Below are 57,671 nucleotides of genomic sequence, written 5' to 3'. Positions count from 1 at the left end.
GCGAAGGCCAACCCCGACACGCTCGCCCCGGCGACCGACAACGCCGGCGGCGGGGCGTACGAGGACGCGGACGTCTCGGACGAGTTCTACTGGGCCGCGGCCGAACTGCTCGCCACCACCGGCGACACGCAGTACCGGGACGCCGTGACCTCCTCTCCGCACCATGCGAGGCCCGCGGACGCGTTCTGGTGGGGCGGTACGGCCACCCTCGGGCGGATCACCCTCGCCACCGTCCCCGGGATCGCCCTGCCCGCCGACGATGTCGCCCGGGTACGCGGCCTGCTGACCGCCGCAGCCGACGGACACCTGTCCACCATGGCCGCAGGGGGCTACGCGGTGCCGATCCCCGTCACGGGCTACGGGTGGGGATCCAACAGCGCTGTCACCAACAACGCGATGACCCTCGCCGTCGCGTACGAGATCACCGGTGCACCGCGCTACCGCGCGGGAGCCCTGGAGGCGCTGGACTACCTCCTGGGGCGCAACGCCCTGGACCACTCCTACGTCACCGGCTACGGCGAGCGTGCCTCCGAGAACCAGCACCACCGCTTCTGGGCGCATCAGAACGACGCCACGCTGCCGCACCCGCCGGCCGGCTCGTTCGCCGGCGGACCGAACGCGGGGCTTGACGACCCGGTGGCGAAGGAGCGGCTGAACGGCTGTGCCCCGGCGGCCTGTTACGTGGACGACATCGGCTCGTACTCCACCAACGAGGTGGCGATCAACTGGAACTCGTCACTGGCATGGCTGGTGGCCTTCGCCGCGGAGCGGCGCGGTGCTCCGGCGACGCCCGCGGTGCAGGTGACACCCACCGCGGTGACCGTGCCTGAGGGCGGCTCCGCCGCGGTGAGCGTACGACTGTCGGCCGCGCCCGCGCAGAACGTCACGGTGACGGTGTCCCGCACGGCGGGCGACCAGGACCTCACCGCGACCGCAGGCACGCCGCTGGTTTTCACGCCCGCCAACTGGGCCGCTTCGCAGCAGGTCTCCGTGTCCGCCGCGCAGGACGGCGACACGGTCGCAGGAACTGCGACGTTCACCGCTGGCGGCACCGGGGTCTCGGCGGGCACCTTCACGGCGACCGAGGTCGAGGACGACGTCGCGCCGCCCACGGCGTCCTGTGAGGTGACGTACCGGGTCGAGAGCTCCTGGGGCAACGGCTTCACGGCCACGGTGGCCGTGAAGAACACCGGCACCTCGGCCATCTCCGGCTGGACCCTCGGGTGGACCTTCTCGGGTGACCAGAAGATCAGCAGCGCCTGGAACGCGACCGTGAGCCAGTCGGGCAGCTCCGCGACCGCCAAGGACGCCGGGTGGAACGGCGCGCTGGCGGTCGGCGCGAGCGCTTCCTTCGGGTTCCAGGCGACGTACGCGGGTACGAACGCGGCACCCACGCGGTTCACCCTGAACGGCGCGACCTGCTCCTGAGGCGCTCGGTGATCTCTCGGGGGTGCGCGGGGCCAAGGCGCCCGCGCCTCCCGGGGACACCGAGGCGCATGCGGAATTCAGGGCGGGGCCGTCGCCCTGGGATCCGCATCTGTTGCCGCCGGCTCCACAGCCGGGACCGCCACCGGCCTCGGCTGCACCGCCGATCCCGGCCCCGAGCCCGGCCCCGACCCCGACCCCGACCCCGAACTCTGGCTCTGGCTCTGGCTCTGGCTCTGGAGATGATGCTGGATCGATCAGTCAGTCCAACAGCCGGTTCCTGATGGTGGTGAGGACTTCCGTGCGACTGCGAGGGCCGTTGTCGGCGGCGATGAGGTGGTCGCCGATGCGCAGTGAGAAGGTGATCAGGCAGCGGGCCTCGACTTCGCTCTCGTCGGGGCAGAAGGCCCCGTAGAGCTCGCGCAGATAGTCCATGCGCCGGTTGTCGGCCCGGCGGAGGCGACGCGAGACTCCTTCGTCGCGCCGTGCCCAGTCACGGATCGCGAGCTCGACCCCCGCGTTGGTCACGGGCGTGCCGCCCGACCCCACGAAGTCGAAGAGGCGCCCGAGGCGCTCGCGGGCGTCGCCCCCGTCGCATTCGATCCGCTCGATGACACCCTCGGTGACCCCGCGTTCCCAGGTGTCGAGCATTTCCTCCAGCAGGCCGGCGCGGTTGCGGAAGTAGCCGTAGAAACCGCCCTTGCTGACGCCGAGCGTCTGGGCGAGGACCTCGACCCGGACGGCTTCGGGACCGCCGGCGGCAAGCGCACGCAGCCCTTCCTCGATCCACTTGTCCCGCGGCGTGCGGATCGTGCCCATCCGTGTCTCCTCTCACATGTCCCGGTCAAGTATACGGAGCCGTATGGAGGGGTCTATGCTCGATCTATACGCCACCGTATAGACAGGGATTTGCCATGAGCGATCTGCGCCTTCCCGTAACCGACCACACGTCCCGCCCCTGGCGGATCCACGAGGTCGCCGGTGACTTCCGGCTCGAGGATCTGTGGGCACTGCCGACGCCGGGCGGCCCGGACGACCTGCACCTCCTGGTGCAGCAGATGGCGGACGGCAAGGACGGTCCGGACGGTGGCAACCCCGTGGGCCGATTCCTCTTCTCGGTACGCTGGAAGCTCGGCGCGCTGCTCGGATGGGACAAGCCGGACTCGGGCGTCGGCGGCCGGGTGGAGACGCTGCGCAACCGGCTGCCGGACGACCTGCGTGAGGGGCCGCAGGGGCCGGACCTCAGCACGGCGCCCTTCACCTCGGTCTTCCAGACACACGACGAGTGGGCCGCCGAGTACGCCAACAAGACCATGCACGGCGTGATGCACATCGGCTGGGTCTCCGACGGCAAAGGCGGGTACCGCGGTCAGATGGCCGTTCTCGTGAAGCCCAACGGTCGCCTCGGCTCGCTGTACATGCTCGGCATCAAGCCCTTCCGGTACCTGGGGGTCTACCCCGCCCTGATGCGATCGATCGGCCGGGAGTGGGAAGAGAACACGGCACGCCGAGCAGCCGGCTGACGCATCCCACGCCGAGATGCGAGCCCGGCGTCTGAGCCTCTGCGCGGGGTGTGCCGGCCCGGCGCCACGCGGTGAGACGGGAGTGTCCGGGCAGTTCGGCGCGTCCGGTGGCCCCCAAGAGAGTGGGCACAGGGTCCGTGGACGAAAGTGTGCCGGCTGGGGGGCGGACGCCCAGGTGAATCGAATGGGCACCGCCATGACCGATCGCCCGCGAGCCGTTGCTGCGAACCGCGCACAAGTCGAGGCGACGAACATCGACTTGGTGGCCGAAGGACGCCTGAGCCGTCACCACCGGAGACCGACGTCGTCTTCCTGGGTGCTTCAGCTTGGTGACGGCCCGGTCAGCGGCTTCGCGTCTCCTGTACCGCTCTTCACTGCAGACGGGTGGCCGTCCGCCGCGTGAGCCTTCGCACCGGCGGGCGGCCTGGCCCGAATTCCCGCCCGGGACCATGAACCTCTGGACCGAACACCCCGGACCCACGGCGGGCCTCTCAGATCAGCCGAACAGGACTCAGCAGTTCTCGCTGATCACGCTTTCCAGGTCCGCCAGAGAGACACGGTCTTCCCCGATCTTCTTCTCCAGGTGTTCCAGGGCCTGCTTGAGGGCGCTGATCTGCGCCTGGTCCGGGTTTGCTTGCGCCTTCATCTCAGTGATCCTCTTCCTGAGCTCCTCCGCGTGCTCCTCGCTCTTCTCGATGCTCTTCTCCTGCTCCTTCGCCAGGCGCCGCATCAGCTGGCAGCCGGACTCCGCGGCCGGTGGAGGGGTCATCTCGCACTCCTTCTTCGTTGTTGCGCCCCGCCGTCGGGGCCGTTGGCGGCCAGTATGGAAGCCGACGGCCGGCCCGGACCTGGCGAAGTAGTCCGTCCGGAGCAAGGCCCGTCGGCGGGTGGCCGGCCGACGACGGCATGACGGCCCCGCGCGGCAGCGAGGTGTGCTCTGCGACGACACCGGCTGGCAGGCTGTCTCGCTCATTCCCCTGCTGGGTGGCCTGGCCGCATGACGCGGCGTGTGAACGGAGACCGGACAGCCAGAGCCATGAGGCCGGCGATGAACCCGCGGAGTAAGGCACTGGCCCGAGCCCCGTGGAGGGGCCGGGTCCGCTACGTCGACCACCGGCACCAGGTGCGGGGTGCGCCGGGGGCGAGCAGCCGGGCGGCGCAGATGCCCGAACGGCTGGGACGGGCAGGTCTCAGCCCCTCTGACCTCGCCTTATCGTTGGCCTGAGCTATTGCAGAGAGCGATCACTTCAGGAATCATTCCCCGCCGTGACCATCTCCATCGCCGTTGTACTCGGCGTGCTCCTCATCGTTCTCTACCGCGTCGTCAGAACCCCTCGTCAGGCCGACGGCTGGGTCGGAGACCACTTCCTGGCGTCCACATACGGCCTTCCGCCCCGCGAACAGCTCGACTCGCGACGCCCGGGGCCGCCCCCGCCGGAGCACCGCACGGACGAGCGGCGAGCCGTGGCACACGCCGCCTGGGAAGGGGACTGGAAGTCCGCCGAGCGGTACGTCGGTGCGGCGGGGGAGGACTGGGACGAGCGCTGGGCCCGGCTGGAACTCCTGCAGCAGGTCGCCCGGGAGGACGACGCCTGGCTCGAAGCCTGGCGCGCCGCCGAGCCCGGGAACTGCGACGCAGCCACCCTCCACGCGAGCATCATGGTCCACCGCGCCTGGGAGATCCGGGGAAGCGGATACGCCCACGAGGTCATGACCTCGGACATGGACCGCTTCCGCGCCATGCTCCCGGCCGCGATCGAGGAGGCGGAGCGGGCTGCGCTGCTCGACCCCGCGAACCCGGGCCCCTGGGTCGTCATGATCACGGCGGCGCGCGGAGCCCAGTACAAGCGGGCGCGTTTCAAGCCGCTCTGGGAGGGGCTCGTCGCTCGCGCGCCCCACCACTACGAGGGGCACTGGCAAGCCCTCCAGTACTGGTGTGCCAAGTGGTTCGGCAGCGACCGCCGAATGATGCGTTTCGCTCGACAGGCGGTCCGTAAAGCCCCGCCCGGCAGCCCGCTCGCCGGCATCTACCTGCATGCGCTGAACGAGCTCACCGAACGGCACGCCGTCGCCACGGTGCCCGTCACGCCTCTGGCTCGGAAGGTACTGAGGCAGGTCGCCGCGTCGTTCGAACACGTCGACCTCGACGACGAGCGCCTGCCGGTCCTGCGCCACCTGCTCGCCCACTACATGGTCCGGTCGATGCTGTACACGGCGGCCCTTGAGCAGTTCCGTCTGATCGGGCCGTGGTGCGGTTCCCAGCCCTGGACCAAGGACGGGCACGCGGTCATGGCCTTCGAGGCAGCCCGCGGCACGGCAGCGAAACGCTCCCGGACCCGGCCCGTCTCCACCGCGCCGGTCTACGGGATGGGCCGCTAGGTTCTGTCGTCACACCCCCGCCTGACCCCGTCAAGGAGAGCACGTCGGTGTGAGCGGTCACGGACTCCAGCAGGATCTCCATACCGTCCAGATCCAGCAGGGCGGCGCCGTCCTCGGTAAGGCTCAGCCGTCCACGCAGGACGATCACCCGATCATGCGGCATCCGAGACGCCACACTCTCCACCCCCGTCTGCGGTCCGTTCCAGGGCGACCGGACCAGATCCGAGAAGCTCGGCAGGGCGGTCAGGGCAACGGTGTTGCCGACACGTGGATCGAACTCTTCACCGAGCCCGAGAAGATCGCTCTCTACCCTTACGAGATCTGACCAGAGGTCAGCTCGTTCTGCCCCCACTGAGGGAGTGGGCGACCGCCGCTTGGCGATGAGCCGCTTCCTGGCGGGAGCGCCGGGGCCAAGGTGCCGACAGTGACGTGCACAAGTGGCGACTACGCAGCCCCCGACTTGTACCGCCAGATGGCATGCTCCATTCCGCCTCTGTCGTGTCCGAGAAGTGCGGCGGCTTCCTCGTACGCTGCGCGCAGTTGCCCGTAAGGGAGATCGGGAACGCCGGCATCTGCAGCGAAGGCGCGCAGATGTACGTCTACGGCGATCTGAGAACGGCCGACGAGATTGCCGATGTAGTCGATGCTCTTCGGGCCTACGCCCTTCACCGTGCGCAGAGTGGTGCGATTGGCCTGCAGGTCGAGCCAGGTGTGGAGATCGTCGCGGGTGTCGACCCCGTTGGCGGCCAGGAGTTCGGTGATGGCGTGAGCCGTCGCGACCTTGCGGGCATGGTTGAACTCCAGGGCGGTGGCCAGGTCCTCCCTGGCGATCCGTTCCTGGAACCCGCGGACTGTTCTCGCGTCCGGCCAGTTCGCTTGCAGCCGGACAAGCCGCGGCCGGAGGGCCGCCTCGTACCTGCACCGGGGCTGGAAGCTGACGTCGCAGATGACAGCACCCATGTGGGTCCATCCGCGGGGCTGGGCAAACGGACCAGCACCCAGGAAGCGCTGGGCGTGGTCGGCGAGCCGTTGGGCAAAGCTGGGTACGGTCACAGGCTCAGCCTTGCAGCTTGAGTCTGATTCTCCGGGCGGAATGCGCGAAACTCTCGCAAGATGGGGCGGGGAAGGCGGCGCTGCCGAGGGAGAGTTACGTGAGCGTCGGCACCGAGCATCCCCGCGTCCGATGCCGACGTCTGGGACATTGGGGTGGCGCGAGGGCGGGTGGCCGGTGTGGTTCCCGGATGGGTCGGCCCTGATTCCTAGGGTCGGGGCAGGTTCGGCAGTGGGCCGACCCGCTCAGACCTGATGGGAAGTCATGACAGGAACGACGGCCAGGGCCGAAACGCTGACGTTCACGCGTTCCCAGGAGCGTGCCATGCCCCGGTGGGTCCGTCGCCTCGCCGCCGCGGCGGGTCTCGTGGTGCTGTGCGCGCTGCCCACGACGACGGCGGGCGCGACCCCGGCCCAGGACGGTGTGCCCTCCGCGCACGCGCCCCTGTACGTGTCCGACTACGGCAACAACCGGGTCGTCGCCCTGGCCGCGAGGGGTGGCGAGCAGATGCCCGTGCCCTTCGAGGGGCTCGTACGGCCGACGGGCATGGTGGGGGACACGGCGGGTCGCCTCTACGTGTCGGACACCGGCAACAACCGCGTGGTCGTGAGGGCGGCGCGCGGGGGCGGCCAGTCCACCGTCCCCACCGAAGGTCTGTCGCGCCCGTTGGGGCTCGCCCTGGACCGGGCGGGGAACCTCTACGTCGCCGACAGTTTCAACGACCGGGTCGTGAAGGTGTCCGTGGCCGACGGTACGCAGACGACCGTACCGACCACAGGGCTGCTGCACCCCTGGGGGCTGGCGCTGGATGCCGCCGGGAACCTGTACGTCTCCGACTTCGTCAACGACCGTGTCGTCAAGGTGGCCGGTGACGGCGGCGGCCAGTCCACGATCCCCACGGCCGGCCTCTCCCAGCCGACCGGGCTGGCACTCAGCGCCGCGGGGGACCTCTACATCGCCGACAGCGGCAACAACCGCGTGGTGAAGATCGCGGAGGGCGGCGGTCAGACCACCGTCCCCACCGACGGTCTCAGCGGACCGCTCGGGCTCGTACTCGACGGCTGCGGCGGTCTGTACATCGCCGACGGCTTCAACAACCGGGTGGTCCGCGTCCCGGAGACAGGCGGCGGCCGGACGACGCTCGAGGCCGACGGTCTGAACACCCCGACGGGGCTTGCCTTTCTGCCGATGAGCACCCACCCCTGAAGCACCACGATCAGGCACCACCGAGCCGCGAGGAGGAGAGGGTTCGGCTGAGCAGCGCGGACGCTGTGCCCGCCGGTCGTCGAAGCGGAACGATCGGCGGGCCGGCGTCCATGGGTCTGGGCGGGGTGTGGGCGGGCCCCCGCGGCACGTACGGATGTCTCCAAGTGCCTCTCTTTCGGTCAAAAGGGCTGAGCGGGCGGGGCCTTGATGCAAGAGTGCAGACCTGGCTGTCCGGAACGCCGTGAGTGCCCCTCGGTCTCTGCTTCGGTGCGGGTCGTGGAGGGCGACCGGCTGACCCGAACTCGGTCGGTCCACGGTGGTTGAAGCCGCCACAGGGGCAGGCCCGGCCGGAACGCGCCCATGGGACGAACGAGGGGGATCGACCGTATTCATGTGGAGTGGAAAAGGGGGAGGCCGGCGGGTTCGACAGAACGCCAGTGCCTCGGGCCGCGCCCAGGTGATTCAAGTGGCGGGGGACTACGTCACGACCACGCCGCTTCCTCTGGCCCCGCCCCGGCGGAGCCTCGTTCCCGGCGTCGTGACGGCGCTCGGAATCTGCGCGATCGCGGCCCTGCCCCTCGGCAGCCTCATGGGTCTTCCTCTCGCGTGGGGCGTTGTCGCTGCGCTGGTGCCGGCCGCTGCCGGCCTGGCGGTGGCGCGGTCCGCCCGGAGACAGGCGGACCGGGCGGGCGAATCGAACTTCTGGGCGTCCGCGCTGGCGGCCGAGGTGACAGCGGTGGAGACCGCGCAGCGGGCGCAGTTGACCGGAGAGGGGGTGCACCGGATCAACCTGTCCTTCCGGGTGGTGCGAGCCGGCGAGGACGACGCCCCCGTCACCGAAGCGAATGGGCGGCTGACCGGCGTCCTCACGCTCTTCCGAGCGTTGTCGCCCCAGCGGCTTGTCATCACCGGGGCGGCGGGTTCGGGTAAGTCGACCTTGGCGACGGAGCTGTCGCTCGGTCTGCTGGGCACCGACCCCGACGGCCCGGTGCCCGTCAGGATCAGCCTGACCTCTTGGGACACCACCACTCCCTTCGAGGAGTGGCTCGCGCAGGAGGTCCGTTCCCAGCTACCGCCCAAGGTGCTCTCCCTGAGGACGGCCCGCGGACTGGTGGCGCGCCGTCGCGTCCTTCCCGTTCTTGACGGGCTCGACGAGATGGACACGGGTTCCACCGCCCCGCTGCGTCTCCGTGCCGCCAGAGCGATGGAGGCCATCAACCTCTACCAGGACGCCCGCGGTCCGGCGCCGCTGGTCGTGACATGCCGCTCGGACGCGTACGACGAACTCGCAGCGGCGGGGATCCGTGTCCGGGGCGCCGCACACCTGACCCTGGAATCGCTCACGCTGGGCCAGGCACGCGTGTACCTGAAGTCCCGTGGGGCGGACCTGCGCCGGTGGGAGCCCCTGCTGAGGTTGCGGCGGCGCCCGCAGAGCGACCAGCCGGTCTTCTCCGTCCTGTCCACGCCCTGGCTCCTCAATCTTGCGATGACCGCGTACGAGGAGAGGGATCCGCAGACCCTTGCGCATCCGAGGGACCCCTCCGAACTGCTGCGGTTCTCCGACGCGAACGCCCTGCGGGACCACCTCTTGGCCCTGTACCTCCCCGCCCTCACCAGGCAGCACCCGGTGCGTCCGGACCGCTACGACGCGCGGGACGTCCACAGGTGGCTCTCGGTGCTGTCCCGCCATCTGGACCGCCCCGCCTCCGACGGAGAGGACGGTCACCGGTCCGACATCCTTCTGCACGAACTGTGGCCGTCGGCGGGGCAGCGGCTGGTCAGGAGTGCTGATCTGCTCCTGACCGCCGTCCATGCGGCAGTGGCTGTCTGGCTGTACTTCCGGGCCTTCGAGGATCGAATGATCCCCTACAGCACCACTTTCGCCCTGCTGGTGTTCACGACGTGGTTGCTGGTGCGGTCCGCCCGGAACGAGTCGCCCGCCCCCACGGTCCCGCCCACGTTTCGCGGCCGATCCCCGATGGCCCGACGGAAGTTGAGGAAGGAGTTCGTCAGAGGAGGCGTACTGGGGGCCTCTCTGGGATTCGTCTACTTCTCCTGGCGGTACGCAGCGTACGAGTACGGGCTCCCCATCTCGGTGTTCGGAGCGGCGTGGTGGGGGGTCGTGTGTGGTGCGGTGTGGGTGTGGGTGTCGGGTAAGGAGCAACAGAAGAGCGAAAGACAGCGCCGTCTCACCGACCCGTGGAAGCCGATGGTCTTCGAGACCGCGGTGGTCGTCGCGGGCAGCATGCTCGCTTCGGTCGTCCTGGTCCTCCTCGGAGGCGTGGCTGCCGCCTTCTGCATCATCCTGTGCCAGTTGGCTGCATGTGTCGGAAGGCGGTTCCTCGTCTTCCTCCTGTGCGCGGGGGCTCGACGACGTCTCCCGGCCGAGCTGGTGGAGTTCCTGCGATGGGCGAGGGCGGGAGGGATGCTCCGCCAGGCAGGAATCGCCTACCGGTTCCGGCACCAGGAACTGCAGGAGTGGCTGGCCCGCCACCCCCGGCACCCGGACGAAGGCACCTGACGCCGGGTGGCCTGGGTACGGCCCTGGTGGCGGCGCCCCTCGGTGTGGCGACGACGGCGGTGGCGGCCGGACAGCGAGGTCGGTGGAATCGCACGGCCCGCACGCTCCTCACCCTCATCGCACTGGCCCGCCCCGCCGCGGTAGGCATGCTCCTGCTGTACCACTTGGTGGCGCCGGTCAAGGAGTGTCGTCCCGTACCCCGAGCGCGTACCGGAGCCGACCGTCCTTCATATAGGCCAGGTGCGTGTTGTCCTTGTCGCAGACGAGGGAAGGCCAGGCGCCGCCCTCGGCGTCGACCGTCTGCGTGCTCCACCTGCCGGCTGCGTCTCCGTGCATCGCCCGCTTGGCCAGCTTCAGCTGCCCGTCGCCGTAGGCGACGCACAGCTCCGCACGCCAGTTCAACTCCGCAGACGGGGATGTGTTCTGTGCGAGCCCTGTGGCGACCGTCTCCTTGACGGTCGGGGAGGCGAAGGGCCGCAGCCACGCCTTGAGTTCTCCCGTCTCGCCGTTCCAGTACACGACGCAGACGTCCCCCTCGCCGTGCCCGGCCAGAGAGGCGTTCTTTCCGGACGAACCCGCCTCGTCGATGACCTCGTGGGTCCACTCGCCGTTGAACACCGTGGCCAGTTTGAGCTGCCTCCGTCCCATGCCTTCGCTCGTCTCCAGCTCGTCGAAGTAGGCGATGCGCAGCCCTTCACCGCTGCTGAACGCCAGCGAGTTGTAGAGCCCGGTGGTACGGATCGGAAGGTCGTCGAGTACCCGCACATGGTCTCGCCACGTGCCGCCGATCTTGGTGGCGTAGCACAGGGCCTGCGTCGAGAAGGTGTCCCGAAAAGCGATGTGCGGCGTGTCACGCATGCTTTCGTCGTGCTTGCCGGGGTGCACTTGCATGGAGATGTCCATGACCGACCGAGGGAAGAGCCCTCCTGAAGTCGGCACGTGCTCGCGGTTCCAGGCCCCGTCCGCCTTCACGATGTAACCCAGGTGGCCGGTGGAGGGATCGCGATAGGCGATGTGGGCGTTCCCCAGCGAGTCCACCCAGAACGGAACGCGATTCGCCTCGGTCGGGGAGACGGCGCCCGTGTCCTCCACCGTCCATCCCGCGGATCGTCTGCGTGCCAGCATGATGTTGCCCACGGGTCGGTGCGCGACATAGGCGATCTGGGGAGTTCCATCCCGGTCGAGAGCCAGACAGATGTTGCCGACCAGTCCCCCCACATCATCAACCGTTTCAAAGGTGAAATTCTCAACCATAAGGACACCCGCCCTCATCAAGGACACTCGGCCTGGGGGACGCCGCCGGCGACTGCCTCCGTTCCAGGCTAGCCCCGTCGCGGCGTAGCCTCTCGTCGGCGGGCGTCATGTCCCTCAGCGGCCTAGCGTGGAAGACATGGCTGTCACATTCCAAGCGGAGACGGTGGACTCGTCCTCGGTGCAGGGACAGCTCACCCTCCTCGTCACCAAGACCGGTATTCCGCACATCGTCCACACGAGCCCCGAGGGCCGCATCCGCTACGCGCACAAAGGCGGCGGTGGCTGGGTCCAGGAGGAACTGCCGTCCGGCGCGGAGTCCACAGGCGGGGACGACCGCGTCTGCCTGGCCCTGGACTCCCAGGAGAAACCCCATGTCGCCTTCCGCGATCGGCAGAACGATCACCTCGTCTACGGTGTGAAGAACGGGACATGGAAGTTCGAGGAAGTGCCGACCCAAGGCGGAATCAACCCGCGGGGCGCCCAGCACATCTCACTGCGCCTGCATCCGGGCCGCTTCGACAGCGGGCTCAGAGACACGCCGCACCTCTCCTACCACGACCTCTTCCACCCGAGGCTGGCCTACATCGCGAAGACGCCCGAAGACGGTCGACTGAACGTGGAAGGGGCACGTGGAAGAAGTCGACTATCCCGGCGATCCTCACGACGCGGGCCTGCACAGCTCCCTCGTGTTCGACGCCGACGACACGATCAGCATCGCCTACTTCGACGACCGTGCAGACACGTACCAGCGCCCCAAGCTCGCGGTGCGAGGCGAGTCGGCGTGGGCGAAGGAACTCCTCGACGGGACCACGGCCCGTGGCGAGTTCGCCTCCATGGTCCCCGGACTCGTCGGCCGTGACGCCATCGGCTACTACGACGTCGAGAACGGGGAGATCGCCGTGTGGATCCGCGACCGGGCCGAGCCCCCGGCGCGCAAAGAGGTGGTGGCGACCGACGTACCCCGCGGCGCCAAGCAACGTGACGACTCTCGACACAACGACCGTCGCCTGGCCGTCCCTGGCGTACGACCAGACCGGTGCGGCCCACCTCGCCTGGGTGAGCGGAGGCGTCCTCAAGTACGCCCGCGGAACGGAGTAGCAGCAGCCCTTCGGCCTGCCCCTCGTCGTCCAGGCGTGTGTGGTCGTCCAGGCCCCCGACCTGTGCGTCCGCCCACCCCTCCGGCCGGATCTCTCCGGGGTGCCCGATGCGCTGCGGGAGCTGACTGCGGCCTTCCTGGCCAAGGATCCGGCAGATCGGCCGAGCCGCAGGAGCGGGAGGAGACGCGGTACCGCTCCCTGGGACCCTGGCTACCGCTGGACGTACTGACTCGGCTCGGACAGGAGGCCTCCAGCTCCTCGACCAGGAGGACCCGCACACCCGGATGAGTCCGGTCGGGGTCGCCGCGCTCGACGCGGACCCGGTCGCCGAGGCGATGACCGAGGGCCCGACCCGGCTGCTGGACCCGCCCACTGCCGCCGATCAGGCGGAGCAGGCTTCCCCGAGCCTTGACCGCGATGCAGGAGGCCAAAGTCCGCAGCTGACACTGCCCGGGTCGGCCGGTAGCCGCCCTCAAGGCGCCCTACGCATTCGGCCACCGCGCAGCGTCCGCCCAGAACGTGGTCCGCCCCTCATCGAGGCCGCGACCGGCCCCGCACGTCGGCCGCAGGCGGCTCTGGCATGCTCGCCCACGTGACTCATGACAGAGATGGCGCACGGTCCTTCGCGACCGCGCGGGTACCAGCCGAATTCGGTGCGGGCGCGCGGACAGGCGCTCCCGGCGTCGAGCATGCGATGGCCGAGAGCGGGACGCTCTGCGGCATCCCGGAGCGCCGGATCACGCGGTACTTGCACCTCTTCGAACCGGGAGAACGGCAGGGGTGTCGGGAATGCAGCCAACGAGTCGAAGCGGCCCCGACGAAACCGTGCGCTGAAGAACGGCTTCACGAGAGGGTCCAGGCCGCCGATCCAGGACCGGCCCGCGACGACCTCCTCGCTGTCCTGCGTAAGGGAGCGGAGGTGGGTCTGTGGATACACGGTCCCGCCGCGAACTTGGCCAGACACTACGCATGCCTCGACTCGCTGACAGAGGGGGTCGAGCCCGCTGTCGAGGCCTTCGACACCAGCACAACCATCGGGCTGGCCCGCGTCGAAGACGGAGCCTGGTGCTTCATCGTTGTACTGCCCGAGGACGACGGCCGCCCGCTCGTCGCACGCGGGCCCCGCACTCTCGGCTGACAACAGCCAAGGCATCTGAGTCGCGCTCGCAGCCGACGACGGTCGCAGGGCGGTCCTGGGCGAGGTCGGGCAGGCAGGCAGGCGACTCAGCCTCGTCGGCGGCCGGTCAGCGCTGTCAGCCACAGCCTCCGCCGAAACCACCTCCCGCCGCGCCGCTGCCCGTGTCGTGACCGCGGTCGCCGCGGTCGTCGTCGAGGGCTTTGCCCATACGGGTCAGAGCGCGCCCGAGACCGTCGGGGACAGAGGGGGCGCCCAGCGGCCCGCGTCGGACGGAGCCAGAGGCAAGGCGTCGCCGCCCGGCGCGGGTGGGCTTCCGTCGCCGGGCGCGCACCAGGCGCAGAGAGACGAGGTGGCCGGCGAGTTCGTCGACTTCGGAGGAGTGCCTGACAGCCTCGACCACCTCCCTCACCGGTTTGGCTACGCGGGCAGGCGGCGATGACGGAGAGTTCCACCAGGTGTTCGAGGAACTCCTCCGCAATGACGCGCAGGCGGGCGGCCCCCCAAGGACAGCATCCCGCGCTCGGCGAGCAGGACCACCGCACACTCCGCCACCCGTAGACCCCCGCCGGCGAGGTAGGCGTACTGGTACGGGTCCAGGTCCTCGACGCCGCTGTCCGGTTCTTCGCGCCGGAACATCCGTGTCATCGCGCGTTCGCCTCCCTCCCTCAGGCCGCTTCGTCAGACGGGCGTCGCCCGCATGGTCTCGCCGACGCTGCCGTTCTGGCGTCTCGGCGGCGAGTTCGGCCCGAATCCCGTCGAGACACCGTTCGGGATCGTGGCACCCTGTACGGCATGACGACCAACCGAAAGGCCCATGCCGCGTAGACGGCCAGGACGCATCCGGGACGGGATCCCGGACCGGCGCCAGTCACAGAACGCACGGCCTGTCATCGACCGCCTCTCCCCGCGCACACTGTCCGAGATCGTTCGCCTCGAACGCACGCGGAACTATCTCCAGCCGGGTGACATCGGCGCGGCATTGTGTCTGTGGAGGGACTACGTCCGCCGGCCCGAGCGCGAGCTGTGGCACGACGACGAGTTCGGCAACGTGCATGAGTACTGCTGCGGCAACCCCTACGAAGGTCGTGCTCTGCTCGACGGCGCGATGCAAGCGATGTCGCAGCGGGGTGCCCGTGAGTTCCGCAAGATCATCGGAGAGCTCGATGCCTTGATGGGCGGTCCAGCCGACCCCACCGCAGTCCACCGACCGTGATCAACTCGGAGTACTGCGCTTCCTGCTTCGTGAGACTCCGGACGATGGCCAAGCTGGCAGCAGCACGCTCCGCCCCCGCCGCGACCTGAGCCGACCGGCACGACGCTTCCTGGGCACGCCTGCAATGGGCAACGCCTGGACACCGCCCCGCACCCCAGGTCAGCCTCCGGAGGCGTGCGGAGCTTTGACCGGCAACCAGGATGCCTACTGACCAGTGCGGCCCGGATGCCGATCAAGCACGGTCCGGTGAGGGCGTAGGCGCTACCAGATGCCGTGCTCGAGCTCTTCGAGGGAGAGGTTCCACTGGGAGTCCTCGTCCTCGAACGGAGTGGGGTCGAAGGCTTCGACGGCTTTGCGGAACCGGGTGGCAAGTTCCTCGGGGTCGACGTCGTCTTCGTGGTCGTTCTCGAGTTTCCTGAGTTCGACGAGGGCGAAGACGAGCGATTCGATGTCGCGGTGGAGCGCGATGTAGTCGACTGTGCCTTCGGGGAAGGCGTAGATCGTGCCTGACTTCGGGTCGAGTGCGAGCAGCGAGGTGAACAGGTATCCCAGGCTCCACCATGAGCGGCTCTCGCGGGGGCAGTGCAGGCCGTAGTGGTCGAACCGGCTGCCGAGCGTGATCGCGTCGACGTCCGGGCCGTAGGGGTCTTCGATGTCCATGCGGGAGCTGAACACCTCGGAGTTCGGAAGTCCCACGGTGCTCAGGAAGGTGGCGGTGCGCGTGTCAAGGGCGTCGAGGTGGCAGTGCGGGAAGTACGTGACGCCATGCAGCCCGTAGACGGCGGTCACGTTCTGACGAGATACGGTGAAGTCCATCTTCCAGCAGCCCTCGTTCCGATCTGTGCTCTGTGCATCCTTCCAGAGCCTGTCGCGATAGTTCTGGGTGCAGCCACACATCGACGTCCGATTGCCGCCAGCGCGCCTTGACGGGGTTGACCATGCTGGCGGCATGACGAATCCATTGACGACGGACTCGGTGGCCGTCCTCACCGGCATGTACGCGGCCGAGGCGGAGTACCTCGCCGCAGGAGGTCCGGGGGAGGCTCCGTTCGATCTGCTTGCCCCGTTCTTCGCGCCCGATGTCGTGCTTCACCAAGCCGACGCTCTGCCCTATGGCGGCACCTGGCGTGAGCATGCGGGTATGGAGCAGTTCTTCCTCGCGATGAGCCGGACATGGGAATCGTTCGACATGGTCGAGCAGAAGTTCCTCCACACCGGCGAGACCGCGGTAGTACTCACCGACGTCCGTGCTCGCGCACGTGCGACCGGCTGGGAACTCGCCTTTCCGATCCTGCAGACCATCACGATCAAGGACGGGACGATCGCCGAGGTCCGCCCCTTCTATTGGGACACCGCCGCCATCGCCCAGGCCTGCGCAGGACCGGTGGGCACCGTTGGAGATCATCGGTAAGGCCACGGGCCACAGGTCACAGCCACTCGTCGACGGCCGCTACGAGGCGACCGTCTGGTCGCGGTCCTTGACGAGTGGCTGTGATGGACGCGCTGCTGGGACCATCAGCCGGTGAACTCGGAACTCCCCGCCGGATGGACGTTCAAGCGTGTGCGCGCTCTTTCCGGAGACCGGAATGCCGCCCTGCTCTCCTTCGATCGGCGCGTAGTCGTCGAGGTGGGCGGTCAGGGCGACTACGAGCCGCTCCGGCCCGATGCGATTCCTGCGTTCCGCGAGTTGTGTCTCGTGCGAGACGACGGCGAGTGACCCATGGGGCAGCTCGACGGAAAAGGCTCGGTGATCTGCCGGGCCTCCTACGGATCCGACCTGGCCGAGGCCATTCGCAGTCTCTGAACGGCACCCCGCGTTCATCAGCCACGTTCGCAACGGATCCCGGTTGCGACCCTGATCGGCCACCGCCGCTCGGCGATCCCGTTTACGGCCTGAGCCGGTTCTGCTGAACGTCGAAGCAGACCAACCCCTTGGACTCCGCGACCTCCGCCGCGTAGGCCGAGGCCTCTTCGGCCATGCTCCACTGCATGGGGAAGTAGATCAGCGGACCTTTGGCTTCGCCGATCAATGGCCCCGTCGCCCAGGGCGAAGTGTCCTCGTCGTCCTCGGTGAGGTCGCACCACCGCTCAAGGAGCACGGCGACGTAGGCCGCTATGCGTGGGGACGGAGGTCCTTCCACCTCGCTGTCGATGTAGCGGTCGTACAGGTCGTTGAAGACCTGGCCGGCGATCTTGTCGTCGACCGGCTTCTCGCCTTCCCAGACAGCAAGGTCGTAGCTCATACCAGGAGGCTCTCATGCGGCTCTGACAGCATGGGAAACGACCTCTTACTGTCGGTCCTGAGTGCCGCACGCACCGATGGAACTCGATGGCAGCACCTTGTGGAATTGTGCGAGTCTCCCTCTTCCAGATGCGAGGAAACCCAGATGCGACCGAGAAGAATGTGATGACCCGCGACGACGCTCTCAAGCAACTCAGCCACATCGCGCGCGAGAGGGCGTTCGGCAGGCACGTCGGGTCCGACCGGATTGTCCAGGCTGGGCTGGACGCGCTGATCGCCGGGGTCGAGAGTCCCTCCCTCGCCATGCTGGCCGGTCTGCTTCGGCGCGAAGAGCCCGAGGCCCCGGACCTCTTCAACCAGGTGCTCGAGGAGTTGGGGCTGCTCTTCCATCCGCCCGCTGACCCTCGGGCCGCGAAATGGGCCATGGCCTACTGGGTCGCCGGTCAGATCGCTGACGGATCCCTGGATCCAGCCGTCGGCACCCATCACATCTGGGCGGACATCGCCTATGACCTCGGCTACCCCGTAGAGCTGAAACCCCTCGTCCAATGCGCGCACGACCTGGACGGCTGGGAGGAGAGCTGGGGAGTCTCCATCGAGGAACTCAACAAGGAAGCGGTTGAGGCCGCGAAGCAGTTCCTCAGCAGGGGACCGGTAGCCGAGGCGGAGGCCTGACCACGAGCCCGTACCGGCCAGCGGCAGTTGGCGCCCGCGAGCTGTCTCGTCGCTCAGCGCGCCCTGGCCACAGAACGTGAGCCGGAACTGCAAGAGGTGATCGAAGCCAGTGGACGGGGTCGCGAGCGGATCGTGGAGAGCGGCAGTGCTGTGGTTGCCTGTTTGTCGCCTGCTGCCTGATTCTGCGGTTGGTTCCCGTGGCCGCCCGTAGGGGCCGCCTCCGGGGGCCGGCGGCGCGGTCGGAGGGCCTCGGGGTCGAGGGTGGGTACGGGCCGGTGGGCCCGGCCCGAGACCGGCTGTCTCGCGCGCCGCGGTGGGCGTATGGGGGGCCGGCGTGGGTAGCCGCCCGTGTAGTCGTCGTCCCCTGGCGACGGTTCCCGGGCTGCGGCGAAGGAGGAAGGTGCGGAACGATGACCGGTGACGGCTCGTACGAGCGCGACCGCACGTACATCACGACCCGGATCACGGCCGACGGGCGGGACGGCTATCCCGTGGAGCCCGGTCGTTACCGTCTGATCATCGCCCGTGCCTGTCCGTGGGCGAACCGCAGCGCGATCGTGCGGCGCCTGATGGGCCTGGAGGACGCACTCTCCATGGGGATCGCCGGGCCCCTGCACGACGAGCGCAGTTGGGCCTTCCACCTGGACCCCGGCGGCCGGGACCCCGTCCTCGGCATCGAAAGGCTGCAGGAGGCGTTCCTGCGGCGCGAACCGGGCTATCCGAGCGGTATCACCGTGCCCGCGATCGTCGACATCCCCACCGGGCGAGTGGTGACCAACGACTTCGAGCGGATCACGCTCGACCTGGGCAGCGAGTGGGCGGCCCATCAGAGGGACGGCGCACCGGACCTTTATCCGGAGAGATGGCGCGACGAGATCGACGACGTGGCCGACAAGGTGTACCAGGACGTCAACAACGGCGTATACGAGTGCGGGTTCGCCGGCAGTCAGGAGGCGTACGACACGGCGTACCGAAAGCTGTGGGCGCGGATGGACTGGCTGGAGGAAAGGCTCAGAGGTCGACGCTATCTGGTCGGCGACACCGTCACCGAGGCCGACGTCCGCCTCTTCCCGACTCTCGTGCGCTTCGACGCCGTTTACCACGGCCACTTCAAATGCAACCGGCAGAAACTCAGCGAACTACCGGCCATGTGGGGCTACGCGCGGGACCTGTTCCAGACGCCCGGCTTCGGTGACACGATCGACTTCGCGCAGATCAAGGCGCATTACTACGTCGTCCATCACGACATCAATCCGACGGGGATCATTCCCCGGGGCCCGGGCACCAGCGGCTGGCTGTCGCCGCACGGGCGGGAACAGCTCGGCGGTCACCCGTTCGGCGACGGGACCCCACCCGGACCGCCGCCCCCGTCGGAGCGCGTGGCATCGCTCGGCTCGGAAGATGTCGATGTTTGAAGTCAAACCGATGGTGTAGAAGCATGTGGAGAAGATGAGATTCACAGGAATTCCGTCCCCTCGCCCGACCGGGAGGAGATGCCAGTGAAATTCGGCGTGGGCCGACACGGATGCGGCCGCGGCAGACGCCGGGCGTTCGCCCGGTGGACACCGCGGGCCCTCGTCCGCCGAAGCCTGGTTCGACTGACGAAATGGGAGCTCCGCTTGATGGTGTGGGGCGCGCGGATGTCAGTCCGACGTGCCTTCCATACCGCGCTGCCGACGGCTGCGCGGCGCAGGCTGTAGTGGGGACACGGATGGAGTCCGGTGCTCTCGCGGCGTGACGGATTCACGCATTACGGCACTCGCCGGTCGCCCAGGATCTGAACAGCGTGAGGGCCTCGGTCAAATTGCCGGGGCCACAGGCGACATGGAACGCCTTCTCCGACGACCAGGCCGTCACCCAGTCATGCTCACTCCGTATGACCTGCTGTCTGGGGTACTCCAGGTCCGCCAGGTCCGTCTCCTCGAGATCGATCTTGACGGACCAGCCCGGGTTGTCGAGGGTGTCGATCGCCACACCCCATTCGTGCTCCCAGTCACCGTCGCACCGTGAGCTGTACCAGCCCTGCAACCAGTCAAGGACGTTCTCGGATTCGGACATGGACGCAGGCTAAGCGAACTGCCGGTGAACCGAAGAGCCGGTGTGCCTTCCAGGTCACAGCACCGTTCCTCGGTGACCTCGCCCGAGTCCATGCGGCGCAGGGCCTGGCGTTCGATGAGTGCCGCAGGCGTGCGACGACGGCGAGGGCGTGGGCGGCCCACGCCGATGGCCTCGCCCGGCGACGACCCGCGACCAGGCCGTGGAGGGACGAGAGGACGGCGTCGTCCCTCGGGGGTGGAGGATCGCCGCGATGACCTGGGTGCGGCGGCCATCACAGGCGTAGATCCACAGACGTTGTTTCTTGCGCGGCTCACTGAAGCCCGGTCGCGTCGTTCCAGGGTTGAGTGACTGGCCTCTGCCTACGTGAGTATGCGTACTCACGCGCCGGCGGCGGCTTGATCAGAAGCTGTGCACATGACACGAATCCCTGCCTCGACCGGCAAGTTCACCCGCTCCGTGCGCCGACCGCGGACCATCCTGGCCATGACGGCCCTCGGGGTGCTGGCACTGGGTGCGTGCGGCACCACCGTCAAGCCGACCACCGGCGGAGAGTCGGCCGTGCGCGCCGAGACCGTGGGAAGCCGGCAGTCCGGTCCGAGCCTCCCGGAGATCGAGGCGTACATCGACCGTACGTGCCCCCCTCCGGGCGCCCCGCCGGTGGGGCCGCCGAGCAGTCCGCCGGCGGCGCCGCCCGGCTGGGAGGCGCCGGCCGACATGACCGTGCCGATCTCGCCCACGGCGGGACCGGAGGTGGAGCTGAACGGGCGCGACTGGTGCGCGAGCAACCTCCACGAGCAGCGCATCGCGCAGGCCCTCTGGGATCTGGAGGACCCCACCCCCACGAAGGTCAGGGCGATCCTGAACGACCTCGGCTACGTCGACGAGCGCATCCACGACCTGAAGCAGTCCGGTGCGACCACACGGTTCTTCCTCGACCTGCGAGAGAAGGGCGGCAAGCTCTGCTTGGACGGCTCGGCAGCCGGCGACGAGACCGTCGTCGACAAGTGCGTGGCCCCCGCGACCGGCCCGTTCACACCTGGGGGCCGGAACCTGTGACCACCAGCCAACAGTGATCTGCAGGGTCCGCGTTGGTCGTATCCGGTAGTCCAGTTCGGCGGACACCCGCGAACGACCAGGCCTGGGCAGGCCAACCCCTGGGCAAACCACTCGTCCCGCCACCCGAGAACGCGTCGGCCTGGACCGCTACGCGCCCGGTGGCCGGTACTGGATCTGTTCGGCTTTGCGCAGGGCATCCATGGTCTCGTCGACGGTCAGGAGAACGGTCGTCTCGAACGACTTCAGCGCGCCGCCTCCACTGATCGCGAGCGCGACCGCGGCCATGGACACGTTGTCGGGGGCCTCCCACAGGTTGTAGCCGTCGTGCGTGCCGAAGGCGTACCAGAAGCCGTGGAGCTTCCCGCCGACGGACTCGATGTACGCCTGAGCGGCCTTTGCGCGGTCCTCGGGGTGGGCGGTCAAGCGCGCCCACGTCTCTGGTGTGTAGCTGAACCTCGACAGATAGAGCGGCATCGTGTCTCCCTTTCGTTCCGTCAAGGGATGCCCGTCGGGGCGGGAAACGCCCCGGATGCGGTCCGAGTGTCCCCTGAACGGCTGGCGACAACGACCGGCAAGTGCCTGTCAGGGACCAGGCGCGCTCGCCACGTACCCCCCTGCGTTCGGCAACGCGATCTTCAGCAAGCGGCCGCTCGGCGCCGCCGACCGGACCGCCCTGACTCCCGACGGGAAGAAGGAGCGGCGCAACCTGCTCTGTGCGCCGCTCACCGGCAGGCGACGTTCGGGAGCTGTCAGTGGCGGGGGAGAGGATGCCTGTATGCCACTGCTGCCCCTCACCGTGCCCGCGTCCTTGCTGGATGCCCACCGTCTCGACCTCGAAGCCGGCGACTGGGGGTTCAGGGCCGACCACGCGGTGGCGACGGCGACCGGCGACACCTATGTGCTGACCGGTCTGCGCCGCTACCGCGGGCATGCAGCCGACTCTTCCGACCCCGCCGAGCAGGACTTCGGCTACCAGCTCATCACCCGCCACGGTTCCGACGGAAAGCCCAACGCCACCGCCGTGTTCGGACAGGCCGTGCCGGGCGGTGGCCCGTCAGCCATACCGGAGGGCATCGAGACGACCCTGGCCGTCCTCCCTGACGGGGCGGTCGCCGTCAGCTCCAGGCCCGGCAGCACTCACGTCCTGTCCCCGGACCTGGATGAGGTCCTCGCCTCCTGGCCGATGCCCTGGGGCTGGGAGAACAGGCAGGGCCCCGGGGTCGACCCGTTCGCCGCGTCGATCTCCGTCACCCCCGCAGGCCGGCTGCTGTGCATGACCTCCGAGTACGGGCTCAGCAACTGGGCCGGGGCCCACCCCAACATCGTCGCCGTCTCCGAACCCGGCACGGTCCTCGGCCCGGACCGCAAGCCCGTGCTGCGTGCCATCGCGACCCTGGACGCGCGCACGGACTCCCAGACCGACGCCGACTCGTACGCGCACGTGCGGTACGGCGACGAGCCGGTGGGTCGCGGCAACCGGCCATCGCCTTCGCTGACCGAGGCCCTGTCGGAGCTCACCGGCACCAGCGGCGACCTCTACGGCTACCTCGACTCCAAGATGAGCCGCCCGGCAGCGCTCGGTGACGACCTGTTCGTCGTCCCGGTCTTCGGGAAGACCTTCCGTTCGTCCAACCGGGGCCAGCAGTTCAGCTTCGCCCTCGTCGACGACCGCGGGGTGCTGCATGGCCGGCTGGGGGGCTTGCACCTGCGTGAGGACAGCCCATTCACCGGCTTCGACTTCACCGTCGTCGCCGACCCGTACCGCGCCCGCGCCTTCCATCTCAACCGCTACGGCTTGTACGCGTGGAGCGCAGACGGGGTGCTGCGCGTCCGGATGCCCACTACGGAGAAGCCGTTCAAGCCCCTCGTCCACTTCGCCCTGCTGGAGTGCACACCCGCGGGGGAGCTGCTCCTCGCGCACCGTAAGCAGAACCTGCTGCTGCGGGTGCCGGTGCCGCAGGACCTGGACGACCTGGCGGAGACGGTGGAGGCCGCGCTGAGGAGCTACGGGCGCGAGCGCACCGCGCTGAAGAAGGTGTACGCGCCCGTGAACTGGATCTGGTCGGACAGCGCGGCCACGGTGAACCATCTCTGACGTTCCATCAATGACGTGTCCGGCGGATCACGCGTCTGCTCAGTGGAGGTGTACCGGCCCACCGGGCGATCCGGTCGGCCGCTCCTCGGCCCGCGTCCTCGCGTACGGTCCGGAGACGATGCTCCTCGCTGGCGACGTCATCCTGGCCGAGCCCGCCGAGCCCGCCGAGCCCGCCGAGCCCGCCCAGCCCGCCGAGCCCGCCGAGCCCGCCGAGCCCGCCCACTCGACGTGGACGAGCCTGTCCTCATGGTCACGCCGAACCGCCCCAGGACTCCTGTGAGCCTTCGCTCCCCACGAGAAGTCCGGATCACGTCAGTGCCGGCGCCTCGGACGGTCGCCCACCGCACGTTTCCGCCGCCACAACACGGGCAGACCGTACAAAACAGTCAATTGGTGAACCCCTGAGGGCGAGCCCCGCCCCAGGCACCGAGCCGGGAAGGCAGTAACCGATGGGCGTCGTGAAAGCCACGTACATGCAGGTCCGTGGACTGATGAAGGAGTCCGACGGCAAGGCTCTGCAGAATCCCTCCCTGCTTGCCGAAGGCCGCAGGATGCGCGACGCGGGCCGAGCGGCGCGCGAGCAGCGTATGCCGCGGCCTCCCGGCCAGCGCCCTGGTCGGGAGGTTCTCCGCTGATCCCCGGGTGCCGCCGTCCGGCCCGACGACGTCGGCGCCCGCCCCCTCCACGGCAGGGGTCTCGCAGCTCTACGTCGGGAGACAGGCGCGGTACCCGGGCGAACGCGGGTGACGTGCGGGCGTGGCCTGCTTGACCGGTCCCTCCGGCGCCTGCAGAGTCGGGATGGGCCATCCACACCGGTGTCGCCCGACTCTGCCGGTCGGCCCGCCCGTCCACCGGCACACCCCCCTCACGTCCGGGAGCGGCTGATTCGATGGTCCTCGACCTGATTGTGATCGGTACGGCCATCAGCCTGGGGCCCCTGCACAACAGCGCCTTCATCCTCCTGCTCTCCTCGCGGCGCGGTTTCCGCAAGGGGCTGGCGTTTCTCTTGTCGTGGCTGGCCAATCTCGTCGCGGTGATCGCCTGTGTGGTGCTGCTGACCGGTGGCCAGCCTCCCGCGCACAACAGCGCGCCCTCGACTGTCGCGATCGTTGCGAAACTCGTCATCGGGGTGGGACTGGTGCTGTACGGCGCGCACCGGCACCGCCGACCGCGGCCTCCGCACGGCCCGCCACGCTGGGCCGCCCGGATCGACGACGCTTCCCTGGTTACCGCGGCCGCCCTCGCCTGGCTGCTGCAGCCGTGGGGGCTGGTCGGCGTGGGCGCCGCGACCGCCGTCGACGCGGACCTCTCCACCCTCGACGACTGGCTCGCCCTGAGCGGCTACTGCCTGCTCGCCACGCTGAGTCTCATCGTGATGGAGATGTACGCGGTCTGGGCGCCCGAGGCCGCGCAGGCCCGGCTGAACGCTCTGCGGAGCTGGCTGGAGCAGCACCAGGAGCAGCTGATCGTCACGCTCTCCCTGCTCGTCGGCCTGTGGGTGATGGGCCGGAGCATCTACGAGCTGGTCGCCTGACCCGTACGACCGCGGCGGCAAACGAGGTACCCGGCGTGCGTGGGGCGTGCCTGCGGTGTACGTGCGGCGTGGGGTGTTCCCCCTTCCCCGCTGCACGGCGCTTCCCCTTCCCGCTGCACGTCGTTCCCCGTTTGCCGGGGCCGACCGGGTGAGTCCGTGAGTCCGGCCAGGCCGGTCCCGGCGAACCGGTTCACCTGGACTGCGTGGAGAGACTCACACCACTGAAGTCCTGCGCGGCGGCGAGGCTGAAGCAGACCCGGCCGGACGGCGGGTTGTCGATCGTCAGCGTCTCGGCGTTGCCGGCTCTGGCGGACTGGGCGGCCCGCCGTCCCGAGTTTGAAGCAACGTTTCTGCATCGGGTGCCGTCAAACAGGGCGACTACCCGTGCCAGGCGATCCCTTCAAGTGGAAGACCACCGTGGACCATCCCTCCCTTCTCCCCGCCCCCTCCCGCTCGTCCGCGCCCCCGGAGGGAAGACGCCGGACCAGCTACCGGGCCACCGTCGAATCCGTCTCCCCTGTCGCCCACCGCGACACTCTCGACGAGCACGAGGCGTGCTTCCTCGGCGTCAGCCTGGACAACAGCAGCTTCAGCCCCGCCAGGTTCGAAGCCATGCTCACGTGGGTCTCGCGCCGCTACAGCCGCTGCACCGTGCTGATCGGCGACAGCATCCACCGCCTCACTCTCGCCTCGACCCGAGGCATGGCCCCCGACCGGGCCCTCGCGCACGCCCTCGACCTGGGCCGGCAGTTCGTCCAGGACCAGCAGCCGGCCCTGGACGCCCACCGGGCGACGACCGAGTTCACCCTCGTCACGTGCCGCGAGGTCCAGGAGACCGTCGAGTACGCCGAGTTCCACCACGAGCTGCGCACCCTGTTCGCCAAGGACGACGCCTTCCGCGCCTCGGTGGAGGCCTTCGGCCGCGCTTATCACGCCAAGCAGTCCGCCGCAGTGGATGACGGGGAACTCCGTCGACGCGTCGACACCTCCAGCGCCTACTTCCTGGAGGAGTTCGCTGTCTTCTGCTGCCTCACCCGCCGCGATCTGCCGGTCATGGTCTACCCCGGGCAGTTCAGCACCCTCGCCGAGATCGCCGCCGGGCACCATGCCCAAGCCCCCGAAGAACTCCGCGACCTGACGCTCGTCTCCCTCCGCGTCCGCGGCCGGTAGCGCAGCCCGTACGGCCCGCGAGTTCCTGTGGAACGGCGATGCGGCATCCGCTGCCGGACAGGCCGGGGCTCGCGCTCCAGTCCTGGCAGTGGACGCTCTAGTCCTGCCAGTAGAAGAGCAGCGCGTCGACCGTGAGGGAGTTCCGTCCGCCGAAGTAGTAGACACGGAGGTCCGTGAGGCGGATCGCGCCCGTCTCCCCGTCGATCCAGCGGAAGCCCGCAGATTCGAGGGCACGCCAGGCGGCGTCGGGAGCGTCCTCCTCGGCGGTCGCGAACGGGCCGAGGGTGCTGATCAGCAGCCGGTCCCCACCCACCTCGATCACGTGGTACGTCCCATCCCCCTGCTGGTTGTCCTCACCGCAGGAGACCGGGGGCTTCGGCTCCAGTCCGGCCGCCGTGAGGGCGGCCGTCGCCCGGCGGAGCTGCTCATCCACGTCGGGGCGGGCGGCTCGGCGCAGACGGCCTCGATCCGCCACCGCGGGTCGCTGAGGCGTTCACAGACGGGACCGTACTCGTGCACGAGCGCACCGCGCAGCTCCTCGTCCAGGCCCTCGACCTCGACCCGGGGGCGGCCCAGGCGTTCGTAGAGCGCCCGGACCTCGGCCCTGTCCTCGGTGAGGCCGTACAGCGCGTACGTCGCCCAGACCTTTGCCTCCGTCGTCGGCGCCTCGTCGAGGTAGGCGCGCAGACGGTCCGCGTCGGTCGCGAGCGACTGCGCGACGTACGCCACCCGCCGGTCCGGGTCCGCGAGCGCGTAGGTCACGTCCTCGTCGGCGCGGTACCGCATCCAGACGCGGAACTCCCGGTCCTCGGGGCGTTCCTCGCCGAGTTCCGCCAGGATCGCCTCCGCTCCGTACCGGTCCACGAGCCCGTCCAGACCGGCAGCGCCCGCGTCGCGGTCTCTTCGCCGCGGCGAGGCGGCGAGGGTCGCCAGTTCGCGCGCGGCCGAGCGGTCGCCGAGCAGGCCCCGCGCCTTCAGGCAGGCCGCGCCCATGTCGTGCGAGGTGTCGGACGCGCGGCCCTCGTGCCGCAGCCAGGGCAGCAGTTCCGTGCGGTCGGCCAGCAGGTCGAGGAGGGCCCGGCGTACCTCGGGGGTGTCCCGGGGGTCCTGGATACGCGCGATCAGCCCGGGGACGTGCCGCTCGGGGACCCGGCCGGTCAGCGCGATCACGCACGGCCTGCGGCGCCACCACGGGTGCCCGGGGTCCGCCACGTAGCGGGCGAGTTCCTCAGCGTCGACCTCCCAGAGGCCGGCGGTGTCGTCGCATCCGGCCCGCGGTATCAGGGCCTCTATCCTTCGCATCCGGGGATGCTACTGCTCCGGCAACGGGCTGAGCAGGCGGATTCCACGCCCGCGCGCACGGTCCGCCCGACGGGGACACCATGGACGTATGAGGCTGCCCGCGCTGTCCACGCCGCCCGGCGAGCGTGGCCTCGCCGTCGTCGAGGCGCCGTCCGCGCTCGGGTTGCGGCCGTCCGGGGTCCAGGAGCTGCCGGAGGCGGTGCTCGGCGGAATGGCGCGGGTCGCGCGGGTCGAACCGCCCGCGTACGACCCGGTGCGGGACGTCGAGACCGGGGTGCTCAACCCGGAGGGCATCGCGCGGTACTCGGCGGAGCTGGCGGACGTCGTCGGCGAGGTGCTCGACTCCGGGCGCCGTCCGGTCGTGCTGGGCGGTGACTGCAGCATTCTGCTCGGGAACCTGCTCGCTCTGCGGCGCAGGGGGCGGTACGGGCTGCTGTTTCTCGACGGACACACGGACTTCTACCAGCCAGACGCTGAGCCAACCGGCGAGGTCGCGTCGATGGAACTCGCCCTGGCCACCGGGCGCGGCCCCCGACGGCTCGCCGACCTGGAGGGCCGGGGGCCGCTGGTGCGGGACGAGGACGTCGTCGCGTTCGGGTTCAGGGACTCCGACGAGTCCGCCGCGGCGGGGAGCCGGCCACTCCCGCCGGAGGTGTACGCCCTTGCCCTCGACGACGTCCGCGCGGCCGGGGCGGGCGCCGCCGCGCGCGGCGCCGTCAGCCGGATCGCCGAGCGGGACGGGTACTGGGTCCACCTCGACGTCGACGTCCTGGACGACGCGATCATGCCCGCCGTCGACTACCGGCAGCCCGGCGGGCTGAGCTGGGCCGAACTGGAGGACGTGCTGGGGACGGCCCTGGGCCATGAGCGTGCCGTCGGGTTCGACGTCACGATCTTCAACCCGCGGCTCGATCCCGACGGGACGATCGCCGGCCGCCTGACCGACTGCCTGCGGCGGGGCCTGGCGGTCGAGGGCCCGCCGGTCCAGCGCCCGTCGGTCTAGCGTTCTGGCCGTCCGGCGTTGTGGCCGTCCAGCGCTCTGGAGCCCTCTCCTGCTCGTCTTCACCGTCGCCCTCGGGTCCGACCCCGTCCGCCGTCAGCGGCGCCCTCCGCGCCTGCGTCGTATCCAGATCCCGGCGGCGGCTCCGGCGAGTGAGGCGACGGCGAGCCCGACCGTGGTCAGCCAGGGACCCCAGGTCTGCTCGTTCTCATCCTCGGCCGCGGAGCGAGACGTCGACGGGGAACGGGAAGCCTCCGGAGCCGGTGATGTCTCCCGGCTCCCGGGAGGATTGCGGGTCGGCGTGGCTGCGGCCCCGCCCGGAACCGACGAGGCACCGGGCGACGAGGGGACCGCCGCAACCGTCAACTGCCGCTCGGCGTGCCCCAGTGCGGGCTGCCCGGCTGCGACCGTGACCTTCCAGCTGCCGGTCGGAAGGGCTTCGGCGGTCGTCCAGTCGGTCGGTCCGGCGCCGCGGACGAGTGTCCAAGGACCCGCCGTACGACGGCCGTCCGCGCTGACGGCGCTGACCAGTGCGGCGACCCGCTCGTCGACGGCGTCGCCGTCGTTCTCCCAGGTCACCTTGGTCAGGACGTGGCCGTCCCGGTGCCCGGTGATGACCACTTCCAGGTTGTCGCCGTGTGCGGCGGCGTGCTGCGGCAGCGCGAGGCCGAGGACCAGTGCTGCGGTGAGGACGAGTGCGGGTCGGGTGGCGGTACGCATGGCGGTGCTCCGGTCCGGTGTTGGAGAGATGGCGTGCGCTGGCGCGGCGTGGGCCTGTGCGGCTGGGTCTGACGAGGCGGGTGGCGCCCGCGAGGTGCGGGGGTTCGCGAGGGCGGGCCACCGATAGGCGGCCCGCCCGATGTGCGAGGTGGATGCGACCCGCGGGCAGGCTCGGCCGGCTCAGCCGGCCCGGCGGGCCGTCCAGGTCTGCGCCGGCCGTCCGTCCGCGCGCTGGAGGTCGAGCAGCCAGGACCCGTAGTACGGGCGGCTGCTGACGGTCAGGGCGTAGGACCCGCTCCGGTCGGTGAGCGTGACCGCGCCGTTCACGACCGTCATCCGCCACTGCTGGGCAGCGGAGCCGGCGGCACAGGGCTGCTGGGCCACCCACATGCCGGGGGCAGGCGTGCCTCCGGGCTGCAGGCACTTGGCGGAAGCCGCCGACCGGACGCGTACCAGACCACTGCCCGCGTCGTCGAAGTACCACTGCTGCTGCTCGTACCCGTTGCTCTGAGCACCGACCAGGACCGTGCCGTCGGCGCTCCGGCCACCCCACAACTGGGCGCTCAGCCCGCTGCTGCCGTTGGAGAGCAGATAGCGGGTGCCGGGGGTGGTGGTGCCGCCCGTCCCGGCGGTACGGAAGCTCGTCGCCCGGCCCGGGCCGCTGTCACGGCCCTGGCCGTCGCGGACGGAGACGGCGGCGGTGTGGGAGGTGCCCGGCCGCAGGTTGTAGATCCGGAGCGCGGTGCCCTGGACCCAGGTCAGGTGCCTGCCGTCGAGGATCACCTGGTACCAGGACGCTCCGCCGACCCGCTGCCAGCTCACCACGACGGAGTCCGCCTGGATCTGGCCGACCGTCACGTCCGGCCCGGCGCCCGGCCGCGGCCCGGTCGGCGTCGGGGTGGGCGTGGGCGTGGGGGTGGACGTCGGGCTGGGAGTGGACGTCGGACTGGGTGTGGGGTTCGGTGTCGGGTCCGGTCCGGTGCCGCCGCCCTTGGTCCGCATGAGGAACTGGTTGTCGGCGATGTTCCAGTGGGTGGCGAGGTAGCTGCCGGCCCGCGGGCTGGTGTGGAAGTAGTCGTCGTGGTTGCAGTCGAGGATGTTCTCGGAGGCCCGGTTGGTGCAGACGTTGCGCATCTTCGGGTAGTACGGGCTGTCCGAGTAGCACATCACGTCCCACTCGTCCGTACAGTGCGCGCCCCGGCTGGTGTTGGGCGCGCTGTTGTTGACCGCGCCCAGGTTGTGGCCGAGTTCGTGGGCCGCGGTGTGTCCGCCCCAGCAGCCGCTGTCCGTACGTCCGTACGAGGGGCCGAAGTTGCTCTGGTTGGTCTGGCCCGGCCGCTCGTCCCCGGCGAAGGTGCCGATGCCGCAGTACACCTGCGCCTCGGCGAAGATCATGTACTTGCGGTCGCGTCGGTCGAGGCCCTTGGCGGCGAGCGCGCGGTTGGTGGCGCTGAACTCGGCCATTGCGGAGTCGGGGAGTTCGATGTTGAGGACGGTGGGCGTGCAGTCCGCGGCCGTCACGTACCGGATGTGGCGGACGCCGCCGGTCTCCTCGGCGCTCGCCGAGTAGATGAGGTCGGCGTCGGCTGCCCACTTGCGGAAGGAGGCGAGGTACTCGGAGTACCGGTCGCGGCCCGGGCCGTGGACGTACACGACCTGGACCCGGTTACCGGTGCTGCCGTCGCTGTCGCACTGGACGGTCTGCCCGGCGGGCCCCGCGGCGGCCGTGGTGGTCCCGGTGCCGGCCGGAGCGGTGGAGGGGCTCGGCGAGGCGGCGGCGGCCGTGGTGCGCGGGGCCTGCGCGTCGGCGGCGGGCGTGTCCTGCGAGGGCCCCTTGCTCCTACGGGACGAGGGCTGCGGCGCGGCCGGCTTGGCGGGATCTGCCGCGGGTGGCACGGACTTGACCGCGGGTGGGGTGTCCTTCTTGATGTCGACACCCTTGGGCGGCGCGTCGGGGCCGTGGGTGCACAGGCCGGTGGCTGTGGCGTAGACGCCCGCGCAGCGGTCTCCTTCAGGCGCCGCCTTGAGCCCGTCGTACACCAGGCCCTTGGCCGGCTGGTTGGTCGGCTTCTTCTGGATCGGCTCGGGCTCCACGCTCCTGGCCGGCGCAGCGGCAGGTACGGCGGTGTCGGCGATGGCGGTGACGGGGGTCTCGAGGCGGGCGAGCGGAGCCCTCTCCGAGTCCGCGCGCCCCGCCCCGTAGGCGATCCCTCCGGCTACGACCGCCGCGATGGCCATCGCGGCAGTCACGCCTATGAAGGGTCTGCGGGGCCGCGCCCCGCGTGCCTGACTCTCCTTCGGCTTCCTATGTCTAGGCATGCACACCTCAACTCTTTGGTCAGAAGACTGGGTGCGCGGAAGCCTGTCAGAACCTCCCGGTGAAGAATTCGGACAAAGGGGAGAGCGTCCAAAGAATCCATTACGTTACCTACGCTTCCGTTTCTGATGAACTCTCAAGTAGTGCTGAATGAAAGCGAGTTGAGTGTTCGGAGGGGTATTGGTCCAGGCCTTTACTCGCACCTCCGTTATGTAATTGAGATAAACGGGGATGGTTATTGACGTTAATTCAGTGAAGGATTCATCTAATTTCTCACCTCGTGAATCCCTGCGATCACCACCTGTGAGCAGCAGGCCCACTCGGTTCTCGATCCTGCCCAGCTCCTGGCCCGGCGCGGCCCCCTCGACACCCTGAGGGCACCGAGGCGCCGTCGGCGTCCTTGAACTGCACGCCGCCTCCGCGAACACCCCGACCTGACCGGCTGTCTACCTCCAGGACGGCGCGGCGAGTCAGGACAGTGGGGCGAGTCGCGTCAGCGGGACGAGTCAGGACGGTGGGGCGAGCCAGGACACGAGGACGAGCCGGAACGGCGGGACGGGTCGGGAAGAACGTGCCGCCGAACGGGGCGTTCTCGCGTGTCCCGTCACCACCCTTCGCGGGGCAGACGCCCGGGTGGACAACCCTTGCTGCAGGCTCCTCGGAACGCCCGCCCGGTCGGGCGGCGGACCAGGGCCGTCCGATGGCTGCGGAGAGGGTGGAGGTGGGCGAGTGCCCAGGGGGCCGCTCTTGTCCCTACGAGGGATCACCAAGCACTTCGGCGGGGTCGTCGCTCTCGACTCGGTCGACCTCCAGGTGGACCGGGGGCAGGTGCTCGGTCTGGTGGGTGACAGCGGAGCCGGCAAGAGCACACTGGTCAAAGTGGTTTCCGGACTGGTCCCGCCGGACGGGGGGAGCATCGAGTGGCAGGGCGCCCCCGTCGATCTGCGCAGGCCTGCCGATGCCCAAGGGCTCGGCATCGCCACCGTCTACCAGGACCCGTCGCTGGTCGACCGCCTGGACGTGGTCTCCAACCTCTACCTCGGCCGCGAACTGCGCAGGTTCGGGGTTCTGCGGCAGATCGAGATAGAGAAGCGGTCCATCGCACTGTTCGAACGACTCGCCATCAGCCTTCCCAGTATCCGAACCCCCGTGAAGGCGCTCACCCTGGGCCAGCGGCAAACGGTCGCCATCGCACGGGCGCTGCTCGGCAGGCCTGAGCTGGTCGTCCTCGACGAGCCGACCGCCACGCTCACCGTGGAACAGACCTCGCGGATGCTCGAACTGATCCGCCGGCTACGGGACCAGGGTCACGCGGTGATCATGGTCAGCCACAACCTCGACGACGTTCAAGCCGTCGCCGATCGCATCACCGTGCTCCGGCTGGGCTGCAACGGAGGAGAGTTCGAAGCCCGGTACACCAGCCAGGAGCAGCTCGCGGCCGCCATCAGCGGCGGCCATCCGCTCGCGGTGACCCTCCAGCAGAGCCTGCTGCCGCGCGGGCTGCCGGCACAGGACGCCGTCGAGGCCGCCCACCGGTACCTTCCCGCACATTCGGGGGTGGGCGGAGACTGGTTCGACGTGATCTCGCTGTCCGGCGCCCGCGTCGCACTCGTGGTCGGTGACGTCGTCGGACACGGTCTGCACGCCGCCGCCACCATGGGACGACTGCGCACCGCCGTGCACAACCTCGCCATGCTCGATCTGCCGCCCGACGAACTCCTCACCCACCTCGACGAGGTCGTCGCCCGCATCGACGACGAACAGACGGCCGGCGGACGCGAGGACGCCGTCGTCGGCGCCACCTGCCTCTACGCGGTCTACGACCCGGTCACCTGCCGCTGTCAGCTCGCCCGCGCCGGTCACCTGCCCGCCATGCTGGTGAGCCCCGACGGCACCACGGAGATCCCCGAAACACCGGTCGGACCGCCGCTGGGACTGCGCGGGCTGCCTTTCACCACGGTCGAGTTCGACGTTCCCGAGGGCAGCCAACTGGTCCTCTACACCGACGGACTTGTGGAGTCGCGGACCCACGACATCGACGTGGGCCTGGAGCGGCTGCGCACAGCGCTGTCCCACCCCGAGCGCAGCCCGGAGGAGACCTGCCAGGCCGTGCTCAGGGCGATGCTTCCGGCGGATTCCGCCGACGACATCGCCCTGCTGGTCGCGCGTACCCACGCGTTGCCCCGCGAGAGGATCGCCGAGTGGAACGTCCCGCCCGAACCGTCGGCGGTGGCCGCCAGCAGGGCCGCTGCCACGGCCCAGCTGCGCCGCTGGGGTCTGGAGGAACTGGTCCTCGGTACGGAGCTGATCCTGAGCGAACTCGTCACCAATGCGATCCGGTACGGCGGGAGCCCGATCGGCGTGCGTCTGGTGTACGGGCGGACGCTGATCTGTCAGGTCGCCGACGCCAGCAGTACCTCGCCGCGCCTGCGGCTGGCCGCGGACACCGACGAGGGCGGGCGGGGCCTGTTCCTGGTCGGGCAGATCGCCCAGCGCTGGGGGACGCGGTACACCGGGACCGGGAAGATCATCTGGACCGAACAGCAGGTGCCCTGACCAGGTCGGGCATGTTGCGCCGGTTGGTCCACCACCGGCCCGGGCGACGTGCTGCAGCGAACCGGCGGGGGTCGGTAGCCGAGTCGGGCCACCAGGGGGTGATCCGGGCGCGATTGCGGCCCCGGATGGCCCGGCGATCCGCGGCCCCGGCGAGCACGGCGGTTCTGGCCCCCTCTTCGGCGACGAACAGCGCGGGGGAGAAGCGGTCGCCGGCTCCGGCGTGCTGTTCCCAGTCGTCCTGCCAGAACTCCACCGTCCATCCCGGCCACAACTCCGTTACTCGGTATGCCTGTGGGGAGGAGGACAGGGAACGCCGGCCCACGCGGCGCAGGTCCGGGTCGGGGCGAGGAACGGGGCCGAGGAAGGACGCGCATCGCGGCAGCTGACGTACTCCGTGTCCAGCCCGACGAACGCGCGCAGTACGGTCCGGCTTGCGTACAGCCGTCGTCGGGCACGGCACGCCGGTCGGACCACGGCCGCCCGATCCGGCGTTCGGGCGCACGGAGGAGTGCGGTGGCGGCTTCGGGTCGAACGTCTGACTCCCGGCCGCCTGCCCGAAAGGATGAACGGCGCCCGTCGACGGCGTTTCGCCCCGCCGCCGCCGTCACCCTGCTGACGTGCGCAAGGAGCTCGAATACACGGTCCCGCCCCAGCGTCCGTCCCGTCCCGCAACCGTCCCGCCCCCGCTCACCCCCACCCCGCCCCGCCAGCGGCCCGCGTCGCTGCGGGACCGGACGCGGTACTGGGTGGACCGAACCGTGGTGAAGGGCATGACCACGGTCGCGGGCTGGCTCGCGCTGGTCTGCCTGGCCGTAGTGGCACCGGCGAGCGCCCTCCTCGTCTGGACCGACAGCCGCGCGCCCGACACCGTCCAGGGCAAGGTGGCGACCGTCTGGCGGACCGTCGGCCAGACCCTCCGGCTCGGCGGCGAGGTCGGCCCGCCGCTGCGGATGGTCCTCTCCGTCCTCCTGGCCCTCGTCTCCCTGCTCTACGTCTCCACCCTCGTCGGCCTCGTCACCACCGCGATCACCGACCGGCTGACCGAGCTCCAGCGCGGCCAGTCGACGGTCGTGGAGCGGGGCCACTCACTGGTCCTCGGATGGTCCGAGCAGACCCCGACACTCGTCGCCGAGCTGCTCGCCGCTCATGCCCAGCGGCGGAACAGCGCGGTCGTGGTTCTCGCCGACCGCGACAAGCTCGACATGGAGCGGGAGCTGCGGGCGGTTCTCACCGCCGTCGGCGGCCGACGCGTCCGGCTCCTCTGCCGCCGCGGCCATCCCGCCGACCCGGCGGCTCTCGCCCGCGTCAGCCCGGCCGCCGCCGGGGCGGTCGTGGTGCTGCCGCCGGACACCCCCGAGGCCGACACCCAGGTCGTCAAGACACTGCTCGCGCTGCGGGCCGTGGTCGGCGACGCGAGCCCGGTACGCGTCGTGGCGGCGGTCCGGCAGACGCAGTACGTCGCCACCGCTCGGCTCGCAGCCGGGCCCGGCGCGGTCGTCCTCGACGTCGACGGCATCGCGGCCCGGACCCTCGTCCAATGTGTCCTCGAACCCGGACTGTCGCGCGTCCTGGAGGACCTGATCGACTTCGCCGGTGCCGAGCTGCACGTCCACCGTGTTCCTGGGCTCGACGGCCGGACCTTCGCCGACCTGCGGGCGGCCTGCGCGGACGCGTGTGTGGTGGGCCTCGTACGCCCGGACGGCTCGCCGTTCCTCAACCCGCCGCCGCAGACGGCCCTCGGCCCCGGCGACGCCGTCGTCGTCCTGTCCGAGGACGAGACCCCGCCGACCTGGGCCGCGCCCCCGGCAACACCGCTCCCGCCGCTGCTTCTGACGCCTTCCTCTGCGAAGACCGCGAAGGCCGCGACCGCTGCCGCCCTGCGCGCCGCCCCCCGTCGCGTCCTCGTCCTCGGCTGGAACCGGCGTGGTCCGGCGATCGTCGACGGCCTCGCCCACAACGGCTGGGAGGCGGTCCGCGAGGCGACCCTCCCCGCCCCCGATCCAGCCCACCACGTCCTCGTCCTCGGCGGCCCCGACGGCCACCCCGACCCCGACGAGCACACCCTCGTCACCCTCCTCCGGCTCCGCGCCGCCGAGCGCGAGTCGGGCCGCCGGAGCCCCACCGTCGCCGAACTGACGGATGCCCAGCACCGCCCCCTCGCTCCGGCCGGCCCACAGACGGACCTCGTGGTCGGCGGACGGCTCGTCGGCCTGCTCATGGCCCAGGTCTCGCAGACCATGGAACTCGCGGCGGCTTTCGACGAGCTCTTCTCCCCGGCCGGCAACGCGGTCCGCCTCCGTCCCGCGACCGACTACGTCCCGGCCGGGACCGAGGCGTCCTTCGCCACGCTCGTCGAGGCCGCCGGACGGCAGGGCGCCACCGCCCTCGGCTACCGCCCCGGCGACTCCCTGATCCCGTTCCTCAACCCGCCGAAGACCGGAACACGCCGCTGGTCGCACGAGGACACCCTGATCGTCGTCACCACGACCGGAACCCTCCCGCCGCAGGAGGGCCCAGCCGGGCAGGCCGCTACAGGGGTCTCTCCCTGAGACTCCGGGAGACGGGCTGCGGGGGCCACGGCAACACACGCGGTGACCCGGCCCAGGCGGGCGTCGACCGACCGGTCAGGATTCGAGAAGCCCGGCCGACGCCCCGCCCGTAGCGTGATGGTCATGGCAACCAACGCTTCCACCGCAGCCCACACGTCCCTCGCCTCCGTCACCCTCGAGGTCGCCGACCTCGACGCCGCCCGCCGCTTCTACAGCGCCTTCGGCGTGGACACGTACATTCGTCTGCGGGCGTCCGAGTCATACTCCACCGGATTCCGCAGCTTCACCCTGGCGCTGACGGTGTCCGGTCCGGCCACCGTCGACGGCTTCGTCGGCGCCGCCGTTCAGGCCGGTGCCACGGTGCTGAAGCCCGCCGTGAAGTCGCTGTGGGGCTACGGAGGCGTCGTCGAGGCCCCGGACGGGACGATCTGGAAGATCGCGACCTCGGCGAAGAAGGACACCGGCCCCGCCACCCGCGAGATCGACGAGGTCGTCCTGCTGATCGGCGTCGAGGACGTGAAGGCCACCAAGGAGTTCTACGCCGGCCGGGGCCTGAGCGTGGCCAAGAGCTTCGGCGGCAAGTACGCCGAGTTCGCCCCCGGCCACTCCAGCCCCGTGAAGCTGGCGCTGTACAAGCGCCGTGCCCTGGCCAAGGACCTCGGCGTCCCCGCTGACGGCACCGGCTCGCACCGCATCGTTCTTGGCAGCACCGCCGACGCGTTCACCGACCTGGACGGGTTCGCCTGGGAGCCTGCCGCCTCCCTCGCCCCCACAGCGTCCTGACCCCCGACCGTCGTGAGCCGGCCGAACAACAGGAGAAGACCATGAAGTTTCTGACCCACGTCGAGCCCCCCGAGCCCATGCGGGGCTTGGAAGTTCCGCCCGAGGTGGTGGCAGCGCTCGGCGGGGGCGCGCGGCCGCCCGTGACGATCACGGTCAACGGGCATTCCTGGAAGAGCCGGGTCGCCCTCCTTCGAGGCCGCCGTCTGCTCGGCCTCAGCAACGCCAACCGGCAGGCCGCGGGTGTCGAGATCGGCGAGGAGATCGAGGTCGAGCTGGAGCTCGACACCGAGCCGCGCGTCGTCGTCGAGCCGCCGGACTTCGCGCGGGCCCTGGACGCCGACCCCGTCGTCCGCGCCGCGTACGACAGCCTTGCCTACAGCCGCAAGCGCGAGCACGTGCGGGCCATCGAGAGTGCGAAGAAGCCCGAGACGCGCCTGCGGCGCATCGAGAAGGCCATCACCGCCCTGCGGGGCTGACCCCCGAGAACGAAGAATCCGGCGGCACCGCAATCGCCGTGCGGAGGCCTGACTCTGCCTGTTTCCTTGGAAGGACACGCATGTCGAAGCGACTGATGACCGTTCTGTACTGGTTCCTGGCCCTGGAGTTCGTACTCGGTGCCGTGACCAAGTGGTGGCCGGGCGACACGGTGTTCAGCTCGGCGTACTCCGTGAAGTTCGTCGACTGGGGTTACCCGGCCTGGATGCGCTTCGCGGTCGGCGCCCTGGAAGGTGTCGCCGCCGTCCTGCTCGTGATCCCCGACCGGCGCGCGCGGTTCCTGGGTGCCACCACGCTGATGTTCGTCCTCACCGGCGCCATCACCACGCACATCGTCAACCACGACCCGGCGGTCGAGAGTTGGGCCGCGCCGACCCACCTCCTCATCATGGGCGCCCTCGCGCTGGTCAACTGGCCTGCCGACTGGCGGGACCTGCTGAGGGCTCCTGCCGCGCCGGCAGCCCCGAGCACCACGTCGATCCCCTGAGACGACAAGGGCGCGGCTCTTCGGAGGCGCAACAGCGACTGCAGTTCGCCTTCCGCCCCGGACTGCGGTCCGCGGGAAGTCAGTCGAAGCAGCCGGTTGTCGCCCCGTCCGCCTCGGAGCCGACCTGCCGTCCCCGCCCTTGGTGAAGCACAACCCCGCCTTCGCGGAACTGCCCTACATCGAGGGGGCGTTGGTCTGTCGGCGTTTCGGGACAGCGCGATGTCGCCCATGTGATGCGGCTCACGTCTGCGACATGTCACGTCCGGTGCGGGTCGCTTGTCCCATGGGCGTCACCGGTACCGAAGCCGGTGCACGACCCAGGGAGATCCCATGAGCATCGACCACCGCATCGTCGTCCTCGGTGCGGGATACACGGGCCTGTTCTGTGCCATCCGACTGGCCCACTGCACGCGCCGGACCGGGGTGAGGATCACCCTGGTCAACCCCTCGAGCCGGTTCGTGGAGCGGCTGCGGATGCACCAGATCGCCGCCGGGCAGGAGCTGGCCGCCCACCGGATCCCCGACCTGCTCGCCGGAACCGGCGTCACGTTCGTCCAGGGCACCGCGACCGCCGTCGACGCCGAGGCCCGACGGATCACCGTCGACGGCGTCGAGACCCTCGAGTACGACACCCTCGTCTACGCACTGGGCAGTTCGACCGACACCGGCAGGGTCCCCGGTGCCGACACCCACGCCTTCACCCTCAACACCCCCAGGATCGCGAGCGAGTTCGCCGCACGGCTCGCCGAGGTCACTGCGTCCGGAGGCACCGTCACCGTCTGTGGCGGCGGCCTGACCGGCATCGAGGCGGCCACCGAGATCGCCGAGAGCCACCCCGGCCTGAACGTCGTACTGATCAGCCCGGACGAGCCCGGCGGCATGATGGGCGCCAAGGCCCGTGCGTATCTCCACGGCGCAATGGACCGCCTCGGCATCACCCTCGAGACCGGCAGCCGCGTCGCGAAGGTCCTGCCCGACGCCGTCGAACTGGCCGACGGCCGTCTCGTCCGCTCCGACGCCTGCCTGTGGACCACGGGCGTCAAGGTGTCGCCGCTGGCCGCCGATGCCGGGATCGCCACCGACGACCGCGGCCTGATCCTGGTCGACGCCACGCTGCGTTCGGTGTCCCACCCGGAGATCCACGCCATCGGCGACGCCGCTGCCGTCCGCCTGGCCTGGGGAGAGATCCACGGGACCTGCCAGAGCGGCCTGCCCACCGCCCAGCACACCGCCGACACCATCGCGCGGCTCGTACGCGGCAGGGCCGTCAAGCCGTTCCGCTTCGGCTACTTCCACCAGCCGGTCAGCCTCGGCCGCCGTGACGCCGTCATCCCGTTCACGAAGGCCGACGAGAGTCCCCGCCGCATGCACCTCACCGGCAGGACCGCCGTCGCGTACAAGGAGATGGTCAGCGGCAGCCCGCTCAAGACCTACCGATTCAGCAAGCGCATGAACGTCACCACCATCGTCTCCAAGGGCGGCCGCGCCACCCGCAGGCCCGCCGTATGACGGGCACATCGCTCCCGGCGCCATGATCACGGTCTTGCCCCCGTGGTCACGGCGCGGCAGCATGAGTCGATGGTCGACGCCAGGGACGAGCAGGACCCGTACATCGAACACCGCAGGCTGCTGTTCGCCACCGCCTACCGCATGCTGGGCAGCGTCACCGACGCCGAGGACGTCCTCCAGGACACCTGGCTGAGCTGGAGCACCGTGGATCGTCACGCGGTCCGTCACCCCAAGGCGTACCTGGTGCGCACGGTCACCAATCTCGCGTTGAACCGCCTCACCTCCGCAAGGACGATCCGGGAGACCTACGTCGGGCCCTGGCTCCCCGAGCCGTTGCTGACCGCCCCTGACATCGCAGCGGAGACCGAACTGGCCGACAGCGTCTCCACCGCGATGATGGTCGTCCTGGAAACCCTCAGCCCCGTCGAACGCGCCGTCTTCCTGCTCCGCGAGGTCTTCGGCTACTCGCATGCCGAGATCGCCGGGACCCTCGAACGCCCCGAGCCGACGGTCCGCCAGATCGCCCACCGCGCACGCGAGCACGTCCAGGCCCGCCGACCCCGCTTCGACGCCGACCAGAAGCAGCGCCGGAGGATCACCGACCGGTTCATGGAGGCCTGCGCGGGCGGCGATCTGAACGCCGTCATGGACATGCTCGCCCCCGATGTCACCGCCTGGTCCGACGGCGGCGGCAAGGTCACCGCCGCCCGCCGCCCCCTCCACGGCATCGACCACGTGGCACGCTGGATCGTGGGTTTCCTGGCCAAGCCCGAGCTGGCCGCCCTGACCATGGAGCCGGCCGTCATCAACGGCGAGCTCGGCATCCTGGCCACCCTCGACGGACACTCGGTCGGCGCCCTCACGTTCGACCTCGTCGACGACCGCATCCAGAACATGCGCTTCCAGGTCAACCCCGAGAAGCTCAGCGGCCTGAGCCCGCACAACAGCTTGGCGTCGCCCTGAGGCGTTCGGGGTGAGGCGAACGCCCATGTGCGAAACTCCCCGCGGCCTCCAGGGCGACGAACCCGTGGAACGTGCTGCGCAGCAACCGCGGGCTGGACGGGCAAGGTGGGAACCCTGATGGCGTCTCTCCGATGGGGGCCTGGGAGGTGCGGTGGAGCGGAGTCGGGCCACGGGCGTGGACGGCCCTGTTGATCATGCGCCGCACCCCTGTGGCAGAGTCCTGGAGTTGTCCTGGGGATGTCCTGGCCCAGGACGGGGGGTGCGGACACCCACACGTCTGCATGTGAGTTGATATGAACAGATTCGCAGCTCGATGGCTGCACGCATGGGCGCCCGTTCTGGCCGGCGTCCTCCTCGTCGGAGGCCAGGCGACGCCCGCCGCGGCCCTCACCACCACACCCGGCGACGCGGCGGCGACCGCCTACACCCGTGACTCGGTGCGCGCGGCGACCTGGAACATGTGCGGGGAGGCGGGCGGCGGGTACGCCGCGGCGGACGGCTACTGCCCCTGGCGGAACGGCGCCGCTACCGGAGAACACAGACCGGACGGCTCCGCGATCCTCGACAACACAGGCCCCCGCAAGAAGATGCAAGGCGTCGTCAGGCTCATCCACGAGCGCAACCTCAACGCCGTGCTGCTCCAGGAGGTCTGCGCCGGTACGACACCGGGCGACACCAAGGGAACGAGCCACCTCGACGAACTCGCGGAGCTGCTCGCCGACGAAGGGTGGAGCTTCGCCTCGGCCGGCGTGACACGGCCGGACGAGCCCCATGAGGAGCCCGAGCGCAAGGACCCCGAGCTCATCGACTCGGAAGGATCGGACTGCCGCGGCGATGCCCTGACCGGCACGCTGAGCGTCGCCATCGCCGTCAAGGGGCAGATCACGTGGAAGTCGGAGGACGACTTCCACACGCCCGTGGGCGCCGGTCTGTCCATGGCCAGCGGGACCATCCTCTGCGCTGAGGTGGCCGGCTGGGAGAGCCACCTGTGCAGCACGCACATCTCCAACTTCTACGCCGACACGAAGTCGAGGCCGGAGGACCCGGACTGGGTTCCGCTCTCGCCTGCGACGTCCGATGCCTACTACCAGAAGCAGCTCGGGATCGTCGTGGACGTGGTGAAGAAGTTCCCGTCCGTGGTGCTCGGCGGCGACTTCAACACGAGCAACCAGGAGACGCTCCAGCCGCTCTACGGCCTGATGGCGGAATGCGACCAGAGGGCGTACCTGCCCAACGACGCCGTCAACGAGGCTACGAAGCTCACCCGGATCAACGGGAGGTCGAGGGCCGACGGGGGCTACCTCTCGTACGACATGACCTCGTCCAAGATCGACTACCTGTTCTCGACCGGTGGCTTCACCGGCTGCGACTCGCGGACCGATTTCGGCGACAGCACGGACTACCTGGTCGAGCACCAGCCGGAGTGCCAGTCGGTCGCCAGGAACTGCCAGCCCGGCGCCGACGCCTACTCCGACCACACCCCGGTGTACGGCTACACCCAGGGCGGCCCGGCCGTCTCCTGGAAGCTCGACGGCAGCGCCACGGCGACCACGGGCGGCTCGGCCGGGCTCACCGGCGCGAGCGGCGACGGCACGAGCGACTGGCGGACGGCCGAGCACGGCGGCGCCCTGTCCATGGACGGCCGGGTGGACGAGGCGATCTCCGCCGACGGTCCCGCCTTCGACACCGCCCACAGCTTCACCGTCTCCGCCTGGGCCAAGCTCGACGCCGACGCCGGCACCTCCGCCGTCCTGTCCCAGGACGGCAACCGGGTCAGCGGCATGATCCTCTTCTACAACGCGGGCGACAACTCCTGGCGCTTCGGCCTGCCCAGGGCCGACGCCGACGGCTGGAACATCGACCAGGCCGTCGCCCCCGGCGCGGTCAAGGGGCAGTGGACCAGGCTCACCGGCGTCTACGACTCCGCCGCCGGCAAGGCGAGCCTCTTCGTCGACGGCACGAAGAAGGCCGAGACCACGCACACCGCCAGGTGGCGCGCGGGCGGCCCCTTCGTCGTCGGCCGCGACCTCGTCAGCGGCGTCCGGAACGCCGGCTTCAAGGGGCACATCCAGCGGGCCGAGGCCTTCGACTACGCCCTGCGGGACGACCAGGTCGCCTCGTACTCCGGCACCATGGCGCGCCCCACCGGCAAGAGCATCGCGCTGCAGGACGCGCCGGGCCAGCTCTCCCAGGGCTGCCACCAGCATGCCGGCGGCCAGTTCGGGAACGCCTTCGGAACGGCCGCCGGCCTCACGCCGACGCTCACCGCGACGGTCCGGCACCCCGACCCGTCCAAGAACGTGTGGGCCGAGTTCTCCCTGTGGGACAACACCACCTCGACCCAGATCCTGAGCCTGGGCACGCCCGGATCGAAGAGCACCACGGTCAAGGGCCAGGGCACCGTCTCGCTCACCGTGCCGGCGCTCACCCCCGGCCACAGCTACGGCTGGCGCGTACGCACGGCCGACGACACCACCGACAACACGCCCGTGTCCGCCAACTGCCACTTCAAGGCACCCGCGGCCTGATCCCCGACAGCCGAACCCGCGTGCCCCGGCCGGACACCATCCGACCGGGGCACGCCCCGTTCCCGGCCCGGAATCCAGGGGCGCCCGTCGGAGTCGCAGCGACTCCGGCGTCGATCCACCGGCCGGCGGAAGCCGATCCGGCCGATGGCCGAGCGACCGTCGACCGGGACGATGCGGGCCCGCCCGGAGAGGGGCCGCGTGGAGCAGCCGGTGCTGCTGAAACCATGCCGCGGTCGCGAGTCCGGATGACCGCGGCACGGCTTCACCGGCAGATCAGGGTGTCCAGGGCGCGGCCAGTGTCCAGCTGCTGTCCGCGGTGAGGGTCTGGGGCCGGTCGAACCCGTCGCCGGGGCCGCTGCCCGAGGCGATGTGGACCGCTGATGCGTAGTGGCGCAGGAACGAACCGGGGCGGTTGAACGACTCGAAGGTGACGCCCGTCGCTCCGACCCCGGCCCGCGCGCAGAAAGTGGCGTCGTCGCGGAAGAGGGCCGTTCCGTCGTTGGGGGAGATGCGGACCCGGCTGTCGGCGTGCCGGAGGAACTGGCCGGGCTGGTTCACCGACTCGAAGGAGTAGCACGAGGAGTCGGCCAGTCCGCGACGCAGCGTGAAGGTCGCGTCCTGCTTGAGCACCGGTCCGCTACCGGCGTCGACGACCTCGGTGGAGGCGAGGCTGTCGACGTGTCGCAGATACCGGTCGGTGTGTCCCCACGTGGCGACCCGAAGGGACCGGCGTACGTCGACGGGGAGGAGGACCGAGCTGCGCCACAGTGCCGGTTCGCCGGTGGTCCAGGAGGCATCGGCGGTGAAGCCGACCGCGGTGTCCCAGGCGTTGGTGCCGCCGCTGCGGGCGAGGTACACGCTGTCGGCGTAGTGCCGCAGATAGTGCCCGGGGAAGTTGACCGACTCGTAGGAGGTGCCTGTCCCGGTCAAACCGGGGCGGGCGCACCAGGTGGCGTCCGCGGAGAAGCTTCCGCCGGTGTCGGAGTCGATGCGGACCCGGCCTGCGGCGTGGCGAAGGTAGCGGCCCGGGTGGTTCACCGACTCGAACGAGTAGCAGTGCGCGTCGGCGAGGCCGGCGACCGTCCGGAAGGACGCGTCCTGTCGGGCACCGTCCGGGGAGGCGCCGGTCAGCACATCGGTGCGGGCGACGGAGTCGGCGTGGCGCAGGTAGCGGTCCGTGTGGCCCGGGGTGGTGACCCTGAAGGACCGGACGTGTCCCAGGGTGTGGCTGCCGTTGTTGAGGTTGAGGGAGGCCGCCAGGAGCTGCGCGTGCGCGGCACGTACGAGACCGGTGTCGACCTTCTGGACACGCCGGTCGTAGGTGAACAGGCCGTTGACCTCGCCCTCGACGTCGGTGATCTCGGTGTAGACGGCGGCCGAGACGCCCTTGGTGGTCATCAGCTGCTGGACGTCGCGGACCATCCCCGTGTACCGGTCGTTGAGGTGCTCGCTGCTGAAGACCTGCTCGTACGGGGAGCCGCTGCCGGGGTTGTACTCGTGGCCGGGGACGCGTAGCCCGATTCCCCCGAACTCTCCCAGGACGGACACCCGGGTGTCCGACGGGCGCGGCGCGTCGGGGCCGGTGTAGACGTGCCAGTCCATGATGTCACCCGTGCCGGGATCGCCCTTGGAGACGCAGCAGTTGTAGCCGCTGTGCGCGTTCATCAGCCTGGTCGGGTCGTAGGCCTTCAGCTCGGTCGTGATGCGCCGCGTGGCGTTGGGGTCCCACTCGCCCCAGCCCTCGTTGAACGGGACGTAGGTGACCACGGCCGGTGAGAACCGGTGCTCGTCGATGATCTCGCGCGCTTCCGTCTCCAGCTGTGCGACCTGGGCCGGCGTCCGGCTCTGGTCGAAGGCGGGGGTGGACGGGATGTCCTGCCAGACGAGCAGTCCCAGCCGGTCGGCGTGGTAGTACCAACGCGCCGGCTCCACCTTGATGTGCTTGCGCACCATGTTGAAGCCGAGATCCTTGTGCTTCTGCAGGTCGAAGCGGAGAGCCTCGTCGGTCGGGGCCGTGTAGAGACCGTCGGGCCAGTAGCCCTGGTCCAACGTCCCTACCTGGAAGACGAATTGGCCGTTCAGCGTGGGGCGCAGCACCCCGTTCAGCTTCTTGGTACCCACCTCGCGCATGCCGAAGTAGCTGCTGACGGCATCGACGCCCGCGCCGGTGGAGTCGCGCAGGGTGACCCTGAGGTCGTAGAGGAAGGGGTCGTCGGGCGACCAGAGCCGGGGGTTCGGGACGGGAACGGCGAACTCGCCGAACCCGCCCGAAGCGGTCCCCACGACCTGGGAGCCCGACAGGGCCTCGACGCGGACGCTGTGCCCGCTGACGTCGCCCCGGGTGAAGACCCGGACGCGTGCGGTGCCGGTCGCGAGATCAGGGCGGATGTCGACCGAGTAGATCGAGGACGAAGGTGTCGGCTCCAGCCAGACGGTCTGCCAGATGCCGGAGACAGGTGTGTAGAAGATCCCGCTCGGGTTGTTCGTCTGTTTGCCCAGCGGTTGCTTCTCGCCGCGCCCGTCGGTCGGATCGTACACGCGGACGATCAGCTCATTGGCTCCCCCGCGCAGCTGGGGGGTGATGTCCACCTCGAACCGGTCGTAGCCGCCCTTGTGCGTGGTGACCTGGGTTCCGTTGACCCAGACGGTGGCCTCGTGGTCCACCGCGCCGAAGTGCAGCTGCACGCGCTGGCCTGCCCAGTCCTGGGGGACGGTGAAGGAGCGCTTGTAGAACATCAGGTCCCGGTTGTCGCTCCGCATGATGCCGGAGAGGGCCGACTCGACGGGGTAGGGGACAAGGATCCGCTCGGGCAGCGTCTGCCCGGTCGGAGGGGCAGCACGGCGGTCGACGTTGCCGGCGGCGTCGGTGGGTGGATTGAGGAACTCCCATTCACCGTTCAGTGACTGCCACTTCTGACGGGTCATCTGGGGTCTGGGGTACTCCGGCAGCGGATTCGTGGTGGACACCTGGGAGGTCCACGGTGTGGTCAGCCGGGGTGGCTTCGGGGTGACGTCGGCGACCGAGATGCCGGTGAGGCCGGCCAGAGAGACACCTCCGGCGGCCATCAGCACGGCCACCACGAAGGTCAGGATGCGACGCATCGATCTCCTCCTGTGCGCGGGACGGCGCGCGGATTCCCGGCACGCGGTCGGCGATACGGAGTGCGTGCGGGAGCCCGTGCAGAGAGAGGGCAACGAGGTGATGCGGTACGTGAGCCGGGCGCGACCACCGAACAGCAGTCGGGGAGCGCTCCCACTCGGCGGAACGTAGCACGGAACAACACTCCACCGAAATGGCTCAGTTACCATCAGATTTCAACGCGCTGATCGTTGGATCATGTGCAGTTGAATGACTGATGCCAGTCGAATGCGTCGATTGCTCCGTTTTGACCAGAAGGTGTGCAGCCGAGAGTGACGCCCGCGTGAGCCTCGCTCACGTCTGCGGCGATCAGGCTCGGGCCTGCTTCGACATCCTGTCCGTCGCCTCGGGACATGCCCTCCGCGCCACGATGTCACCCCCTGTTATTTACTAGGACGTCCTACTATCCCTAAGGTATGAGCTCCAGCGCAGGTTCCGGAGGGCCCCATGAGCGATCTTCACCGTCCCGAAAACCCCGTACGTCTCGTCACGGCTTCCGCGCTGTTCGACGGCCACGACGCCTCGATCAACATCATGCGGAGGATCTTCCAGTCGCAGGGCGTCGAGGTGATCCACCTCGGGCACAACCGATCGGTCAAGGAGGTCGTCGACGCAGCTCTGGAGGAGGACGCGCACGGCGTGGCGGTCTCGTCCTACCAGGGCGGACACGTGGAGTACTTCGAGTACCTCGTGGAGTCACTGCGCGCCCAGGGCGCGGACCACGTCCGTGTCGTCGGTGGAGGCGGGGGCGTGATCGTCCCGGAGGAGATCTCCCGGCTGCGGGGGAGCGGGGTCACCATCTTCTCCCCCGAGGACGGGCAGCGGCTGGGCCTCGCCGGGATGGTCAACTCGGTCGTCGCGGACTGTGACTTCGACCTGTGGGACACCAAGCACGCAGACGTCGGCGGAGTACTCGCTGGCGACCGCTTCGCCATCGCCCGCGCCATCACCGGCGCCGAGCTCGGCAAGCTCCCGACCGCCTTTCTCCAGGAGCTCCGGACCACCTCCGCCGCCCGGACCGTGCCGGTCCTCGGTATCACCGGCACGGGTGGCTCGGGCAAGTCGTCGCTCACCGACGAGCTGGTGCGCCGGATCCGCGTCGACCAGGAGGACAAGCTGCGCATCGCGGTCATCGCCGTCGACCCCACGCGCCGCCGCGGAGGCGGCGCGCTGCTCGGCGACCGGATCCGCATGAACTCCCTCGACGGAAGCCAGGTCTTCTTCCGAAGCCTGGCCACCCGCGGCAGCCGCGAAGTGCCCCAGCACCTCTCGGACGTGATCGACGTCGTGAAGGCCGCAGGCTTCGACCTGGTCATCGTCGAGACCCCTGGCATCGGCCAGGGTGACGCGGCGATCGTGCCGTTCGTCGACACCTCCTTGTACGTGATGACGCCCGAGTTCGGAGCCGCCTCCCAGTTGGAGAAGATCGACATGCTCGACTTCGCCGACGTCGTGGCCATCAACAAGTTCGAGCGGCGCGGCGCCCGCGACGCCATGCGCGACGTCGCTCGCCAGCTCATCCGCAACCGTGAGGCGTTCACGAAGCGGCCTGAGGACATGCCCGTGTACGGCACCTCCGCAGCCACCTTCAACGACGACGGCGTCACCGCTCTCTACCAGCACCTGAAGACCCTCCTGGCCGGCAAGGGCCTGGCCCTGACCCCCGGAACCCTGCCGGCCGTCGACGTCCGGCACTCCTCGGGCATCCGCCAGGTCGTGCCCTCGGACCGGGTGCGCTACCTCGCCGAGATCACCGAAACCGTCCGCCAGTACCACTCCGAGACCCTCGACCTGGCCGAAGCCGCCCGCCGGGTTCAGCGCCTGGCCGCCGTCCGCGACGAACTCGTCGGAGTCGGCTCCGACGACACCGCCGTGTCGTCCCTGCTTGCCGACGCCCGCAAGCGACTCCCTCACGATGTGACCGAACAGCTCGAGGGATGGCCCGCCCTCGTCGCCTCCTACACCCAGGACGAACTGGTGGTGAAGGTACGCGACCGGGAGATCCGCACGCAGCTCGTCCGCGAGTCACTCTCCGGCAACAAGATCCCCCGCGTCGCTCTGCCCCGCTACGCCGACCACGGCGAACTCGTGCGGTTCTGGCGGGCGGAGAACCTCCCCGGGCACTTCCCCTTCACGGCGGGAGTCTTCCCCTTCAAGCGGGACGGGGAGGATCCCGCCCGCATGTTCGCCGGCGAGGGAGATCCCTTCCGTACCAACCGCCGTTTCCAGCTGCTCTCCGAAGGCCAGCCTGCCACCCGCCTGTCCACGGCCTTCGACTCCGTCACCCTGTACGGCCGCGACCCCGACGAGCGCCCCGACATCTACGGCAAGGTCGGCACCTCCGGCGTCTCGGTCGCCACGCTCGACGACATGAAGGCCCTCTTCGACGGCTTCGACCTGGTCGCGCCCACGACGTCGGTCTCCATGACCATCAACGGGCCCGCCCCCACCATCCTGGCGTTCTTCCTCAACACCGCGATCGACCAGCAGCTGGACGGTTTCCGCACCGCCAACGGCCGCGAGCCCGACGTCGACGAGGCGGCCGAGCTGCGCGCCAAGGCCCTCGCCCACGTGCGTGGCACCGTGCAGGCGGACATCCTCAAGGAGGACCAGGGACAGAACACCTGCTTGTTCTCGACCGAGTTCTCCCTGCGGATGATGGCGGACGTGCAGGAATGGTTCATCCAGAACCAGGTCCGCAACTTCTACTCGGTCTCCATTTCCGGCTACCACATCGCCGAAGCCGGCGCGAACCCCATCAGCCAGCTGGCCTTCACGCTCGCCAACGGGTTCACGTACGTCGAGGCGTACCTCGCCCGGGGCATGAACATCGACGACTTCGCCCCGAACCTCTCCTTCTTCTTCTCCAACGGTATGGACCCCGAGTACTCCGTACTCGGCCGCGTGGCCCGACGCATCTGGGCCGTCGCCATGAAGGAGAAGTACGGAGCCAACGAACGCTCCCAGAAGCTGAAGTACCACGTGCAGACCTCGGGCCGCTCGCTGCACGCCCAGGAGATGGACTTCAACGACATCCGCACCACGCTGCAGGCACTCATCGCCATCTACGACAACTGCAACAGTCTCCACACCAACGCCTACGACGAGGCCGTCACCACCCCTACCGAGGAGTCCGTCCGCCGGGCCCTGGCCATCCAGCTCATCATCAACCGTGAGTGGGGCCTGGCGATGAACGAGAACCCCCTCCAGGGGTCCTACATCATCGACGAGCTCACCGACCTGGTCGAGCGGGCCGTCCTCACCGAGTTCGAACGGATCAGCGAGCGCGGCGGTGTCCTCGGCGCCATGGAGACCGGCTACCAGCGCGGCCGCATCCAGGACGAATCGATGCTCTACGAGCAGCGCAAGCACGACGGCACCCTGCCGCTCATCGGCGTCAACACCTTCCGCAACCCGCACGCCGACGACGCCGAACCCGTCGCCATCGAGCTGGCCCGGGCCACGGAGGAGGAGAAGCAGTCGCAGCTGGACCGCGTACAGGGCTACCAGTCCGCCCACCACGAGCCCGCCCACGAGGCCCTGGCCGCTCTCAAGACCGCCGCGATGGAGGGACGCAACGTCTTCGCCGTACTCATGGAAGCCGCCCGTGTCTGCTCGCTCCAGCAGGTCACCGACGCCTTCTTCGAGGTCGGCGGCCAGTACCGGCGCAACGTCTGACCTCACCCGCAGCCCGGCGGACGAGCGTCGCGACACGATGCGGAATCCATGACGGGGCACCCGGCGGACACAGACCGCGGTCGAGGACCGGGTCTGTGCCGCGGGACGCCCCGTCCTGCACCGGCCTGCCTTGCACATCAGGCTGAAGCGTGGTGCGGAGCTGGGCGGCGGTCAGCCGACGGTTTCACCGAGGTGCGCGCGAGGGTGAGCGTGCGCCTTCGGTGACGCCGATCTGCGGCCCGACCGGGCGAACGTGTCGGTCCGTAGGAGCACGGCGTACGCCTGGGAGCTGTTGTACGGCCGTGTCCACACCTCCGCCCTCCTTGCCCGAGTCGCCGCCGGCCCATGGCCCACGTACCGTGGAAGACATCTGGTCCCTCCAGTCGTGCCCGGCGGAACTCGCCCTGTGGAACCACGATGACCTGTGCGAGTGGCCCCGTCATGGAAGCACGACCCTGGCTGCGAGGAAGGGGCGGTCGTGACCGCGCTTCTCGACTACCGGAGCAACAGGATCGTCGAGCTGATGGGGCAACCCGCCGATCACCGTGACGCGGACTGGCTGAAGGAGTCCCTCCAACAGGCCGTCATGCTGGAACTGGCCACTCTTCCGCCCTACTTGTGCGGGCTCTGGTCCATCGAGGACCCCGACCGGGACGGCGACGTGTCCGAGGCGATCCGGCGGATCGTCTTCGACGAGATGTCCCATCTCGCCCTGGCCGGCAACATGCTCACCACCATCGGCGGTGCCCCGCGGCTCGCCGACGCGAGGGCGGTGCCGACGTATCCGGGCCCGCTGCCCGGAGGTGTACGGCCCGGCCTGACCGTCTTTCTGAGCGGACTGACGAAGGAGTCGTTGGACCTCTACTCGCGGATCGAGGCGCCCGACGACCCGCTCGCCGAGTCCCGCGCCTCCACCTCGATCGGCGACTTCTACACGGCGATCCTCGACGTGTTCCGTACCCACGCGGACCTGATCACGGGCGCACGGCAGCTCACCCGGAACCTGTCCCACCACGGGCAGGGCAACGACGTCGTGGCACTCACCGGCCTCCCTCAGGTGACCGCCGCCATCGAGGTCATCAAGGAACAGGGCGAGGGCACCTCGGGCTCGCCCCTGAACCCGCATCCGGGCGAGCCGGGCGAGCCGGCCCACTACTACGTCTTCCGCGAGATCTTCCACGGCCGCAAGCTCGTCAGGACCGCCGAGATGCCGGACCGATGGGAGTTCACGGGCGACGAGATCCCCATGCCCCGCGCCCTGCCGATGGCCCCCGTTCCCGCAGGCGGTTGGGGCACCTCGGGATCTGCGGTCGTCGACGCCGGGACGCGGGAACTCCTCGACGCCGTCAACCACTCGTACAGCGAGATGCTGCGCCTGTTGGAGGGGGCCTGGAAGGCGGAACTGCCGGCGAAGGCGAAGGAGCTGCTGACGAAGGCGATCGGCACGATGTTCGCCCTGCAGGGACCGGCACGCACCCTGATGGAGCGGCCGCTGCCCGACGGAAGCGGCCGGACCTTCGGCCCGGAATTCCGGTACACCGACGCCTAGGGAGGCGCGCGCCCGTCGAGCGCCAATGCGCTGTACGCGAGCTGCTACGCCTCCCCATGCGCCTCTACGCGCCCCCGAGCGGCATCAGGGTCGTAGTGCACCCCCTGGACGTTGCCCAGGGGGCTGTCAGTGAGATGTACGGTCGCCGCCCCGCGCCCTGGACCGAGTCGGACGTAGCGGTCGTCGCGCTCGCGCGCTGCCCTGAGCTTTTTTCGAAGAATCATGAAACATCTCCCGTGGCTCGGCGCGTCAAAAGGGTGAGAGCACGTTCGACACCGACTCACTGCGAGGAATCCCTTCATGAACCCTTCCCTGCCCCGTGCGGCCACCGCCGTCGCGGTCGGCCTCGCCTCGTTCGTCGCCGTCGCCGCGGCCCCCGCCGCAGCGGAGACCCAGAACTGGCGGAACGTCAGCCCGGCACACAGCGAGGGCAGCGCGCTGTTCGACGTCGAGACCGCCGGCGGCGCGACCTGGGCCGTCGGCAAGCACAACGACGCGACCACCCGTCCCTTCGCTCCGGTCGCTCTGCGCTGGACCGGTACCCGCTGGCAGGCGCCCCCGCAGCCCGCCGAGCACGGTCGTCTGGAGGACCTCGCGGTCGGCGCGCCCGACCAGGTGTGGGCCGTGGGCACCCGCCACGAAGCCGTCGGTGAGGACGACTGGGACCAGGGGCGTGCGCTGCTCCAGCACTGGAACGGCAAGGTCTGGAGCGCGGTCGAGCTGCCCTTTCCGAAGGGGGCGGACGGCACGTCGCTGTCGGCCGTCGACGTGGACGCGCGCGGTGCGGTCTGGGTGCACGGCGGATACACCGACGCGACCGGCGAGTACCAGCCGGCCCTGTTCCGGGGCAGGGCGGACGGCAGCGGCGGCTGGACCCGGCTGCCGGCCGACACCGGGCTCAACTGGGTCTCCCAGCTGGAGGTCGGCCCCGGCGGGGTCGTCCTCGCCATCGGTGACGGCGTCTCGCGGTTCGACGGCACGTCGTGGACGAAGCAGCAGCTGCCGAGCGGACTCGACGGCGCCATGTACGACGGCATCGAGCGGCGCTCGGCGAACGAGATCTGGGCCGTCGGGCACATGCGCGACGAGAACCTGTGGCGCCGTCCTGTCGTCGTGCGTTTCGACGGTCGGGTCTGGTCCACCGTCCGCACGCCCGCCGAGACGGGCCAGCTGTTCGACATCGCCTTCGACGGCTCCGGGCGCCCGGTGATCGTGGGGGAGACCATGAATCCCGACGTCAACCCGGCCGGGAACTACGTCCTGACGCTCGGACCCGACGGTGTGCTCAAGCGCACGGAGAACCCGCGCGGAGCCGGGTTCCTCTACGGCGCCGCGGCCGACGAGGCGGGTCGGGTCTGGACGGTCGGCGGCGCCGCGGGGGCGGAGGGCGGGATCTCCCCGTCCGCGTACGCGGGCATCCGCCGCTGACCCGTCACACCGGGGGAGCCTGGCGGAGCCCATCCGGCCCGTGGACGGCAGCGACGGCGTGCGGAGGTGCCGTGTGCTGAGCGTCATCGGGCCGGACGGCCCCGGGTCGGGGCGGTCCGTCCCGAGGTTCTCGACCTGTCTCATCACACCGAATCGGTGACGCCAGAGGCTGCAGCTGCACACGACATGTTCCGGAGAGCGAGAGCCGCTCCGCCTGCCGCCTGGGGAAGGCCGCTTCCGTGGCGCGGCGGCCACCGAACCGAGTGATCACGATCGACGTGCACCGCCCGACGACGGTGTACGTCAGTGGTCGACCTAGCGACGCCATGCCCGTCGCGCGCCTCGGGACGGGTCGCTCGGGGCGGCCGGATCGAGGGTGAGTTCCCACTGGTGCCTGCTTCTGTCGATGGTGACCAGAATGGGCCCGCTGGGCAGATCGACCTTCTCCCGGACCCGGCGACCGTTCCACTCGTACACGAGCCGCTTGGCAGGGCTCCGCAGGTCACTGGGGGTGTCGCCCCAGTGGTAGTGCATCTGGAACCAGCCCTTGTGCGGGTCCTCCGCCCGGACCTTCAACTCGGCAGCGGGTCCGGTGCGGACGAAGACCTCGCGTCCGCTGCCCGCGATGGTGCCGACCTCCAGCGGAAGGGCCGCCGACAGGGGCAGGACGGTGAGCTGCCATGCCCCGGAGTTGCGTACCTTCAGTGTGACCGGACCGCCCTTGCGGTTGGGCACCATCAGGGTTCGACCGTAGTGATCGGGCAGGTCGGCCAGGAAGACATCGTCCTCGCGGCCGGGCATCTTGACGGAGATGAAGTTGTACTCCTCCGTCCTCGCCTCCAGGATCACCGGCTCCCCGTTGGGCGGAAACGGCAGGTCCACGGTGACCGTCTTCGCACCCTTGCCGCGATAGACGCGTGGCTCGAACGTGAAGAAGTCGGCCGCCCAGGACAGGGGCTCGAACGATGTGCCGACGGCGGGCGCCCCACCGGCGTAGGCGGGCACGACCCCGGCAGGCTCAGAAGAAGGCGATACGGCGGAGGTGGGGTACGTCGCGGAATCGCCCGCGCCCGGCTGGCCGGGCCCGGACGACCCCTGGTCCGCCCTGTACACATCCGGCCCCGGCACCGACGGCGCCCCGGGAGCCGCCAGGCCGGAGCCCGTCTTGCCCACCCCGGCGAGCGGCACGGGGCCGGGAACGGAAGGCACGGCCGGCGACGCCGGAGGGACCACCGGCGCCGGGGGAGACACCGCCGGCACCGCCCCCGTGCCCCCGACATCCTGCGCCAGACCCGCGAGCCCGTCCTCATAGCCCTGCCCCACCGCGCGGAACCGCCATGCCCGATCGCGCAGGTACAGCTCGCCCAGCACGAACGCGGTCTCGGCGGTGGCGTCCGTGACCGAGTACTGCGCGACGATGGTTCCGTCGAACGTGCTCAACTGGGCGTAGAGACCGTGGACCTGTCCGAAGGTCCCGTCCGCGCAGGTTCCCACTATCAGTACCCGCTGGACATCGGGTTCGACGCGGAGCAGGTCCACCTCGAGCCACTCGGCGAGCTGTCCGGCGCCCTGCCCCGTGCCGACGTGCCGAACGGCGCCCGAGGGGTGGACGGGCCGGTCGTGGAAGACGATGTCGGCCTCGCCGCGCACCGCTCCGGCCGAGTCGAGCAGAACGGCCGCGGCTGACACGATCGGCGCCCCTGGCGTCGACGGTCGGCCCACGGCAACACGCAGTGGGACGGTGGGAACGGGCGCGTTCGCACCCTTGATCATGTGCGTCATACGGCACATGGTGACAGTGGAGGAGACATCGGGAGAAGATCCCCGGTGCGGAACACGCCATTCCACCAGGGGACTTCGTCAAGGTCAGTGGATTCGCACGGATTCTGTTCCGGCAGCGGACCGGCCTCCTCTGGCGGGATCTGCCTGTCTGCTTCGGTGGCTGCAAGACGGTTCACGATCGCATCGCAGGTGGTCGGCGGACGGCACGTGGGAGAGGATCCTGCGGGCCGTCCAGGCCGACGCTGATGCCGGGGCCGGATCGACTGGAGCACGGTCAGCGTCGATTCCACGACGTGCCTGGGCCGGCGCCTCGTTCGGAGCGTCGGGACCTGGGCAGTGGGGGCGCGGTTCGCTGAGTACGCGCGCCTCGACAGCCCTGACGTCCTGAGACGAGCTGTCGACTCGGTCTACCAGGATGGGCGGGTGTCGCGGCGTGCTTCCGGGGTCTGCTCGGGCAGAGGCCTGCCTTGGTCGGTGCGCAGCAGCCTGCCCGGGTCGACTTCGAAGTCCTCAGTGGGAGGTGCCGGCTGGTGGAAGCGCTCGGTGCGCGGAATGGTGACTTCCATCAGCCGGCCCTCCTGCATCATCCATAGCCCGAAGCAGTCGTCGTCCTGGTCGCGAAGCAGAACCTGCACCGTATGCGGATGCGGCCAGGCCAGCGATTCCAGGTGCCTGAGCAGGCCCTTGCGGTGGTGCACTTTGTCGAGCTCCAGGGCCCACCCGAACTCGTAGCCCCAGTGCCCTGCTATCGGGACGAATCGGCCTTGCCACGTGCGTTCCGGGTCGTCCTGGGTCAGCGGTTCCATCACCTCGTCCGACCAGCGGGCGAGCACGATGACCTCGGCGTCTCTACTCATGCCGGAGTATCACCGCACCCGCCTGATCCACCGCAACCGAATTCCTGAATCGGCCGACGCAGGCAGGCGTGGGCGGATCGGCGACGAGCTCTCAGTGCCGGTGAGCCCGTCGACGGCGCCCTCGGAGAAGCTCATCTGCGCCTGCGCCGCGGCCCTGATCACCTCACACGACCCATCGGACAGCCCCTGGATCCGCTGCTCGCCAACCCGCGCCGGGCAGTGAACCTACGTACTGGATTACGTAGTTCCACTGACGCATCCGGAGCGGAGCGTTGGGAGAATCGCGCCACGACCTGCCTGACGGAGTCGTGGCGTGACGCCGGGGAGCTTGCTGCCCCTACGGGGCAACTGCCGCCGGCGTACGACGGGTGGCGAACGCCGTCTGGTGACGAGAGCCCAGCTGAACATTGGAGAGTCCTCCGTTGGTTTCCAAGATTCGTGTCCTTCTGGGCATGCTCGTGCTCCTGGCGCTGGCCATCGGCGCCATCGCCCTGCTCGCAGCCGCGAAAGCCGATGCCGTCTGGTTCACGATCCTTCCTCTCGGCATCCTCTTCATCGGCGCGTCCGTCATCCGGTCGCTCGGATGGTTCAACAAGAAGGCCGGTGACTGACCCGGACGGCCCCCGGTCGGGCTCGATGGTCTCCGATCTCTCCCTCGTGTTGGTGACGGCGGTGGAGCCGACGGCATTCGGCGAGCCACGGCATGTTGATTCGCCGGTCCAGCGGTGCCGCCCTGGCTGCTGGGAGGTTTCGCTTCTGAGGCGGAAGTCGCGCAGGTCTTGCAATCCCGGTACTGATGCGACGGCCAACCGGGACCCAGCGCAGCTTGGAGTCGACGCGTCACCGTTCCCTGGGCGCAGGCCTCTCTGTCGAGGTGGGGCGTGTGTGACCGAAGCTGCAGGTCCCGATGCCGTACAAGGTGGCGTCCGTCCGGACCTGATGGTGGCAAGGCCCCAGAACCTCGTCGGCTGCGGTCATGACCAGGCCGGCTATGTGGTGCTCCCAGTCGTCCAGCGGATAGAGGACGGAACCCTCAGGAAGGTCGCCCTGAAACGTGAGGAAGACTTCATCCTCGTCCGTCTTCTCCACTCGGCGTACATGTGCCTTCGCCTTCTGTGCCGTGGGCTTGTCCGGGAAGGCGGACAGCACCTCGGCAGTCACGTCCAGCGGTTCCGGTTCCTCCGTCGGTTCGAGGAGGCCGCAACCGGAAAGGACGAGGGTCGCAGGAATCAGCGTCATGAGGCGTCGGAACAGCACCGCAAGATCCTATTGCTCTGGGCCGGAGGCTCCGCGGCAGTTCTCCGCATCGATTGATCTGCGGTCGCGCCCGTTTGCGGCCAGGGTGCTGCTCGGTCCGGCATTGCTCGACCCGCCACCTTGATCCAGCGACGCACACCGTGGCATGGCCGACAGCAGCCCGAGCACCAGCCGCCCGACCCGACGTCGGGGTTCGACCCGTGCGAACCGGCCCGCCATCCGGGCCGTCAGGCCCTCGAACGCCTCCTGCCGGCGGGCAGGGTCTACGTTGTGACCTTGCGGCCACCGCATGATCTTCAGTCCTCACACACCGGTGATCAACGGTGCTGCACCCGTCTCCACAGCGCGTCGGGGCCGCGCAGCGTCTGCCTGCCGTCATGTGTCTGGAGGACTTGTGCAACGTGGCGAAGTCTGGTGGGTCCAGTTCGACGAGCGGAGGTTGGTCGTACTGCTGTCGGGAGACGACGCGTCCGGGATCCGGGTGATGCAGGTCGTCGCTCCGGCGGGCGTCGACATCAGCGGTGTGGGCATCGAAGTGACGGTCGGCGCCGGTGAAGGACTGCCGTTCGAAGGCGTGCTGCGCCTCGCGTACCCGCGTCCAGGCTTCACCCCGTGCACGTGGCTGACCACCGTGTCCCGGGACGACCTGATGGAGCGGGCGGCCGTCCTGTCCTCCGTGAAGCTCAGCGAGATCGACGACGCCCTCCGACTCGCTGAACATGCGCAGGAGCGGACCCCGGCCACGGCCGCGAAGCTCAGCGAGATGGGGGATGCCCTCCGACTCGGTGAACTCGGGTAGACGGAGAAGGAGCCGACGCCCGCGACGGCGTGGGCGATCTCGGGCGGGAGGATCGACGCTTGCCACCTGCCGCCTCGCCGCCCCTCACCACCGAGATCACGATCTACGGCCGGAGTAGACACCCCGCGCGCATGATGAGGCGAGGTCTAATACCGTGTCCTACGTGGTGAGGCGGACGAGTCGCTTGTAGCAGCAGATGGCGGCGGCGAGGCCGAGAAAGGCCAGGTAGTTGCGGGGATGACGTTCGTAGCGGTGGTTGAGTCGGCGGTATCCGGTCAGCCAGGACATCGTCCGCTCGATCACCCATCGGCGGCGTCCGAGTCGTTCTGAGGACTC

Annotated in this window: 46 protein-coding genes and 5 pseudogenes (1 of these 51 running past the window's edge); 33 read left to right on the top strand and 18 right to left on the bottom strand. The window is 69.8% G+C overall.

From position 1 onward, the window contains the following. On the top strand, nt 1-1,428 hold the 3' portion of the coding sequence (locus ACZ4XX_RS24280) for a glycoside hydrolase family 9 protein (protein WP_468509967.1). It extends 1,035 nt beyond the left edge of the window; the window shows 1,428 of its 2,463 coding nt (coding positions 1,036-2,463); its start codon lies off the left edge, out of view; the stop codon is at nt 1,426-1,428. A 258-nt stretch (nt 1,429-1,686) separates the two neighbouring features. Here ACZ4XX_RS24280 and ACZ4XX_RS24275 read toward each other — a convergent pair whose 3' ends face one another. Then, nucleotides 1,687-2,244: a TetR family transcriptional regulator gene (locus ACZ4XX_RS24275; RefSeq protein WP_468509966.1), complete on the bottom strand. Its 558-nt coding sequence runs from the start codon at nt 2,242-2,244 to the stop codon at nt 1,687-1,689. Nucleotides 2,245-2,339: 95 nt separating this feature from the next. Here ACZ4XX_RS24275 and ACZ4XX_RS24270 point away from each other — a divergent pair, with 95 nt between their 5' ends. Further along, the gene (locus ACZ4XX_RS24270) at nt 2,340-2,948 is read left to right on the top strand and encodes a DUF2867 domain-containing protein (RefSeq protein ID WP_468509965.1); all 609 of its coding nucleotides are present in this window, start codon (nt 2,340-2,342) and stop codon (nt 2,946-2,948) included. A gap of 511 nt (nt 2,949-3,459) precedes the next feature. Here the strand turns inward: ACZ4XX_RS24270 and ACZ4XX_RS24265 are convergent. Beyond that, on the bottom strand, nt 3,460-3,717 hold the full coding sequence (locus ACZ4XX_RS24265; RefSeq protein WP_468509964.1) for a hypothetical protein: 258 nt from the start codon (nt 3,715-3,717) through the stop codon (nt 3,460-3,462). Between the two features lie 497 nt (nt 3,718-4,214). Here ACZ4XX_RS24265 and ACZ4XX_RS24260 point away from each other — a divergent pair, with 497 nt between their 5' ends. Together ACZ4XX_RS24260 and ACZ4XX_RS24255 are read left to right on the top strand one after the other, a co-directional pair. Further along, nucleotides 4,215-5,327 (top strand): hypothetical protein, encoded by a 1,113-nt coding sequence (locus ACZ4XX_RS24260; RefSeq protein WP_468509963.1) that lies wholly within the window; start codon nt 4,215-4,217, stop codon nt 5,325-5,327. Nucleotides 5,328-5,376: 49 nt separating this feature from the next. Next, complete coding sequence (locus ACZ4XX_RS24255; RefSeq protein ID WP_468509962.1) at nt 5,377-5,652, top strand: hypothetical protein; 276 nt, start codon at nt 5,377-5,379, stop codon at nt 5,650-5,652. A gap of 119 nt (nt 5,653-5,771) precedes the next feature. Here ACZ4XX_RS24255 and ACZ4XX_RS24250 read toward each other — a convergent pair whose 3' ends face one another. Further along, entirely contained in the window at nt 5,772-6,380 is a 609-nt protein-coding gene (locus tag ACZ4XX_RS24250) for a hypothetical protein (protein WP_468509961.1), read from the bottom strand. Nucleotides 6,381-6,702: 322 nt separating this feature from the next. On the opposite strand from ACZ4XX_RS24250, the gene ACZ4XX_RS24245 reads away from it, so the two are divergent. Together ACZ4XX_RS24245 and ACZ4XX_RS24240 are read left to right on the top strand one after the other, a co-directional pair. Further along, nucleotides 6,703-7,584, top strand: coding sequence for an SMP-30/gluconolactonase/LRE family protein (locus tag ACZ4XX_RS24245; protein ID WP_468509960.1), 882 nt, complete (start codon nt 6,703-6,705; stop codon nt 7,582-7,584). A gap of 538 nt (nt 7,585-8,122) precedes the next feature. After that, nucleotides 8,123-10,105: an NACHT domain-containing protein gene (locus ACZ4XX_RS24240; RefSeq protein WP_468509959.1), complete on the top strand. Its 1,983-nt coding sequence runs from the start codon at nt 8,123-8,125 to the stop codon at nt 10,103-10,105. Between the two features lie 177 nt (nt 10,106-10,282). Here ACZ4XX_RS24240 and ACZ4XX_RS24235 read toward each other — a convergent pair whose 3' ends face one another. Beyond that, nucleotides 10,283-11,323 carry a hypothetical protein gene (locus tag ACZ4XX_RS24235; RefSeq protein WP_468509958.1) on the bottom strand — a complete coding sequence of 347 codons (1,041 nt, stop codon included), beginning with the start codon at nt 11,321-11,323 and terminating at the stop codon, nt 10,283-10,285. A 1,713-nt stretch (nt 11,324-13,036) separates the two neighbouring features. Here ACZ4XX_RS24235 and ACZ4XX_RS24230 point away from each other — a divergent pair. Then, nucleotides 13,037-13,594, top strand: a complete 558-nt coding sequence (locus tag ACZ4XX_RS24230) for a hypothetical protein (protein WP_468509957.1) — start codon at nt 13,037-13,039, stop codon at nt 13,592-13,594. 814 nt (nt 13,595-14,408) lie between these two features. Then, nucleotides 14,409-14,807 (top strand): hypothetical protein, encoded by a 399-nt coding sequence (locus ACZ4XX_RS24225; protein WP_468509956.1) that lies wholly within the window; start codon nt 14,409-14,411, stop codon nt 14,805-14,807. Nucleotides 14,808-15,068: 261 nt separating this feature from the next. On the opposite strand, the gene ACZ4XX_RS24220 is transcribed toward ACZ4XX_RS24225, so the two are convergent. Next, complete coding sequence (locus ACZ4XX_RS24220) at nt 15,069-15,623, bottom strand: SUKH-4 family immunity protein (RefSeq protein ID WP_468509955.1); 555 nt, start codon at nt 15,621-15,623, stop codon at nt 15,069-15,071. A 133-nt stretch (nt 15,624-15,756) separates the two neighbouring features. Here ACZ4XX_RS24220 and ACZ4XX_RS24215 point away from each other — a divergent pair, with 133 nt between their 5' ends. Beyond that, on the top strand, nt 15,757-16,218 hold the full coding sequence (locus ACZ4XX_RS24215; RefSeq protein ID WP_468509954.1) for a nuclear transport factor 2 family protein: 462 nt from the start codon (nt 15,757-15,759) through the stop codon (nt 16,216-16,218). A gap of 111 nt (nt 16,219-16,329) precedes the next feature. Continuing rightward, the gene (locus ACZ4XX_RS24210) at nt 16,330-16,524 is read left to right on the top strand and encodes a hypothetical protein (protein WP_468509953.1); all 195 of its coding nucleotides are present in this window, start codon (nt 16,330-16,332) and stop codon (nt 16,522-16,524) included. Nucleotides 16,525-16,693: 169 nt separating this feature from the next. Here the strand turns inward: ACZ4XX_RS24210 and ACZ4XX_RS24205 are convergent, their stop codons facing one another. Next, the gene (locus ACZ4XX_RS24205; RefSeq protein WP_468509952.1) at nt 16,694-17,050 is read right to left on the bottom strand and encodes a hypothetical protein; all 357 of its coding nucleotides are present in this window, start codon (nt 17,048-17,050) and stop codon (nt 16,694-16,696) included. Between the two features lie 164 nt (nt 17,051-17,214). Between ACZ4XX_RS24205 and ACZ4XX_RS24200 the strand changes: the two genes are divergently transcribed. Beyond that, complete coding sequence (locus ACZ4XX_RS24200; protein WP_468509951.1) at nt 17,215-17,724, top strand: hypothetical protein; 510 nt, start codon at nt 17,215-17,217, stop codon at nt 17,722-17,724. 410 nt (nt 17,725-18,134) lie between these two features. Next, nucleotides 18,135-19,139: a glutathione S-transferase family protein gene (locus tag ACZ4XX_RS24195; protein WP_468509950.1), complete on the top strand. Its 1,005-nt coding sequence runs from the start codon at nt 18,135-18,137 to the stop codon at nt 19,137-19,139. 328 nt (nt 19,140-19,467) lie between these two features. On the opposite strand, the gene ACZ4XX_RS24190 is transcribed toward ACZ4XX_RS24195, so the two are convergent. Next, on the bottom strand, nt 19,468-19,782 hold the full coding sequence (locus ACZ4XX_RS24190) for an immunity 53 family protein (protein WP_468509949.1): 315 nt from the start codon (nt 19,780-19,782) through the stop codon (nt 19,468-19,470). Between the two features lie 414 nt (nt 19,783-20,196). Between ACZ4XX_RS24190 and ACZ4XX_RS24185 the strand changes: the two genes are divergently transcribed. Next, on the top strand, nt 20,197-20,838 hold the full coding sequence (locus ACZ4XX_RS24185; RefSeq protein WP_468509948.1) for a hypothetical protein: 642 nt from the start codon (nt 20,197-20,199) through the stop codon (nt 20,836-20,838). A gap of 147 nt (nt 20,839-20,985) precedes the next feature. On the opposite strand, the gene ACZ4XX_RS24180 is transcribed toward ACZ4XX_RS24185, so the two are convergent. Further along, nucleotides 20,986-21,312: a GYD domain-containing protein gene (locus ACZ4XX_RS24180; protein ID WP_468509947.1), complete on the bottom strand. Its 327-nt coding sequence runs from the start codon at nt 21,310-21,312 to the stop codon at nt 20,986-20,988. A gap of 301 nt (nt 21,313-21,613) precedes the next feature. Between ACZ4XX_RS24180 and ACZ4XX_RS24175 the strand changes: the two genes are divergently transcribed. The 4 genes from ACZ4XX_RS24175 (at nt 21,614) to ACZ4XX_RS24160 (ending at nt 25,637) form a co-directional block, all read left to right on the top strand. Further along, the gene (locus ACZ4XX_RS24175) at nt 21,614-22,933 is read left to right on the top strand and encodes a hypothetical protein (RefSeq protein ID WP_468509946.1); all 1,320 of its coding nucleotides are present in this window, start codon (nt 21,614-21,616) and stop codon (nt 22,931-22,933) included. 118 nt (nt 22,934-23,051) lie between these two features. Then, nucleotides 23,052-23,213 carry a hypothetical protein gene (locus ACZ4XX_RS24170; protein ID WP_468509945.1) on the top strand — a complete coding sequence of 54 codons (162 nt, stop codon included), beginning with the start codon at nt 23,052-23,054 and terminating at the stop codon, nt 23,211-23,213. 609 nt (nt 23,214-23,822) lie between these two features. Then, nucleotides 23,823-24,467, top strand: coding sequence for a GAP family protein (locus ACZ4XX_RS24165; RefSeq protein ID WP_468509944.1), 645 nt, complete (start codon nt 23,823-23,825; stop codon nt 24,465-24,467). A gap of 384 nt (nt 24,468-24,851) precedes the next feature. Then, nucleotides 24,852-25,637 (top strand): tRNA-dependent cyclodipeptide synthase, encoded by a 786-nt coding sequence (locus ACZ4XX_RS24160; protein WP_468509943.1) that lies wholly within the window; start codon nt 24,852-24,854, stop codon nt 25,635-25,637. A gap of 97 nt (nt 25,638-25,734) precedes the next feature. Here ACZ4XX_RS24160 and ACZ4XX_RS24155 read toward each other — a convergent pair whose 3' ends face one another. Beyond that, nucleotides 25,735-25,959, bottom strand: coding sequence for a hypothetical protein (locus ACZ4XX_RS24155; RefSeq protein WP_468509942.1), 225 nt, complete (start codon nt 25,957-25,959; stop codon nt 25,735-25,737). Further along, nucleotides 25,956-26,939, bottom strand: a complete 984-nt coding sequence (locus ACZ4XX_RS24150) for a hypothetical protein (RefSeq protein WP_468509941.1) — start codon at nt 26,937-26,939, stop codon at nt 25,956-25,958. Before ACZ4XX_RS24150 ends, ACZ4XX_RS24155 begins: the two co-directional genes overlap by 4 nt. A gap of 88 nt (nt 26,940-27,027) precedes the next feature. Here ACZ4XX_RS24150 and ACZ4XX_RS24145 point away from each other — a divergent pair, with 88 nt between their 5' ends. Next, the gene (locus ACZ4XX_RS24145) at nt 27,028-27,942 is read left to right on the top strand and encodes an arginase family protein (protein ID WP_468509940.1); all 915 of its coding nucleotides are present in this window, start codon (nt 27,028-27,030) and stop codon (nt 27,940-27,942) included. A 93-nt stretch (nt 27,943-28,035) separates the two neighbouring features. Here ACZ4XX_RS24145 and ACZ4XX_RS24140 read toward each other — a convergent pair whose 3' ends face one another. Next, nucleotides 28,036-28,659 carry a hypothetical protein gene (locus tag ACZ4XX_RS24140; RefSeq protein ID WP_468509939.1) on the bottom strand — a complete coding sequence of 208 codons (624 nt, stop codon included), beginning with the start codon at nt 28,657-28,659 and terminating at the stop codon, nt 28,036-28,038. Between the two features lie 180 nt (nt 28,660-28,839). Next, nucleotides 28,840-30,909, bottom strand: coding sequence for an RICIN domain-containing protein (locus tag ACZ4XX_RS24135; RefSeq protein WP_468509938.1), 2,070 nt, complete (start codon nt 30,907-30,909; stop codon nt 28,840-28,842). A 700-nt stretch (nt 30,910-31,609) separates the two neighbouring features. On the opposite strand from ACZ4XX_RS24135, the pseudogene ACZ4XX_RS24130 reads away from it, so the two are divergent. The 9 genes and pseudogenes from ACZ4XX_RS24130 to ACZ4XX_RS24090 form a co-directional block, all read left to right on the top strand. Beyond that, nucleotides 31,610-32,209 (top strand): annotated as a pseudogene (locus tag ACZ4XX_RS24130) (ATP-binding cassette domain-containing protein); the annotation flags it as partial. Nucleotides 32,210-32,431: 222 nt separating this feature from the next. After that, nucleotides 32,432-33,532: pseudogene (locus ACZ4XX_RS24125) on the top strand (SpoIIE family protein phosphatase); the annotation flags it as partial. Between the two features lie 617 nt (nt 33,533-34,149). Continuing rightward, nucleotides 34,150-36,081: a CASTOR/POLLUX-related putative ion channel gene (locus tag ACZ4XX_RS24120; RefSeq protein WP_468509937.1), complete on the top strand. Its 1,932-nt coding sequence runs from the start codon at nt 34,150-34,152 to the stop codon at nt 36,079-36,081. Between the two features lie 117 nt (nt 36,082-36,198). Beyond that, nucleotides 36,199-36,864, top strand: a complete 666-nt coding sequence (locus tag ACZ4XX_RS24115) for a glyoxalase (protein WP_468509936.1) — start codon at nt 36,199-36,201, stop codon at nt 36,862-36,864. Nucleotides 36,865-36,905: 41 nt separating this feature from the next. After that, nucleotides 36,906-37,340, top strand: a complete 435-nt coding sequence (locus ACZ4XX_RS24110) for a YdeI/OmpD-associated family protein (protein ID WP_468509935.1) — start codon at nt 36,906-36,908, stop codon at nt 37,338-37,340. 80 nt (nt 37,341-37,420) lie between these two features. Further along, the gene (locus ACZ4XX_RS24105; RefSeq protein ID WP_468509934.1) at nt 37,421-37,846 is read left to right on the top strand and encodes a DoxX family protein; all 426 of its coding nucleotides are present in this window, start codon (nt 37,421-37,423) and stop codon (nt 37,844-37,846) included. Between the two features lie 330 nt (nt 37,847-38,176). After that, the gene (locus tag ACZ4XX_RS24100) at nt 38,177-39,355 is read left to right on the top strand and encodes an NAD(P)/FAD-dependent oxidoreductase (protein WP_468509933.1); all 1,179 of its coding nucleotides are present in this window, start codon (nt 38,177-38,179) and stop codon (nt 39,353-39,355) included. Nucleotides 39,356-39,424: 69 nt separating this feature from the next. Beyond that, nucleotides 39,425-40,318 carry an RNA polymerase sigma-70 factor gene (locus ACZ4XX_RS24095; RefSeq protein ID WP_468509932.1) on the top strand — a complete coding sequence of 298 codons (894 nt, stop codon included), beginning with the start codon at nt 39,425-39,427 and terminating at the stop codon, nt 40,316-40,318. Between the two features lie 293 nt (nt 40,319-40,611). Beyond that, on the top strand, nt 40,612-42,846 hold the full coding sequence (locus tag ACZ4XX_RS24090; protein WP_468509931.1) for a LamG domain-containing protein: 2,235 nt from the start codon (nt 40,612-40,614) through the stop codon (nt 42,844-42,846). A 273-nt stretch (nt 42,847-43,119) separates the two neighbouring features. Here the strand turns inward: ACZ4XX_RS24090 and ACZ4XX_RS24085 are convergent. Together ACZ4XX_RS24085 and ACZ4XX_RS24080 are read right to left on the bottom strand one after the other, a co-directional pair. Beyond that, a pseudogene (locus ACZ4XX_RS24085) lies at nt 43,120-43,554 on the bottom strand (AbfB domain-containing protein); the annotation flags it as partial. 63 nt (nt 43,555-43,617) lie between these two features. Continuing rightward, nucleotides 43,618-45,948 (bottom strand): annotated as a pseudogene (locus ACZ4XX_RS24080) (AbfB domain-containing protein); the annotation flags it as partial. Nucleotides 45,949-46,432: 484 nt separating this feature from the next. On the opposite strand from ACZ4XX_RS24080, the gene icmF reads away from it, so the two are divergent. The 3 genes from icmF to ACZ4XX_RS24065 all read left to right on the top strand — a co-directional run bounded on the left by icmF (nt 46,433) and on the right by ACZ4XX_RS24065 (nt 52,640). Next, nucleotides 46,433-49,663: a fused isobutyryl-CoA mutase/GTPase IcmF gene (gene icmF, locus ACZ4XX_RS24075; RefSeq protein ID WP_468509930.1), complete on the top strand. Its 3,231-nt coding sequence runs from the start codon at nt 46,433-46,435 to the stop codon at nt 49,661-49,663. Nucleotides 49,664-50,141: 478 nt separating this feature from the next. Next, nucleotides 50,142-51,212 (top strand): ferritin-like domain-containing protein, encoded by a 1,071-nt coding sequence (locus tag ACZ4XX_RS24070; protein ID WP_468509929.1) that lies wholly within the window; start codon nt 50,142-50,144, stop codon nt 51,210-51,212. Nucleotides 51,213-51,512: 300 nt separating this feature from the next. Continuing rightward, nucleotides 51,513-52,640, top strand: a complete 1,128-nt coding sequence (locus ACZ4XX_RS24065; RefSeq protein ID WP_468509928.1) for an NHL repeat-containing protein — start codon at nt 51,513-51,515, stop codon at nt 52,638-52,640. 315 nt (nt 52,641-52,955) lie between these two features. Here ACZ4XX_RS24065 and ACZ4XX_RS24060 read toward each other — a convergent pair whose 3' ends face one another. Further along, nucleotides 52,956-54,329 carry a TerD family protein gene (locus ACZ4XX_RS24060; RefSeq protein ID WP_468509927.1) on the bottom strand — a complete coding sequence of 458 codons (1,374 nt, stop codon included), beginning with the start codon at nt 54,327-54,329 and terminating at the stop codon, nt 52,956-52,958. Between the two features lie 131 nt (nt 54,330-54,460). Between ACZ4XX_RS24060 and ACZ4XX_RS24055 the strand changes: the two are divergent. Further along, nucleotides 54,461-54,719 (top strand): annotated as a pseudogene (locus tag ACZ4XX_RS24055) (transposase); the annotation flags it as partial. Nucleotides 54,720-54,829: 110 nt separating this feature from the next. Here the strand turns inward: ACZ4XX_RS24055 and ACZ4XX_RS24050 are convergent. Beyond that, nucleotides 54,830-55,279, bottom strand: a complete 450-nt coding sequence (locus tag ACZ4XX_RS24050; protein ID WP_468509926.1) for a hypothetical protein — start codon at nt 55,277-55,279, stop codon at nt 54,830-54,832. Between the two features lie 452 nt (nt 55,280-55,731). Between ACZ4XX_RS24050 and ACZ4XX_RS24045 the strand changes: the two genes are divergently transcribed. After that, complete coding sequence (locus tag ACZ4XX_RS24045; RefSeq protein WP_468509925.1) at nt 55,732-55,890, top strand: hypothetical protein; 159 nt, start codon at nt 55,732-55,734, stop codon at nt 55,888-55,890. 229 nt (nt 55,891-56,119) lie between these two features. On the opposite strand, the gene ACZ4XX_RS24040 is transcribed toward ACZ4XX_RS24045, so the two are convergent. After that, a complete protein-coding gene (locus tag ACZ4XX_RS24040; RefSeq protein ID WP_468509924.1) occupies nt 56,120-56,536 on the bottom strand; it encodes a hypothetical protein in 417 nt (138 codons plus the stop codon). A gap of 394 nt (nt 56,537-56,930) precedes the next feature. On the opposite strand from ACZ4XX_RS24040, the gene ACZ4XX_RS24035 reads away from it, so the two are divergent. Next, nucleotides 56,931-57,335 (top strand): type II toxin-antitoxin system PemK/MazF family toxin, encoded by a 405-nt coding sequence (locus tag ACZ4XX_RS24035; protein ID WP_468509923.1) that lies wholly within the window; start codon nt 56,931-56,933, stop codon nt 57,333-57,335. Nucleotides 57,336-57,494: 159 nt separating this feature from the next. Here the strand turns inward: ACZ4XX_RS24035 and ACZ4XX_RS24030 are convergent. After that, nucleotides 57,495-57,671 (bottom strand): transposase (locus ACZ4XX_RS24030; RefSeq protein WP_468510012.1); only part of this gene is annotated, 177 nt, incomplete at its 5' end.

This window comes from Streptomyces sp. NPDC029956 (genome assembly GCF_055574655.1).
The sequence above is the reverse complement of the archived record's forward strand: the minus strand, read 5'-3'. Positions and strand labels throughout refer to the sequence as shown.

Bases quoted from the DNA above. Each gene is read 5' to 3' on its own strand.
- ACZ4XX_RS24195 (WP_468509950.1), top strand. From the start codon at position 18,135: ATGACCGGTGACGGCTCGTACGAGCGCGACCGCACGTACATCACGACC.
- ACZ4XX_RS24245 (WP_468509960.1), top strand. From the start codon at position 6,703: ATGCCCCGGTGGGTCCGTCGCCTCGCCGCCGCGGCGGGTCTCGTGGTG.
- ACZ4XX_RS24105 (WP_468509934.1), top strand. From the start codon at position 37,421: ATGTCGAAGCGACTGATGACCGTTCTGTACTGGTTCCTGGCCCTGGAG.
- ACZ4XX_RS24110 (WP_468509935.1), top strand. From the start codon at position 36,906: ATGAAGTTTCTGACCCACGTCGAGCCCCCCGAGCCCATGCGGGGCTTG.
- ACZ4XX_RS24095 (WP_468509932.1), top strand. From the start codon at position 39,425: ATGGTCGACGCCAGGGACGAGCAGGACCCGTACATCGAACACCGCAGG.
- ACZ4XX_RS24045 (WP_468509925.1), top strand. From the start codon at position 55,732: ATGCTCGTGCTCCTGGCGCTGGCCATCGGCGCCATCGCCCTGCTCGCA.
- ACZ4XX_RS24205 (WP_468509952.1), bottom strand. From the start codon at position 17,050: ATGAGCTACGACCTTGCTGTCTGGGAAGGCGAGAAGCCGGTCGACGAC.
- ACZ4XX_RS24165 (WP_468509944.1), top strand. From the start codon at position 23,823: ATGGTCCTCGACCTGATTGTGATCGGTACGGCCATCAGCCTGGGGCCC.
- ACZ4XX_RS24180 (WP_468509947.1), bottom strand. From the start codon at position 21,312: ATGCCGCTCTATCTGTCGAGGTTCAGCTACACACCAGAGACGTGGGCG.
- ACZ4XX_RS24200 (WP_468509951.1), top strand. From the start codon at position 17,215: ATGACCCGCGACGACGCTCTCAAGCAACTCAGCCACATCGCGCGCGAG.
- ACZ4XX_RS24090 (WP_468509931.1), top strand. From the start codon at position 40,612: ATGAACAGATTCGCAGCTCGATGGCTGCACGCATGGGCGCCCGTTCTG.
- ACZ4XX_RS24100 (WP_468509933.1), top strand. From the start codon at position 38,177: ATGAGCATCGACCACCGCATCGTCGTCCTCGGTGCGGGATACACGGGC.
- ACZ4XX_RS24145 (WP_468509940.1), top strand. From the start codon at position 27,028: ATGAGGCTGCCCGCGCTGTCCACGCCGCCCGGCGAGCGTGGCCTCGCC.
- ACZ4XX_RS24215 (WP_468509954.1), top strand. From the start codon at position 15,757: ATGACGAATCCATTGACGACGGACTCGGTGGCCGTCCTCACCGGCATG.
- ACZ4XX_RS24115 (WP_468509936.1), top strand. From the start codon at position 36,199: ATGGTCATGGCAACCAACGCTTCCACCGCAGCCCACACGTCCCTCGCC.
- ACZ4XX_RS24190 (WP_468509949.1), bottom strand. From the start codon at position 19,782: ATGTCCGAATCCGAGAACGTCCTTGACTGGTTGCAGGGCTGGTACAGC.
- ACZ4XX_RS24270 (WP_468509965.1), top strand. From the start codon at position 2,340: ATGAGCGATCTGCGCCTTCCCGTAACCGACCACACGTCCCGCCCCTGG.
- ACZ4XX_RS24225 (WP_468509956.1), top strand. From the start codon at position 14,409: ATGCCGCGTAGACGGCCAGGACGCATCCGGGACGGGATCCCGGACCGG.
- ACZ4XX_RS24220 (WP_468509955.1), bottom strand. From the start codon at position 15,623: ATGGACTTCACCGTATCTCGTCAGAACGTGACCGCCGTCTACGGGCTG.
- ACZ4XX_RS24185 (WP_468509948.1), top strand. From the start codon at position 20,197: ATGACACGAATCCCTGCCTCGACCGGCAAGTTCACCCGCTCCGTGCGC.
- ACZ4XX_RS24140 (WP_468509939.1), bottom strand. From the start codon at position 28,659: ATGCGTACCGCCACCCGACCCGCACTCGTCCTCACCGCAGCACTGGTC.
- ACZ4XX_RS24230 (WP_468509957.1), top strand. From the start codon at position 13,037: ATGCTCGCCCACGTGACTCATGACAGAGATGGCGCACGGTCCTTCGCG.
- ACZ4XX_RS24170 (WP_468509945.1), top strand. From the start codon at position 23,052: ATGCTCCTCGCTGGCGACGTCATCCTGGCCGAGCCCGCCGAGCCCGCC.
- icmF (WP_468509930.1), top strand. From the start codon at position 46,433: ATGAGCGATCTTCACCGTCCCGAAAACCCCGTACGTCTCGTCACGGCT.
- ACZ4XX_RS24265 (WP_468509964.1), bottom strand. From the start codon at position 3,717: ATGACCCCTCCACCGGCCGCGGAGTCCGGCTGCCAGCTGATGCGGCGC.
- ACZ4XX_RS24150 (WP_468509941.1), bottom strand. From the start codon at position 26,939: ATGCGAAGGATAGAGGCCCTGATACCGCGGGCCGGATGCGACGACACC.
- ACZ4XX_RS24275 (WP_468509966.1), bottom strand. From the start codon at position 2,244: ATGGGCACGATCCGCACGCCGCGGGACAAGTGGATCGAGGAAGGGCTG.
- ACZ4XX_RS24050 (WP_468509926.1), bottom strand. From the start codon at position 55,279: ATGAGTAGAGACGCCGAGGTCATCGTGCTCGCCCGCTGGTCGGACGAG.
- ACZ4XX_RS24065 (WP_468509928.1), top strand. From the start codon at position 51,513: ATGAACCCTTCCCTGCCCCGTGCGGCCACCGCCGTCGCGGTCGGCCTC.
- ACZ4XX_RS24175 (WP_468509946.1), top strand. From the start codon at position 21,614: ATGCCACTGCTGCCCCTCACCGTGCCCGCGTCCTTGCTGGATGCCCAC.